The sequence below is a fragment of the Bartonella sp. CL436QHHD genome, assembly GCF_042195105.1.
Classification (GTDB): domain Bacteria; phylum Pseudomonadota; class Alphaproteobacteria; order Rhizobiales; family Rhizobiaceae; genus Bartonella.
The window spans coordinates 57,672-115,342 of sequence record NZ_JBHINR010000044.1; the positions used below are offsets into that span (position 1 = coordinate 57,672).

At 37.8% G+C, this 57,671-nt stretch carries 50 protein-coding genes and 4 pseudogenes (1 of these 54 only partly in view); 18 read left to right on the forward strand and 36 right to left on the reverse strand.

The window, feature by feature from the left end:
• From ACFIKN_RS06365 to ACFIKN_RS06385, 5 genes are all read right to left on the reverse strand, one after another.
• Nucleotides 1-256 carry the beginning of a citrate/2-methylcitrate synthase gene (locus ACFIKN_RS06365; RefSeq protein WP_375658095.1) on the reverse strand. 818 nt of this gene lie to the left of the window's left edge, so 256 of the gene's 1,074 nt are visible here — the first part of the coding sequence; it begins with the start codon at nt 254-256; the stop codon falls past the left edge of the window.
• Nucleotides 257-350: 94 nt separating this feature from the next.
• Nucleotides 351-1,568: a hypothetical protein gene (locus ACFIKN_RS06370; RefSeq protein ID WP_375658096.1), complete on the reverse strand. Its 1,218-nt coding sequence runs from the start codon at nt 1,566-1,568 to the stop codon at nt 351-353.
• A 6-nt stretch (nt 1,569-1,574) separates the two neighbouring features.
• Nucleotides 1,575-1,997, reverse strand: coding sequence for a class I SAM-dependent methyltransferase (locus ACFIKN_RS06375; protein WP_375658123.1), 423 nt, complete (start codon nt 1,995-1,997; stop codon nt 1,575-1,577).
• Nucleotides 1,998-2,274: 277 nt separating this feature from the next.
• Nucleotides 2,275-2,457 carry a hypothetical protein gene (locus ACFIKN_RS06380; RefSeq protein ID WP_273790410.1) on the reverse strand — a complete coding sequence of 61 codons (183 nt, stop codon included), beginning with the start codon at nt 2,455-2,457 and terminating at the stop codon, nt 2,275-2,277.
• A 111-nt stretch (nt 2,458-2,568) separates the two neighbouring features.
• Nucleotides 2,569-2,928 (reverse strand): hypothetical protein, encoded by a 360-nt coding sequence (locus tag ACFIKN_RS06385; RefSeq protein ID WP_375658097.1) that lies wholly within the window; start codon nt 2,926-2,928, stop codon nt 2,569-2,571.
• A gap of 161 nt (nt 2,929-3,089) precedes the next feature.
• Here ACFIKN_RS06385 and ACFIKN_RS06390 point away from each other — a divergent pair, with 161 nt between their 5' ends.
• From ACFIKN_RS06390 to ACFIKN_RS06405, 4 genes and pseudogenes are all read left to right on the forward strand, one after another.
• On the forward strand, nt 3,090-3,527 hold the full coding sequence (locus tag ACFIKN_RS06390) for a DUF488 family protein (RefSeq protein ID WP_375658098.1): 438 nt from the start codon (nt 3,090-3,092) through the stop codon (nt 3,525-3,527).
• 50 nt (nt 3,528-3,577) lie between these two features.
• Complete coding sequence (locus ACFIKN_RS06395) at nt 3,578-3,724, forward strand: hypothetical protein (protein WP_375658099.1); 147 nt, start codon at nt 3,578-3,580, stop codon at nt 3,722-3,724.
• The gene (locus ACFIKN_RS06400; protein WP_375637538.1) at nt 3,684-3,983 is read left to right on the forward strand and encodes a hypothetical protein; all 300 of its coding nucleotides are present in this window, start codon (nt 3,684-3,686) and stop codon (nt 3,981-3,983) included. Before ACFIKN_RS06395 ends, ACFIKN_RS06400 begins: the two co-directional genes overlap by 41 nt.
• Nucleotides 3,935-4,726 (forward strand): annotated as a pseudogene (locus tag ACFIKN_RS06405) (tyrosine-type recombinase/integrase); the annotation flags it as partial. The gene ACFIKN_RS06400 and the pseudogene ACFIKN_RS06405, both read left to right, overlap by 49 nt.
• A gap of 53 nt (nt 4,727-4,779) precedes the next feature.
• On the opposite strand, the gene ACFIKN_RS06410 reads toward ACFIKN_RS06405, so the two are convergent.
• From ACFIKN_RS06410 to ACFIKN_RS06435, 6 genes and pseudogenes are all read right to left on the reverse strand, one after another.
• Nucleotides 4,780-5,079, reverse strand: a complete 300-nt coding sequence (locus ACFIKN_RS06410) for a HigA family addiction module antitoxin (RefSeq protein WP_273790446.1) — start codon at nt 5,077-5,079, stop codon at nt 4,780-4,782.
• An 18-nt stretch (nt 5,080-5,097) separates the two neighbouring features.
• Nucleotides 5,098-5,378: pseudogene (locus tag ACFIKN_RS06415) on the reverse strand (type II toxin-antitoxin system RelE/ParE family toxin).
• A 205-nt stretch (nt 5,379-5,583) separates the two neighbouring features.
• Nucleotides 5,584-6,252 carry a ribonuclease HII gene (locus ACFIKN_RS06420; RefSeq protein ID WP_375658100.1) on the reverse strand — a complete coding sequence of 223 codons (669 nt, stop codon included), beginning with the start codon at nt 6,250-6,252 and terminating at the stop codon, nt 5,584-5,586.
• A gap of 165 nt (nt 6,253-6,417) precedes the next feature.
• A complete protein-coding gene (locus ACFIKN_RS06425; RefSeq protein ID WP_273790406.1) occupies nt 6,418-7,326 on the reverse strand; it encodes a 4-(cytidine 5'-diphospho)-2-C-methyl-D-erythritol kinase in 909 nt (302 codons plus the stop codon).
• 237 nt (nt 7,327-7,563) lie between these two features.
• Nucleotides 7,564-8,412 carry a S49 family peptidase gene (locus ACFIKN_RS06430; RefSeq protein ID WP_375658101.1) on the reverse strand — a complete coding sequence of 283 codons (849 nt, stop codon included), beginning with the start codon at nt 8,410-8,412 and terminating at the stop codon, nt 7,564-7,566.
• Nucleotides 8,413-8,603: 191 nt separating this feature from the next.
• On the reverse strand, nt 8,604-9,392 hold the full coding sequence (locus ACFIKN_RS06435) for a tRNA1(Val) (adenine(37)-N6)-methyltransferase (RefSeq protein WP_375658102.1): 789 nt from the start codon (nt 9,390-9,392) through the stop codon (nt 8,604-8,606).
• 179 nt (nt 9,393-9,571) lie between these two features.
• Between ACFIKN_RS06435 and ACFIKN_RS06440 the strand changes: the two genes are divergently transcribed.
• From ACFIKN_RS06440 to glyS, 4 genes are all read left to right on the forward strand, one after another.
• A complete protein-coding gene (locus tag ACFIKN_RS06440) occupies nt 9,572-10,648 on the forward strand; it encodes a polyprenyl synthetase family protein (RefSeq protein WP_375658103.1) in 1,077 nt (358 codons plus the stop codon).
• Between the two features lie 95 nt (nt 10,649-10,743).
• On the forward strand, nt 10,744-12,438 hold the full coding sequence (locus ACFIKN_RS06445) for a tetratricopeptide repeat protein (protein ID WP_273790402.1): 1,695 nt from the start codon (nt 10,744-10,746) through the stop codon (nt 12,436-12,438).
• A 92-nt stretch (nt 12,439-12,530) separates the two neighbouring features.
• Nucleotides 12,531-13,472, forward strand: coding sequence for a glycine--tRNA ligase subunit alpha (locus tag ACFIKN_RS06450; protein ID WP_375631019.1), 942 nt, complete (start codon nt 12,531-12,533; stop codon nt 13,470-13,472).
• Entirely contained in the window at nt 13,472-15,694 is a 2,223-nt protein-coding gene (gene glyS / locus ACFIKN_RS06455) for a glycine--tRNA ligase subunit beta (RefSeq protein ID WP_375637512.1), read from the forward strand. The genes ACFIKN_RS06450 and glyS overlap by 1 nt, the downstream gene beginning before the upstream one ends.
• A gap of 123 nt (nt 15,695-15,817) precedes the next feature.
• Here the strand turns inward: glyS and ACFIKN_RS06460 are convergent, their stop codons facing one another.
• From ACFIKN_RS06460 to ACFIKN_RS06495, 8 genes are all read right to left on the reverse strand, one after another.
• Nucleotides 15,818-16,312: a F0F1 ATP synthase subunit B gene (locus ACFIKN_RS06460; RefSeq protein ID WP_273790399.1), complete on the reverse strand. Its 495-nt coding sequence runs from the start codon at nt 16,310-16,312 to the stop codon at nt 15,818-15,820.
• 11 nt (nt 16,313-16,323) lie between these two features.
• On the reverse strand, nt 16,324-16,890 hold the full coding sequence (locus tag ACFIKN_RS06465) for a F0F1 ATP synthase subunit B (protein ID WP_273790398.1): 567 nt from the start codon (nt 16,888-16,890) through the stop codon (nt 16,324-16,326).
• 142 nt (nt 16,891-17,032) lie between these two features.
• Complete coding sequence (locus ACFIKN_RS06470; protein ID WP_005773968.1) at nt 17,033-17,263, reverse strand: F0F1 ATP synthase subunit C; 231 nt, start codon at nt 17,261-17,263, stop codon at nt 17,033-17,035.
• 55 nt (nt 17,264-17,318) lie between these two features.
• Nucleotides 17,319-18,077: a F0F1 ATP synthase subunit A gene (locus ACFIKN_RS06475; protein WP_273790444.1), complete on the reverse strand. Its 759-nt coding sequence runs from the start codon at nt 18,075-18,077 to the stop codon at nt 17,319-17,321.
• 7 nt (nt 18,078-18,084) lie between these two features.
• Complete coding sequence (locus tag ACFIKN_RS06480) at nt 18,085-18,516, reverse strand: AtpZ/AtpI family protein (protein WP_375631017.1); 432 nt, start codon at nt 18,514-18,516, stop codon at nt 18,085-18,087.
• A gap of 1,042 nt (nt 18,517-19,558) precedes the next feature.
• Nucleotides 19,559-20,983: a ribosome biogenesis GTPase Der gene (der, locus tag ACFIKN_RS06485; protein WP_273790396.1), complete on the reverse strand. Its 1,425-nt coding sequence runs from the start codon at nt 20,981-20,983 to the stop codon at nt 19,559-19,561.
• Between the two features lie 4 nt (nt 20,984-20,987).
• Nucleotides 20,988-21,659: a tetratricopeptide repeat protein gene (locus tag ACFIKN_RS06490; RefSeq protein WP_375631016.1), complete on the reverse strand. Its 672-nt coding sequence runs from the start codon at nt 21,657-21,659 to the stop codon at nt 20,988-20,990.
• A 591-nt stretch (nt 21,660-22,250) separates the two neighbouring features.
• Nucleotides 22,251-24,023, reverse strand: a complete 1,773-nt coding sequence (locus ACFIKN_RS06495) for an SLC13 family permease (RefSeq protein ID WP_375631015.1) — start codon at nt 24,021-24,023, stop codon at nt 22,251-22,253.
• A gap of 354 nt (nt 24,024-24,377) precedes the next feature.
• Between ACFIKN_RS06495 and ACFIKN_RS06500 the strand changes: the two genes are divergently transcribed.
• Together ACFIKN_RS06500 and nhaA are read left to right on the forward strand one after the other, a co-directional pair.
• Nucleotides 24,378-26,084, forward strand: coding sequence for a hypothetical protein (locus ACFIKN_RS06500; RefSeq protein ID WP_375654431.1), 1,707 nt, complete (start codon nt 24,378-24,380; stop codon nt 26,082-26,084).
• Between the two features lie 146 nt (nt 26,085-26,230).
• Nucleotides 26,231-27,589: a Na+/H+ antiporter NhaA gene (gene nhaA / locus ACFIKN_RS06505; protein ID WP_273790392.1), complete on the forward strand. Its 1,359-nt coding sequence runs from the start codon at nt 26,231-26,233 to the stop codon at nt 27,587-27,589.
• 1,848 nt (nt 27,590-29,437) lie between these two features.
• Here the strand turns inward: nhaA and ACFIKN_RS06510 are convergent.
• Complete coding sequence (locus ACFIKN_RS06510; protein WP_375631013.1) at nt 29,438-30,694, reverse strand: aspartate kinase; 1,257 nt, start codon at nt 30,692-30,694, stop codon at nt 29,438-29,440.
• A gap of 189 nt (nt 30,695-30,883) precedes the next feature.
• On the opposite strand from ACFIKN_RS06510, the gene ubiG reads away from it, so the two are divergent.
• Nucleotides 30,884-31,627: a bifunctional 2-polyprenyl-6-hydroxyphenol methylase/3-demethylubiquinol 3-O-methyltransferase UbiG gene (ubiG, locus tag ACFIKN_RS06515; protein ID WP_273790390.1), complete on the forward strand. Its 744-nt coding sequence runs from the start codon at nt 30,884-30,886 to the stop codon at nt 31,625-31,627.
• Nucleotides 31,628-31,647: 20 nt separating this feature from the next.
• Here the strand turns inward: ubiG and grxC are convergent, their stop codons facing one another.
• Together grxC and ACFIKN_RS06525 are read right to left on the reverse strand one after the other, a co-directional pair.
• Nucleotides 31,648-31,902: a glutaredoxin 3 gene (gene grxC / locus ACFIKN_RS06520; RefSeq protein WP_375631011.1), complete on the reverse strand. Its 255-nt coding sequence runs from the start codon at nt 31,900-31,902 to the stop codon at nt 31,648-31,650.
• A 47-nt stretch (nt 31,903-31,949) separates the two neighbouring features.
• Nucleotides 31,950-32,735, reverse strand: a complete 786-nt coding sequence (locus ACFIKN_RS06525) for a ComF family protein (RefSeq protein ID WP_273790388.1) — start codon at nt 32,733-32,735, stop codon at nt 31,950-31,952.
• A gap of 196 nt (nt 32,736-32,931) precedes the next feature.
• Between ACFIKN_RS06525 and ACFIKN_RS06530 the strand changes: the two genes are divergently transcribed.
• Nucleotides 32,932-33,810, forward strand: coding sequence for a methyltransferase (locus ACFIKN_RS06530; protein ID WP_375631010.1), 879 nt, complete (start codon nt 32,932-32,934; stop codon nt 33,808-33,810).
• A 7-nt stretch (nt 33,811-33,817) separates the two neighbouring features.
• Here ACFIKN_RS06530 and ACFIKN_RS06535 read toward each other — a convergent pair whose 3' ends face one another.
• Nucleotides 33,818-35,173, reverse strand: a complete 1,356-nt coding sequence (locus tag ACFIKN_RS06535) for an L-cystine transporter (RefSeq protein ID WP_375637515.1) — start codon at nt 35,171-35,173, stop codon at nt 33,818-33,820.
• A gap of 801 nt (nt 35,174-35,974) precedes the next feature.
• Between ACFIKN_RS06535 and ACFIKN_RS06540 the strand changes: the two are divergent.
• A pseudogene (locus ACFIKN_RS06540) lies at nt 35,975-36,554 on the forward strand (type ISP restriction/modification enzyme); the annotation flags it as partial.
• 985 nt (nt 36,555-37,539) lie between these two features.
• Here ACFIKN_RS06540 and ACFIKN_RS06545 read toward each other — a convergent pair.
• Both ACFIKN_RS06545 and ACFIKN_RS06550 read right to left on the reverse strand, forming a co-directional pair.
• A complete protein-coding gene (locus ACFIKN_RS06545) occupies nt 37,540-38,913 on the reverse strand; it encodes a glutamate--cysteine ligase (protein WP_273790385.1) in 1,374 nt (457 codons plus the stop codon).
• Between the two features lie 68 nt (nt 38,914-38,981).
• Nucleotides 38,982-39,725: a 16S rRNA (uracil(1498)-N(3))-methyltransferase gene (locus tag ACFIKN_RS06550; RefSeq protein ID WP_273790384.1), complete on the reverse strand. Its 744-nt coding sequence runs from the start codon at nt 39,723-39,725 to the stop codon at nt 38,982-38,984.
• Nucleotides 39,726-39,960: 235 nt separating this feature from the next.
• Between ACFIKN_RS06550 and ACFIKN_RS06555 the strand changes: the two genes are divergently transcribed.
• Nucleotides 39,961-40,104: a hypothetical protein gene (locus ACFIKN_RS06555; protein WP_273790383.1), complete on the forward strand. Its 144-nt coding sequence runs from the start codon at nt 39,961-39,963 to the stop codon at nt 40,102-40,104.
• A gap of 316 nt (nt 40,105-40,420) precedes the next feature.
• Here the strand turns inward: ACFIKN_RS06555 and ACFIKN_RS06560 are convergent, their stop codons facing one another.
• Nucleotides 40,421-42,301 (reverse strand): AsmA family protein, encoded by a 1,881-nt coding sequence (locus ACFIKN_RS06560; protein WP_375658104.1) that lies wholly within the window; start codon nt 42,299-42,301, stop codon nt 40,421-40,423.
• 316 nt (nt 42,302-42,617) lie between these two features.
• Between ACFIKN_RS06560 and folD the strand changes: the two are divergent.
• Nucleotides 42,618-43,600: pseudogene (gene folD, locus ACFIKN_RS06565) on the forward strand (bifunctional methylenetetrahydrofolate dehydrogenase/methenyltetrahydrofolate cyclohydrolase FolD).
• A 65-nt stretch (nt 43,601-43,665) separates the two neighbouring features.
• On the opposite strand, the gene edd reads toward folD, so the two are convergent.
• From edd to ACFIKN_RS06600, 7 genes are all read right to left on the reverse strand, one after another.
• On the reverse strand, nt 43,666-45,489 hold the full coding sequence (edd, locus tag ACFIKN_RS06570; protein ID WP_375658105.1) for a phosphogluconate dehydratase: 1,824 nt from the start codon (nt 45,487-45,489) through the stop codon (nt 43,666-43,668).
• Between the two features lie 56 nt (nt 45,490-45,545).
• Entirely contained in the window at nt 45,546-46,298 is a 753-nt protein-coding gene (gene pgl / locus ACFIKN_RS06575) for a 6-phosphogluconolactonase (protein ID WP_273790379.1), read from the reverse strand.
• A 10-nt stretch (nt 46,299-46,308) separates the two neighbouring features.
• A complete protein-coding gene (gene zwf / locus ACFIKN_RS06580; RefSeq protein WP_375658106.1) occupies nt 46,309-47,781 on the reverse strand; it encodes a glucose-6-phosphate dehydrogenase in 1,473 nt (490 codons plus the stop codon).
• 120 nt (nt 47,782-47,901) lie between these two features.
• Nucleotides 47,902-49,185 carry an NAD(P)/FAD-dependent oxidoreductase gene (locus ACFIKN_RS06585; RefSeq protein ID WP_375637536.1) on the reverse strand — a complete coding sequence of 428 codons (1,284 nt, stop codon included), beginning with the start codon at nt 49,183-49,185 and terminating at the stop codon, nt 47,902-47,904.
• A gap of 11 nt (nt 49,186-49,196) precedes the next feature.
• Nucleotides 49,197-50,624 (reverse strand): glutamine synthetase family protein, encoded by a 1,428-nt coding sequence (locus ACFIKN_RS06590; protein ID WP_273790377.1) that lies wholly within the window; start codon nt 50,622-50,624, stop codon nt 49,197-49,199.
• Nucleotides 50,625-51,079: 455 nt separating this feature from the next.
• The gene (locus ACFIKN_RS06595) at nt 51,080-51,295 is read right to left on the reverse strand and encodes a class I SAM-dependent methyltransferase (protein ID WP_375658107.1); all 216 of its coding nucleotides are present in this window, start codon (nt 51,293-51,295) and stop codon (nt 51,080-51,082) included.
• Nucleotides 51,296-51,513: 218 nt separating this feature from the next.
• Nucleotides 51,514-52,197 carry a hypothetical protein gene (locus ACFIKN_RS06600; RefSeq protein ID WP_375658108.1) on the reverse strand — a complete coding sequence of 228 codons (684 nt, stop codon included), beginning with the start codon at nt 52,195-52,197 and terminating at the stop codon, nt 51,514-51,516.
• A 338-nt stretch (nt 52,198-52,535) separates the two neighbouring features.
• Between ACFIKN_RS06600 and ACFIKN_RS06605 the strand changes: the two genes are divergently transcribed.
• From ACFIKN_RS06605 to ACFIKN_RS06615, 3 genes are all read left to right on the forward strand, one after another.
• Nucleotides 52,536-53,957, forward strand: coding sequence for a coproporphyrinogen-III oxidase family protein (locus tag ACFIKN_RS06605; protein WP_375658109.1), 1,422 nt, complete (start codon nt 52,536-52,538; stop codon nt 53,955-53,957).
• A 10-nt stretch (nt 53,958-53,967) separates the two neighbouring features.
• Entirely contained in the window at nt 53,968-55,188 is a 1,221-nt protein-coding gene (locus tag ACFIKN_RS06610; protein WP_375658110.1) for an MFS transporter, read from the forward strand.
• Nucleotides 55,189-55,284: 96 nt separating this feature from the next.
• Nucleotides 55,285-55,407, forward strand: coding sequence for a hypothetical protein (locus ACFIKN_RS06615; protein ID WP_375631524.1), 123 nt, complete (start codon nt 55,285-55,287; stop codon nt 55,405-55,407).
• Between the two features lie 755 nt (nt 55,408-56,162).
• Here ACFIKN_RS06615 and ACFIKN_RS06620 read toward each other — a convergent pair.
• The 3 genes from ACFIKN_RS06620 to ACFIKN_RS06630 all read right to left on the reverse strand — a co-directional run bounded on the left by ACFIKN_RS06620 (nt 56,163) and on the right by ACFIKN_RS06630 (nt 57,151).
• The gene (locus tag ACFIKN_RS06620) at nt 56,163-56,312 is read right to left on the reverse strand and encodes a hypothetical protein (RefSeq protein WP_375640948.1); all 150 of its coding nucleotides are present in this window, start codon (nt 56,310-56,312) and stop codon (nt 56,163-56,165) included.
• A gap of 65 nt (nt 56,313-56,377) precedes the next feature.
• Entirely contained in the window at nt 56,378-56,554 is a 177-nt protein-coding gene (locus ACFIKN_RS06625; RefSeq protein ID WP_375658111.1) for a hypothetical protein, read from the reverse strand.
• Nucleotides 56,555-56,977: 423 nt separating this feature from the next.
• Complete coding sequence (locus ACFIKN_RS06630) at nt 56,978-57,151, reverse strand: hypothetical protein (protein ID WP_375658112.1); 174 nt, start codon at nt 57,149-57,151, stop codon at nt 56,978-56,980.
• Nucleotides 57,152-57,671 lie beyond the last annotated feature (520 nt).

Sequence of the window (57,671 nt, forward strand, 5' to 3'; positions counted from 1 at the left end):
TTAAACTCAAAGATGGCAATACATTGATCAGTTGATGCATCGCCTGCAGTTTGGCTGTAGGGTTCGTCTTTTGCAGTTCGGCGTTAGCATTCTGAATCAGCCGATCCATCTGTTCTTCATTAAGAAGGTTGCCGGTCAGTACAAACCATGCGTTCTGCAAATAGCGGTTTTCATCGGCAATATCAATCAAATTACATCCACGAATAAACAATGCGTTATTATCTAAACCATAATTATCAATAACATCATCTGACATGATTTACTCCTGCTGCTCCGGTGACACGCTATAAAACCTGATGTTGACATTTATCGTATGCGAATTCCCTGATACAATTTCATTACACAAATTATCAAGTTGCATTACAGGACTCCCTTGCGTCATAAACTAGCAGGCATTTCCCTCTGGGTGAGAAAAGCAAAGTGCTATATTCGACGAGGGTGAGATTAATACGCCCGCGCTTTTTCATATAGGCTTCATAAATATCCGGCAAATGATAGATTTCCTCAGTTAGTTCGGACAAATCAAGGTTGTGAAATACTTCGCAGCAGATTTTAATATCCATAATCTCTTGTCTATCCGCGGATAAAGACAATACAATTTGAACAATCACATCGGGCAACCTTCGATTAATAATTTTGAATATTTTTTCATGGCTAATCAAATTTCCCATGAAATTAAAATCAACAGCATTGCGTTTAATACCTTCAAAATAGAGATCACCATTTTCAACGGATAATGTGCCCATATCGCCCACGGAGTATCTGATAAGTTTGCGCGAGGCATCGGGATCCAGCGATGTCACTAGCAGTCCTCTCTTATCTTCATATTCAAAGAAGAAATCATCGCTGAAGAGCAGGTACCGATTAAGCCGCCCTTCGGCGGACATACCAATGAAACCGCACTCCGACAAACCATATAAACCAATTATCCGCAGATCGGCGCCCAGCATCTCGCGCAGATAGTTTTCATGCACGCTCAGCATCGATTCACCAGTAAAGACCACTTTTTTAATTGCCAGTGGAACCCCAAGGCTGAGCATGGCTTCAACGAACTGAACGATGGTGCTGGGCACACCAAACAGTACCGAGAGCCGTATTTCAGCCAGAAACTCGAAATGACTCTTCAGCAGCAGAGCAATATCGCCAACCGGCACAACATGTGCACGGCAATTTTTTAAAATTTCACACGCCAAGTAGTGTAAAGATGAAAACAGATTAATCGTAAACAGGTTGCCAACAACATCCCCTGGGGAAAAAACCTGCCGCGCGCGCAGGTTACGAATTAAATTGCGCTCTGATGAGCTGATCCCTTCCTTACAGAATTTTAAACGAACGTTGGCCATTTTCATCGCCCCAGTGATGCCACTTGTAGCACTAATCAGCATCGGTAAGTGTTCACCCGCAGAGTCCACTTGAGTCAAAGAACCACTATCACCAGTGGTCGAATAAACGCGTGTACTTATCCTAACCAAATCGCGGAAAGCAATGTAATCGAGTGCATGGCAGCCAGTTATTGCCGTTATACGTGGTTGCATTTTTGCATACATTTCAGCACAGAAATAATCCATGATAACTCAGACCTTTTTAATGAAAATTTCACAGCCCAGAGCTGCTAGACCTTCTCCACGTCTCACTGTCCAGCTCATCTCACTAAGATCGCAGCCATATAAAAAATCGGTGATACCGGCTAATGTAAATTTTTCTTCTGTGGACATAGCTGCCACACCGCATTCACGACGTGATTGGCTAAAAACACCCAGTGCTGTTTCTTCTGCATCAGCTAGGGGTTCATGGATGATAATACGACCGCCGCGATCTAAAACACGGCACAACTCCTGTAATCCTTTTTTAGGTTCAGCCCAGTGATGAATTACGGAACGGGCATAAATCATTGAAAAGGAGTTACCGGGAAACGGTAAATTGCTGACGCTGGCTTCAATGATGTTGAATGCATGCTGGTATTTTAACTCGGTACATTTTTTAACACAGAGTTGAATTGGTCAATCAAAACAAGTTTACCTTCCAGAAGCTTCTGAAAAATCGCTATCCCTATTTCCACTTCCCAGTCTTTAGCTTGTGGGAAGTATGTAAAATAAAGGGGACCATAATCATTGTCAGCAAACTGGACAGCATAACACGCAGCATCATCGGATGTGTTAAAAATGCCATTTTAGAACATACGCCTGTTGCCATCAGAACCAACTTGTAAATGCTGGCTGCTCATCTTCAGCTTTTAAAAAGTGATACAGAGTAATATATTCTCCATCACTGTCTTTATATAGGTTCTCCATTTTCATCAGTTAAATAGAGGACATTGCCATTTTCATCATGCTCAACCTCACCTACTGGATGCTCTTTGACATTTGTCATTTCGCGCACTTTGTCCCAGTATCCAAGACCTTCATCCGATAAATCATTGATCATGTCTAAGCGATTATGAACGATGCCCTCAAGCAATATGGCATCTATCGGTGCGACAGCCCTGGTGGACTGCTGCGGTGTTGTGGTTGAGAGAGAGAGCCAATGATTTGTCCAGCATCTTGCCCCATCGCCCTCTGTCCAGTTGTATCAGTGAGGATGATGGTGCACCGCTGATAGCGGATTTGTATATCCTTCCGCTCCATCACGGGCTTTGCCGTGACTTAAAGCATTTTTGGCAATGTTTTTTATCGTGTCATTCCCAGAAATGCTAAACCCTTGGCTGCTAGCTTGAGCATGTGCACTGTTGGTTATATCACTGGTGCTTATGCTTCCTGTGATCAAGTTGTTTTTGTCTGCCGGTGCGCTGATGACAATGATACCTCCCGTTAGGGTCGTTTTGTCTTTAACAATGATATTAAAGCCGCCATCACCGGTTTTGATGCCTGATTGCTCCACAACACTATGATAATCGCTAGAGGATTTATCCTTTTGGAAAGAGGCGCTCATGGAGCCCCCACCCATTTACTAAGGAAATTAAATGTGTGTAACATCAAAAATATCATCATACAGCCTGCTAAAGATGAGAGCTTTATTTTTTTACCATTGGCTATGAAAGAAAATCCTCTGAGGACTATCTCAATCAACTGATCAAAAATAATATTAAACTTTTGTGTGATGTTCGTAAAAATTCAATAAGTAGAAACCTCGGATTTTCGAAAAGACAATTAGAGAAAGCTGTAAGCAACATTGATATTGAATATATGCATATGCCTGAACTTGGAATTGCTTCTGAAAAACGAAGAAATTTGAAAACACAAAAAGATTATGACCGCCTTTTTGAAGATTATCAAAATACAACTCTCAAGAATAATTCTTGTGCAATAAACAAATTATATCAAATTTTTTTAAAAAAGCGCGTTGCAATCACCTGTTTTGAAGCCAATGTATACATGTGTCATAGAGGACAACTCGCATTAGCTCTCACTCAATTGTCTGATTGGAAATATGAAATTAAGCACATTTTAAAAAATAAACTTACAAACTTTTTACATATGGGGCATTTACAACCTCTAGCCCTCTCCCCATTCCTAACAACTTTTAAATAATGCATGATTCACGCTACAGGTGGATTGTACGCAAATCAAGGAAATAAACCATGGAAAATAAATATGAACTGACTGATGAAATAACTGAGGTTGATGGAAAAACTCTTCACCGAATTCGTGCTTTAAGGGATTTTGATGCTGTTAAAGCAGGTGATCTTGGCGGGCTTTATACAAAAAAAAGACAACCTAAGTCATGATGGTAATTGCTGGGTAGGTGATGATGCAAAAGTCTATGGTTATGCCAAGGTTTTTGGTGATGCTTATATCGATAACATTTCTGATATTTATGAAAACGCATGTGTTTTTGCCAATGCACAAGTTTCCGGTGCTACATTTATTAGTGGAAAAGCTAAAATTTATAGAAATGCTAAAATTTATGACAGTCCTTTGATTTCCATCAGAGCAAATATACACTGGCTATTAAATAAGTGCAAAATGGCATCTCCAAGAAAATAACCAGACTTACAAAAGGCTCTTTCAATTGGTTATTGCATCAGTATTTACAAAGCATGCAATGGCATAATCAATCAGAATCTACTCAAAAAGTTAAATATCGAATTCTGAATAATGTTTCTAAACATATTGCTGATCGTGCATATAAAAGTATAGAAAGACACCATATCCTTGACGCCGTAGACAGAAGGCGACATACTCTCGCAGCAGCAAAACATTTTTTGACCTCTTTAAACGGTCTCTTTAATTGGGCGGTTGATAATGCCCTTTTAAATAAAAATCCTGCCTTTAATATAAAAGCACCAAAATCTCTTAACAACGAGGAATTACTGCCTTGGCTAGAATAGGACATAGACAAATATTATCACCGTTGGTCACATGGTACACATGAACGCGTCTGGATTAACCTTCTTCTTTATACGGGCTTGTTTTACCAGAACTAGAGGCAACCCTTAAAATTGGTCCCATAGGTGATGAAACATTCTTTTGTGGTAAAGGTGGAAATAAGCTTATCCAAGAAAGTTTTGGCAACCTCTTTCGTGAAGCATGTAATGCGGCGGGTATTAAAAAATCAGCGCACGGATTGCAAAAATTAGCAGCAAAACATACTGCCAATGCTGGTGCTACGGTTTCACAAATGAAAGCGCTTTTTGGTTGGACCAAAGATAAAATGGCATCCCTTATACAAAGAGTGCAGACCGTAAAAACTTTCCCTTGAAGCAATCAAAAAGCTCCAAAAAAGTTAGCCTCACAAAGCACCGCTTAACAAACTAAATTGCTATCAAAATTATTAACGAAATCAAAGCGGCGTTTGAGATGTATCAGAAACCAGAGGAGAAATAGGTGGTTGTGCCTGTTGCATTGTTTGCCATAAATTATAGTTTGTTTGCATATCCAACCAAAATTTTGCTTTACTAAAACCAGCTAATTCTAATTTAACAGCAAGCTCGGTACTTATAGAAGCATGTCCGTTAATCACTCTTGATAAAGAAGCTCTTGTCATATGGACATGATCAGCTAATTTTTGTATTGTTATCCCCATTTCTTCTAAGAAAGCTACTTTCAGAACTTTACCCGGATGTGCGGGGTTGTGCATCATTTTTTTTCATTCCTTTCATCAATGGTAATCTTGATAATCAACAAGCTCCACATCTGTTCCTATAAAGCGAAAAGTAGCACGCCAATTTCCATTCACCCATATAGAACAGTACTCTATAAGTTCACCTTTAAGATGGTGCATTTTAAAGGCAGGCTCTCTCAACATTTCAAGCGTAGTAGTACTTGTTAAAGCCGTTAAGATAACGCGAATTTTTTTACATGATCTGGTCAAATAGCTTTTGTGGAGCCTGTTGTACAAAATAATTTTAAGCCCTTATGTTTAAAACTCACAATTGCCATTACCGCCCCTTGTCGTATATCATCGCTATACGGTTAATAACAAATAAGAGTTAAGCCCATGTTAGAAATATCTGATTCTATATCTGGAAAAAATAGATAGGAATAAGTGATAAAAAAGCTTCAAAAAGGTTAGGGATAGACACTCAAAAAACATAATAGAATCAATGATTATAAAACCCCTTACTCTTGTAATAAGTCACTGATTTTAATTACCTTTTTTACACTCTTTTAGTGGTGCAAAACTATAACGATGTAACCCTATAACTGGTCCATATTTATCAAGAGCTGTACGATGCGCTAGCGTTGCATAACCTACATGCTTCTCTAAACCATACCCTTTATAAACTTGTCCTGCACATTCCATCATCCGATCACGCGTTACTTTCGCAATAATAGATGCGGCTGCAATTGAAACTGAACGCTGATCGCCCTTAATCAACGCCATTGCAGGACAAGACAACTCAGAAGGAATATCACGCCCATCAACCAGGACATAGTGGGCTGGAATGGCTAATCCTATAATACAGCGACGCATTGCTTCTAAAGTTGCTTTTCTAATATTAGATTGATCAATTGTACGAGCACAAAGACTGGCGACTGAAACCGCTAATGCACTTTGCAAAATTTCATGATAAAGTCTATTTCGTTGGAAAAAAGAAAGTTTTTTTGAATCATTTAACCCATTAGGAATACGATCTCTATCCAAGATAACGGCTGCTGTTACCACAGGTCCAGCGAGAGGCCCCCGTCCTACTTCATCAACACCTGCTATATGAAAAAAACCCTGTTTTTGCAAATCCAATTCGCACGAAAAATTTGGTTGAAGCGGCAAATTAAACATCTTTGATAAATCACACATATAACAAACATACATCTATTTCTGTAGCCTGATCATTTTTTGCAAGCATTACAGTTTTAAATGGCTCTTCAAATATTCTGCGAACTCTTACACAAAAGATAAAAAACACATTTCTTTGGTTCCCCTCTTTCATTATGTATAATAAAATCATGATGAAATAAAAGCTTTTATATTTATTTATCAAATATTTCCTAAAGTCATGATAGGTTTTACAAACCAATTTGGGTGCATTGATTTGATAAAAAGAGCTGCTTGTTGCGCCGTTTGTTTATTTTTAAAAATGCCAAAGCAAGTTGCTCCCGTTCCAGACATACGGGAAAAAAGAGCCCCACATTCATCTAATATAGATAATACTTCAGCTAACTGAGGTGCTATTTTTAATGCAGGAGAAAAAAGATCATTACGCGTTTCTTGTAAAGCTTTAACCAATGAATCAACACTTTTTAAAGCGTCTGTATTAATTTTTAAAGAAGGATTATGACGCTTCTCTAACGCTTTAAAAACAGTTGGTGTTGAAATCTCTTGTCCATGATTAACCAATACTATTGCAAGAGAACAGGCTCCTTTTATTTGTATCATCTCTTGACCAATTCCTTTGACCAAAAGCGGCTGCTGATATTCTAATGCACAAAGGCACATGGGAACATCAGCACCAAGAACTAAGCTCTTTTTTGCTAATTCTTCGTAAGGGCAATCAAGATTCCACTGTTGACGCAACATGCTGATAACCCCAGCTGCATCACCTGAGCCGCCACCAATGCCTGAAGCAACAGGTAATGTTTTTACAAGCCGAAAAAAAGCAGGTTGAGCACATTCCGGAAAAGTCTTATGCATAAAGTCCCGTGCGCGAATAACCAAATTGTCTAAATGAGAAACAAGTCCTTTTGCAAACGGCCCCGTCAAAACAAACTGATTATTTTCACAAGGTGCATAGTGTAGACAATCACCGCTAAGACTAAAATAAACCAAACTTTCTATTAAATGATACCCATCAGCACGTTGCCCCACAACATGTAGAGCTAAATTCAATTTAATAGGTGTAAATAAATAGGAATGTCTTTGGAACGAAGCTTGTACATTTGGCATCATATGACGTAATATTAACCTGTATAGGGTTCTTTTACAAATTCCCCCCTTTTATCCACACTTTTAGCACTAGCCCTATAAACAGCTTGGAATATTCTTAATCGTTTTCTAAAAAACAATAAATATAAAGAGTTCTCATACAAAACAAACGACATGTTCTCATTCGTATCATTTCAAGCCTTTTTTCTTCTAGCATCTGTTTTTAGATAAAAATCTCTCTGGCTTGAATGATCCTTTCCATCACAAACCATAACGCTGCCAAAGTGCTCGCTCTTCTGCTGCCATCAATGCACTATCAATGACTGTATAAACCGTATGTGCCGTCACTCCTGAAGGCGTTTTAGGTCCTAAAAAACTTTTTGGAGGCGTAATAAGTCGAAGTTTTGTATCATTACCAAAGCGCTCTTTAATAACAGAACGTACATCATTCAATCCATCAACAAGACCAAGCTCAACGCTTTGTTTTCCACTCCAAAACATTCCTGTAAAGAGATTCGAATCATCTGATAATTTTTCAGCACGCCGTTCTTTAACCAAATCGATAAAAGTTTGATGCACTTCAAGTTGGAGAGATTTCAAATGCTCAATATCCGCCTTTTTTTCTGGCTGAAATGGATCTAATGTAACTTTGTTCTTTCCTGCTGTGTAGACACGCCGTTCGATACCAATTTTTTTCAAAAGTTCCGGAAAACCAAAGGAAGCTGAAACCACTCCAATGGAACCAACAATTGAAGAAGGATCTGCAAAAATTTCATCCCCCGCACAAGCAATCATATAACCACCGGATGCTGCAATATCTTCAATAAACACAAGAACCTTTTTATTTTTTTCTTCTGCCAAATCACGAATACGCTTGAAGATAAAACGCGACTGTACAGGTGAACCACCAGGAGAATTAATAATAAGTGCAACAGCCGGTGACTTTTTGTGTCCGAAAGCCTTCTCTAAAAGATTTGCACACCTACTGAGGGAAAGAGTACGAGATATAGACGCTGATGAATCCATAATTGCTCCTTGAAGGCGCACCACAGGAATTTCAAGTTTATCGGAAGAAAAACGGCGTGGAATAAAACTTTTAATAAAATCCATCAAAACAAAATCTCCTTATAAATTAAGAACAATTAAATAGGAAAGGACAACAAAAAGGAAGAACGCGATAATATCCAAAAGCGCCAATCAATCCCCACATTACAAGCAGAAATATAACTTCACCCAAAGTCAAACCTCCCTAATAACAAAGTTTGGACTCTAAATAATAAACTAAAAAACACAAGATACTATTAGAAAAGTTCCCACAAGCTTATATATCCATTATTAATTGCATCAACCCGTGATGAAAAAGTATGGTCATTACCTTCATGTATAATCAATGCCGGCAAAACAGATAAAGCTGCTCTGCTTCCTCGTTTTGCGTAAAATAAAAGACGAATTGCTGCTGTTTTCGCACGTGCATGCACAGGAATTATACAAATACCACCAAAACGTCCTTCTAAAGCACGCAAGATATCTTTCAGCGATTGTGGACGCGCAATGAGCCCTAAGTATCCACCTGGCTTAACAATGGCTGCTGCACTCCGCAACCAGTTATCAAACATCGCTTCAGACATAACATGTGCTTCAGATTTTTGTTTATCAGGTGTCTTACGATCGGTGGGATTATTAAAAGGTGGATTCATAATCGCAAAATCAAAGCTATTATCTATCAAACCTGCTCTTATACGGGCATTCCCTTTGAAGGTAACATCTGCTTCTAGCAAACAAATTCGGCTAGCAAATTGTTTATTTTGTTTTAGCATAAGCGTTTTTTGAGCGTAAGATACCATAAAAGCTGAACGTTCAACTAAGGTAACATGAACTTTCAGACAACGCGAAGCAACAGCCAACCCTGCAGCTCCAGCACCTGCCCCTAAATCAACAACCTTGCCCTTTAAATCACTTGGAACCAAACTAGCTAATAACATCGCATCCATTCCAGAACGATGACCATATTTATGGGGTTGAACCAAATAAAATTTTCCGCGGTGAAAACTGTCAATTGTTTCACCAATTTGATTCGCTGCTTTATTCATTTAAAAGCCTAATGTTCATCTTTATAAACTGCATTTTTGCCATTCAGCTGCTATTTTAAATTTTTTATTATTTCATAACAATAAGATTACACTCGCTAAAGAACATTTCTTGCCAATAACATTCCAAGCTAACACTTTTAAACGACATCAAAAGCTTGAGTCAAAACCAAACCCCCTTTATGCTAATGAATAAAGTAATTTTTATATATGTCCATTGCAATACTCTAGGAGTAAACACATTGAGTGCAGCTATCAAACTAAAACAAATAAGAAATAATCAAATTTCTCTTCAATCTCTTGTCAATCTTACTCAAAAAGATATGGATTGCGTAAATCAATTTATTCTCTCTATGGCAAAATCAGAGGTTGAGATGATCCCTGAAATTTCTAACCATCTTATTTCATCAGGTGGAAAGCGATTACGCCCAATGATTACGCTCGCTTCTGCTCATATGTTCGGTTATCAAAGTAACGGGCATATAAAACTCGCGACAGCTGTTGAATTTATGCACACAGCAACATTACTACACGATGATGTGATTGACGAAAGTAATTTACGACGTGGAAAATCTACAGCACGGATGATTTGGGGGAATCAAGCAAGTGTACTTGTTGGTGATTTCCTATTGGGCCAGGCCTTTAAAATGATGGTCGATGTCGGTTCCATAGAAGCGCTCTCTGTCCTAGCCAACGCTGCTGCAATTATTGCTGAAGGAGAAGTTATGCAACTTTCTGCCGCAAAAAATATAAAAACCAGCCCTTCAGAATATCTCAAAATCATCAATGCAAAAACAGCAGCACTTTTTTCAGCAGCCGCTGAAGTAGGACCCATTATTGCTGGCTATGGAAATAACGAGCGTTCTTCATTACGTGAATATGGAACATCCTTAGGTTTAGCTTTCCAATTAATTGATGATGCACTTGACTATAGCGGTAGTGCTCAAAACTTAGGAAAAAATATAGGGGATGATTTTAGAGAAGGAAAAATCACAATGCCTGTTATTCTCGCATATGAGCGTGGGAATATGGTAGAAAAAGATTTCTGGAAAAAAGCGCTTGAAGATGGCAATAATAATGATGAATCCTTTGCACACGCGCAACACTTAATGGAAAAGTATGATAGTATCACAGATACAATAGAACAAGCACGCATCTATGGAAAATATGCAATTGATGCTCTTGTTCCCATGAATGAAAATCTTGCTTACAATGCTCTCGTTGAGACTGTTGAATTTTGTATTTCACGCGTAAACTGAATTCTTTGCAAGAATCGCAGTATTTCTCAACAAAGTAATGAGATATGATCTATAAACAACACCATCAATTGATTATCTTGAAAAGGATTAGCTCCATGTGCTCTGCAACGGTATCTCGACTTTTTGCCCTTTTTATCGTGGGTATCATGCTGATGCCATCCCCCACCTACAGTAAAATAAGTGCAGCAACTCATACAAGCTCATTTACAGGTGCTTATTTAGCTGGAAGGGTTGCAAATCATGAAAATAAAACAGAACTTGCTATCAATTATTTTAAACAAGCACTGGTTTATCAACCTGATAACATTGAAACACAAAAAGAGCTCCTTGAAGCTATGCTCTCGGTCGGAAACTTTAAAGAAGCTGTCCAACAAGCCCAAAAACTCAAAGAGAACGATGTTATAACTCCCTTTGTTTCCTTAACTTTGTCAGTAGAAAGTCTCATCAAAAAAGACTATAAGAATGCCAAGACTCTTCTCCAATTAAAAGAACTTCCTACGTCCAATAATCCAATACCTGAACTCATCGGCGCTTGGATTACATTTGGATCTGGACAAAAATCTCAAGCAATCGCTGATCTTAAGAAACTCAAAGGTCCTGTCTGGTATGACCTTTTTATATCTTATCATCTAGCACTTATGAGCGACCTTGCAGAACGGCCAAAGGATGCAAAAAAATATTTCATTAAAGCACTGAGTAACAAACAGGGAACTCTTATCGCTCCTAATACTTATGAGCGTATTATCATAGCCTATGCCTCATTCCAATTGCGCCATAGTATGCGCAACCAAGCTCTTCAAACAATCCAGCATGGCGAACAAATGTTGTCAGGTCGCGAAGTCCTTAAAAACTTTCGAGAAAAAATTGAAAAAAATGCTTTCTTAGAGAGAGTTATTAAAACACCTCAACAAGGAGCAGCCGAGGTATTATATAATTTTGGAACAGCCCTCAACTACAAAAACTCAGGGCGAATTGCACGTATTTTTAAGCAATTATCTTTCGCATTATACCCTCAAAATGACGCAACACTGTTTCAGCTCGCACACATTTCTGCTAAATTGAACGATCCACATCAAGCAATTAAACTTTATCGCGCTTTATCCCCTAAATCTCCTTATTATAAAGATGGACAACTTCATCTTGCATTCCTTCTTGCCAATAACAACAATTACAAAGAAGCAATAAAATTACTCACATTGTTAAATAAAAAATTTCCCAATGATCGTAATATTTTGATAACGCTCGTTGCTTTTTATATGCAGGACAATAAATTTCTTGAGGCCATTAAAACTCTAGACTACGCTATTACAAAGATAAAAAACTTTCAGCAGGACGATTGGAAACTCTTTTATCAACGTGGTATTGCTTTTGAACGTTTAAAGCAATGGCCAAAAGCAGAAATTGACTTGCGAAAATCACTTGAATTTTTCCCAAACCAACCGCAAGTTCTTAATTATTTAGCCTATTCCCTTGTGGAACGTGGTGAGAAGCTTGAAGAATCGCTCCGTATGCTGCAAAAAGCTTCTGCTTTGCAAGCTCACAACAGTCATATTCTCGATTCTTTAGGATGGGCTTATTATAAACTAAAAGAATATAATAAAGCAGTGCAAATATTAGAAAATGCTGTCAGATTACAACCTGAGGACCCAACACTGAATGATCATTTAGGGGATGCCTATTGGAAAGTTGGACGTAAACGTGAAGCAATCTTTCAATGGAACCACGCAATTGACGGAAAACCAGAAAATTCTGAACAAATTCAAGAAAAGTTGAAATTTGGTTTGCAATAAATGATGCTTAACCATAAACCACATGAAATAATAAATAGAGAAACTAAAATTACTTTGGTTTTTTGTTTAGTCCAATATAAAGAGTATAAAGCGTGAAACTGCCTGAACATCTTAACCCCAAACGTTCTTTTCAGGGACTAATCTTAACTTTGCAAAATTATTGGGCACACTATGGATGTGCAATTTTGCAACCTTACGATATGGAAGTCGGAGCTGGGACTTTTCATCCAGCAACAACATTACGCTCTCTAGGTCCACGCCCTTGGAAAGTTGCTTATGTCCAACCCTCTCGACGTCCAACAGATGGCCGATATGGTAAGAATCCAAATCGTTTACAACACTATTATCAATTCCAAGTGCTTCTCAAACCCTCTCCGCTCAATCTACAAGAACTTTATATAAAGTCGCTACAAGCTATCGGGCTTGATACAAAACTGCATGATATTCGCTTTGTTGAAGATGATTGGGAAAGTCCCACTCTTGGTGCTTGGGGGCTCGGATGGGAATGCTGGTGCGATGGAATGGAAGTCTCTCAGTTTACTTATTTTCAACAAGTGTGCGGCATTGAATGCGCTCCAGTTTCAGGGGAACTCACATACGGTCTTGAGCGTCTAGCGATGTATATCCAAGGGGTTGATAACGTCTATGACCTTAACTTTAATGGTTTGGAGGGAGACAACAAAATAAGTTATAGAGATATTTTTTTACAGGCAGAACAGGAATACTCATATTATAATTTTGAATTTGCTGATACAAAACTGCTCCATCAGCACTTTATCGATGCAGAACGCGAATGCAGCGCACTTCTTGATGCTGGAAAACCAAATAAAGAAAATGTATTCCATCGCTGTGTTTTTCCTGCCTATGATCAATGTATTAAAGCGAGCCATATCTTTAACCTTTTGCAAGCACGTGGCGTTATTTCTGTAACCGAACGACAAAATTACATTCTTCGCGTTCGTAATCTCGCGCGCCGTTGTGGGGAAGCCTTCTTACTCACAGAAGCTGGACAAATATACACTGGAGAAGCCTAATGTCTGATCTTCTTCTTGAACTTTTCAGTGAAGAAATCCCCGCACGTATGCAACGAAAAGCTGCTGCTGATCTTAAAAAATCTGTTACAGATCAACTTGTGAATGCTGGATTGATCTATGAAGCTGCTCGTGAATATTGGACACCTCGTCGGCTAACATTGGACATACGCGGACTTTCCACACGCTCAAAAGATATCCATGAAGAACGCAAAGGTCCCAGTATAAAATCACCACAGCATGTAATTGATGGTTTTCTACGTGCAACAGGATTAAACGATATTTCTGAAGCGCATATTGGACATGATGATAAAAAAGGTCATTTTTATATTGCTAAAATTGTTAAAAAAGGTCGAGCAGCAGAAGAAATTATTGCCGATATTTTACCGGATATTATCCGCAACTTTCCGTGGCCGAAATCTATGCGTTGGGGAAAAGATTCAGCACAAAGTGGTACTTTGAAGTGGATTCGACCTTTACAAAACATTCTTTGTATTTTCGGACCAGAAATTGGTGAAACACATGTTATTCCATTTACAATTGGTTCTCTTAAAAGCAATAATTTAACTTATGGTCATCGTTTCTTAAGTGATGGAAAGCCATTTCAAGTGCGCCGCTTTGATGATTATGTTACTCAACTTGAAACTCATAAAGTCATTCTGGATGCCGAGAGACGAAAGAATATTATTTTAGCTGATGCCCAAAATCTCTGCTTTGCAAACGGTTTAGAACTGGTTCAAGATAATCCTCTCCTAGAAGAAGTTGCTGGTCTTGTTGAATGGCCTGTTATCCTGATGGGTGATTTTGAAAAATCATTCCTTGATATTCCTCCAGAAATTATTCGCTTGACCATTCGAGCCAATCAAAAATGTTTTGTCACCCGTAAACAAGGAGAAAACGTAAAACTTTCTCATCATTTTATTCTCGTTTCTAATATTCTTGCAAATGATGAAGGCAAAGAAATTTCGAAAGGAAATAGTAAGGTTGTCCGTGCCCGTCTTTCCGATGCACTTCATTTTTGGCAAACTGATCAGCGTGATTTGCCTGATCTTCAACAATTGGAATCTTCTATAAAAAAATTTGAACTTGATATAAAAAAACCTCTCGATCAAAGAATGGCGCGACTTGATCATTTGAATGTAACTTTTCATGCTAAATTGGGTACGCAAGGTGCAAGGGTAGAACGCATTGCTACACTCGCACAAGAAATTGCCCCTTTGATACAAACAGATCCTCTTTTAGCAAAACGTGCAGCCATCCTTGCAAAAGCTGATTTGCAAACAGAAATTGTCGGAGAATTTCCTGAACTACAAGGTGTTATGGGGAAAAAATACGCCCTTCTTCAAGGGGAAAATCCTCGCGTAGCTGTAGCAATCGAAGACCATTATAAACCTCAAGGTCCAACAGATCGTCTTCCACAAGAACCACTTGCTATAACCGTTATGCTCGCCGACAAAATTGACATGCTCGTTGGCTTTTGGCTCATTAATGAAAAACCAACCGGCTCAAAAGATCCCTATGCGTTAAGACGAGCAGCATTGGGAATTATTAGGCTTGTACTTTCGCGAGATTGGAAAATCAATCTTATGCCACTGTTTCAGTTAGCAACGAATCTTTTCTTACAACAAAAAAACAAACATGAAATCTCTCAAAGAGAAAATTCACAATTGCAGAATCTGCTTCCAGAAAAAACAGAATATATTTTATCAGATCTGTTATTCTTTTTTCATGACCGTTTGAAAATCTATCTAAAAGAGGAAGGCGCTCGTTACGATGCCCTTGAAGCCGTTTTAAATAAAGATTCTGATGATTTTTTATTGGTTGCACGTCGTGTCGAATCGCTTATCGCTTTTATCAATACCCATGATGGAATGAACTTTGTAGCCTCTGTAAAACGTACTGCCAATATTCTTGAAAATGAATTTCAAAAAAGCACAACAATAGCGAATGAAATTAATCCTGAGCTCTTTATCGAGAAAGAAGAAAAGCAGCTCTATCATGCAATCTGTGAAGTAGAAAGAAAGGTTCTTGCTCCCATCAATGCAACAAATTTATCATTTGCACTCAGTGTGCTAGCGCCACTTGGAAAATTGATTGATATATTTTTTGAAAAAGTATTGGTGAATGATAAAAAACCTGATGTTCGTGCTAACCGTCTTGCTCTTCTCAAACGCACTCACATTGTTACACAATCAGTTGCAGACTTCTCAAAACTTGTCATTTAAAATCAAAGAGCCTATTAACTGGTAAAAACAATAAAGATAAATTTTTCTTTTTTATGACTTTTATTAATTAATACTGAGAAAATTATGCAACCAAAGAGAGTGTTCTTTATCTCTCAAATATCATTAATTAAGATATGTTTTCATTTTGATAAACGATTCTTTCTCAAGAGACTCTTTAATAAGTTCATCTGCCTTGTTAGAATCTATTTCCCTTGCAATAAGGGTACGTGCTGTAGAAATTGCCAAATCAATAGCCGATGAAGAAACCATGCGTATTGCATCCGCTTCTGCTTGAGCGATTTTTTGTTCTGCCAATTTATTACGGTTTTTTACATATTCTTCTGCTTTTGCACGGGCCTCAGCAATAATAGATTCAACTTCATGCTTTGCTGCTGCAACAATTTCTTGCGCATCTTTTTCTGCTTCTGCATGTTTGCGTTGATATTCAGCTAATATTTCCTGTGCCTCTTCACGAAGACGCAGAGCCTCATCCAGTTCATCTTTGATACGCTTCGCACGCGCATCAAGATGGTGTATAACCCTTTGTGGAATTTGGAAATAGACTAAAAGAGCCAAAAAAAGAACTAACCCAACAAATGCCCAAAAAGTATCAGTCATCTTTGTCTTCCTCAATAATCCGCAGTTTTAACAACTGAACGAACAGCCTCTTTGCTAATATCAACGTCAATCAATTTTTTCACAATTTCAAGAGCTACTTCTTCAGCGATAGAACCAACATTTTGCATCGCTTTATCCCGAATTTTTGCTATCTGTTTTTCAGCATCTGCGAGTTTTTTCTCTAAACTCTCTTCAATTTCTTTCCGTTCAAGCTCTGCCTTTTCTTTTAATTCTTCACTAGCTACCTGCGCTATAGCCTGCGCATTCAAACGCGCTTCTGCTAATTTCCGCTCATAAGTTTCAACGACAATGTCTGCTTCCTGCTTCATGCGCATTGCCTGATCTAAATCAGATGCGATTCGATCTCGCCGTGTTTCAATAACACCACCAATACGTGGTACAATTACACGAGAGATAAAAAGATAAAAAAGACCGAAAGAAATTGCCAACCAGAAAAAATGCGAACCAAAATGCACAAAATCAAAAGGCGGAAACACACGATTTGCATGCTCTGCCACCTTTTTAATATGTTCTATCGACGTTTCAGTGTTCTGTGCATAAGCGCTTGAAACAAACATCTTCTTTCATCCTTTAAATAGCTTATTAAAGCCCTCTATAACCGATGATAACTGACTGACATCTCTCTGGCATCTCTCTGGTTAAGAGCTAAAAGGGTAAATCTTTCCTCATGCAAGAACAGATATACCCTTTTGATGATGATCAAACCCCAAAAAGAAGTAATAAAGCAATGAGCAATGAAAAAATTCCCAAAGCTTCTGTTACAGCAAAACCAAAGACGAGACGTCCAAACTGACTATCTGCTGCTGATGGATTTCGTAATGCACCAGAAAGATAGCTACCAAAAATATTACCAAGTCCTAAAGCTGTTCCAGCCATACCAAAGCAAGCAAGACCAGCGCCAATATATTTTGCTGCAAGCACCATTTCCATGTTATTCTCCTTTAAAGCGAAATTGCATTATTCGACGGAATAACCGCCAGTTTTATTAATGTCCTGGATGAATTGCATCATTAAGATACATACAAGTTAAAACCGTAAAGACGTAAGCCTGAAGGAATGCGACCAAAAACTCAAGTGCAGTAATTGCTACAGTCATAATAAGCGGTAAAACCGAACCACCCACACCTACGAGTCCTACCCCAATCATTGAAACAACAAACCCAGAAAACACTTTAAGCGTAATATGACCAGCAAGCATATTCGCAAAAAGACGAAGAGAAAGACTAATTGGACGGGAGAGAAAAGAAATAACCTCAATCATTGTCACCAGAGGCAAAACCACAACAGGAACTCCACTGGGAACGAACAGTTTCAAAAAACTGACCCCATGCTTATAAAAGCCATAACCAATCACCGTCAAAATCACCACCATTGCTAACGAAAACGTGATCATGATTTGAGATGTAACCGTATAAAAATAAGGAAAGAGACCAATAAAGTTAGCAACTAAAATAAAAGTAAACAGAGAAAAAACTAAAGGAAAAAACTGCATCCCCTGCACACCAGATGATTCCCGCAGAGTCGATGCTACAAATTCATATGCCATTTCCGAAAGAGACTGCATCCGCGTTGGAACCAATCCACGACTCGATGACGAAATGAAGAGAAAAATAGAAGTTACAACAACCGTAAGGACTGTAAACAATGATACATTTGTAAACGATAAATCCATATTTCCTATGGAAATCTTAATCAGCCTTGAAACCTCAAACTGATGAATAGGATCTGGAGCGTGCGTTGTCACTTCAACCTCATTTATCGGACCTCTCATTGGCCCCTTTATCTTGTTTTTGGCGCAATGCGCCTTTTTTTCCTAATTGACTGGAGGAAACATACCCCACAGACCGAAGAATACTCAATACACCAGCAGCAAACCCAAAGAAGAGAAAAAATACTAATCCCCAAGGCCATGAACCTGCTAACTTATCAAACCCCAACCCCAAAACAATACCAACTATAACACTTGCCAGAAACTCACTGGAAAGCTTAATTGCGCCTGCCATCCTTCCTTGTGATTTTTCCCGCTTATTCTTATGCTCCCGCTTCTTTAATGCTTGCTTGCGCACTAAAGCTACGCTTAAATTCCTACTACGACATTCCAAATCCTCTGAATGAAGACACTCTCCTTGCTTTTCCTCTTCAGCCTCCTTACGGCTCATAACGGGTTTCTCGCCCATCGCCATCATTGGCTCCTTAATTAAAAAGCAACGTAAGAATACATTTCATAAAACCGTGTGCATCATATTGTTCCCGAATTTATTCGTCAAGATACTAAAAGAAATCTATCACAAGTTATCGTATAAATTTTATTGCAGAAATAACGTATTTTTCAATTTACATGCTTTCTTAAAAAGATATTCTGAGCACCTAAACCGATTTCACGACAGCACCCGTGAATGTATAACAAAAGTTCCCGTGAATAATATAAAACTCATAGAACAACCATTTTTACGCTTAACGAAAGGTGTCAACTGATACCATCTTATTTTCCGGCTCCCAATGTTATATCAATCCTAGTTTTGAAAGAGAACATAGAAAGCTAAAAAACAGTATGAGAGCGTTGGTTTACACCTTTTATTCAAATAAACTTGCACTTTTTATTTTATGAAAATGATAATAATCAATGGTTTCTATATGATCCTATTCGCAAAGTATTTTACATATGCCATTACAGGCCCCATCACGAAATGAGCTTGAGGGTATTAAGAGAAGTTCCTTTAAATACAAGATATTAATAAATCTAAAATTTCAAATAGATTAAGCCAATAGAACACAATAAAATTTAAATACGATTACCATACCACTTTATACAATTTTAATCCACTTTTATGAACTTCGCTCTTTACAATTGAATATCGGTAGATTTAGCAAGTATTTTTGCTTTTTATTCAGACAAAACTATCGTAAGCAAAAGCGCTTATTCATAATCTTTATTTTTATGAAACGATAATCTAATACTGCTTTTCACACAAGCATCATAATTATATTCCCCTACCCTCATATTGCATCTATTCTTGCACTTAAATAACCCATTAAGAGGATTATGTACTCTTTCTTAAATACTCCCTATCACACTCTTCTCATGACATGCAAATAAATGATCATCAATAAAATTAAAACTTTAGCAAATAAAATTTTAATTTTATGAAAAGAAAGATCATTGAAAAAACTTACTTTTAAGATTCTTAAGTATAGATTTCATTCACTCAAAAAATTAAAGAGTTATCATTTCTTCTTGGAACGTGTCGCAAAAGGATTATCAGAGGCTCGTAATGATATGCGAACGGGTATACCAGACATATCAAATGTTTCACGTAACCCATTGACAAGATAACGCAAATACGACTGTGGCATACTTTTGGGACGCGAGCAAGAAATCATAAATCCAGGAGGACGTGTCTTAACCTGTGTGATGTATTTAACCTTAAGTCGACGTCCAGAAACCGCAGGAGGTGGATGATGTGCCACAACAGTTCCAAGCCATTGGTTCAATTTAGCCGTCGAAATGCGACGATTCCATACACGGTGCATCATCATGACATTTTCCATCAGTTTATCAATCCCTTGACCATATTGTCCTGATAAAGGAACGGCTCTCAAACCACGAACTTGAGGAAGAAATCGAGCACATTTTTCATGCAAATCAATCAATGTAGTCTGACTGTTTTCAATAAGGTCCCACTTATTGAAAGCAATAACTGGAACACGCCCTTCACGAATCACAAGATCAGCAATTTGTAAATCCTGCTTTTCAAAAGGTATCGTTGCATCAAAAACAATGACCACCACTTCTGCAAAACGAATAGCACGCAAAGTATCTGCAACAGATAGTTTTTCTAATTTTTCTTGAATTCTCGATTTTCGACGTAAACCCGCAGTATCAAAAAGTTTAATATGACGACCACGCCATTCCCAATCTACAGAAATAGAATCACGCGTGAGTCCTGCTTCTGGTCCTGTTAACAATCGCTCTTGTTTCAACATACTATTAATAAGAGTGGATTTTCCTGTATTGGGACGCCCCGCAATCGCAATCCTAATGGGCTTACTTTCATCGTAAATAAGCTCCTCTTCTTCCAAATCCTTTACATCATCACCAACAGATGCAGGCTGTATCATCCTATTTTCTTCTTTGTTGTTGCCAAAAGCATGCTCTGACCCAACAGCATCTATAATTGCATCACGCAGATCACTAAGTCCCAAACCATGTTCAGCCGATATTGGGCACGGCTCTCCCAAACCTAATGACCACGCCTCATACTCTCCTCCTGTTGCCGCTCTTGACTCAGACTTATTGGCAACAAGCACAATTGGCTTTCCTGATTTGCGAACCAATGAAGAAAAATTTAAATCACTTGGTGTTATTCCGCTCTTTGCATCAAATACAAATAAAATAAGATCCGCTTCATCAATTGCAACTTTTGTATGAGAACGCATACGCCCCTCGAGTGTATGATCACCTGCTTCTTCCAGCCCAGCCGTATCAATCACATCAAAACGTAGATCTTGAAGTTTTGCCGCATGAATACGCCGATCACGTGTTACACCAGGCTTATCATCAACCAAAGCCAATTTTTGCCCAACCAAACGATTAAATAGTGTCGACTTCCCAACATTGGGACGACCAATGATAGCAATGGTAAGGCTCATCGATTTATTCCTTATTTGCCTTGCCCTCAGCTTGTATAAGCTCAAGCATCATTCGAGCCCGATCTGTTATTTTTGAACCCAAAGCACCTTCTTCAGAATTTTTTTTAAAATAATAAACCGCCTCATCCATTTTATCCGCCTTATAGGCAGCTAAGCCTAAAGCTTCTCTTGCAGACATACGCATAGGATCGGTATCACTTGCCATATCTTTGATGCGCTTTTCAACATCAGCTAATGTCCCTGTATCAACCAGAATATAAGCCGCCCGAATTTTTGCAACTTTCTGCAAAATCTGCGGTGCTTTCTCATCCGCTGCAACAGAATCAAAGATCTCCACTGACTTAATAATATCACCTTTCTCCATGAGTAAAGAAGCCTCACGTAAACGAGCAAGAAAAGGATACCCCCCAAAATGAGAGGTTTTAACAGTTTCTAATTGCTTTATCGCTTTATCAAAATCACGTGTATTCGCAAGATCAAGACTCTTTACAAATGCATCACCAATATAACCAGCTTTCTTTATTTGCGTATGATGATAAACTTGATAAGCAACTATCATGAATATAAAAAGAATAACTGCTCCAATAATTGAAAAACCATACCGTCTCCAAAAAGCAAGCGCCTTTTCCTGACGAAATTCTGCATTCACTTCAGCAATAAAACTATCATACGACATATATCATACCTTGAAAAAAGTTACTTTATCTGTGCTTTTACGCATAAATGGATAAAGATGGTAGTCCTAATTAACTAAAAATCTTTAAATTGCTCGTTTATTTATTTTAAATCAACATGTAGCCAATTCAATCGGATTTTTGCAACAGTCTTAATCGAAAATGATATAAGCACCCTGTTTGTACATATTACAGCTTTTACATATGTTGAGTCTTATGAAAAATTCACTGCCTTAATATTTATCATGATTGCCTATCATCTCAAGCAGATTTTCTCCCCATTATATAGAGAGATAATCTTTTAAAGTCTTCAACCGCAATCGTTGGTTGTATTGGATTATAGAATTATAATAGAAAAACCACTTCTTGAAAAAAGGTAAATTTCCATGAAAGTCCCTTAAAACCCAATAAATAAATTTTTATCTGTATCAAAAATACCGAAGCGCCATGATTAAAGTGTGGTATAATTCCAAATCTTCAGTTAAAGCTCTTTATATTCAGTTAAAGCTCTTTATATAAAGTGTATCCCTTCAACTTATCTTCATACGATTAACAACCTTTTGTAATTGATCCTTAAAGTTTCTAAAAATATCCTATTGTAAGGGCCAAACCCACATAAGCATTGGAACAGCAATAATAACGATCAACACCGCCAATGGAGCACCCAAACGTGGATAATCACTAAAACGATATCCTCCTGGCGCCATCACGAGCATATTACTTTGATGTCCAATAGGTGTAAGAAACTCACATCCCGCACCAATTGCAACAGCCATCAAAAAAGCTTCAGGCTTATAATGAAGGGAATGAGCAAAACTTGACGCAATTGGTGCTACCATCATCACTGTTGCTGCATTATTCAAAAATGGCGTAACCAACATAGCTGTCACCAACATAAGCGCTAAAGCACCAGATGGCGGGAAAAATATTGCCAATTGGCTCAGCCATTGACCAATGAGATCCGTACATCCTGTTTTCTCTAACGCTTCACTCACTGGAATAAGAGCCGCTAATAGTACGAGTATTGGACCATCTAATGCCTGATACAGATCACGCGCGGGCAAAACACGAAAGATCACCATTGCTGCAGCAGCAGAAAAGAAAGAAAAAGCAACTGGAACAATATGAAAAGCTGTAAAAATAATTGCTATAAATAAAACAGCTAAAGAGATGAAACCATGTCGTAAATTTCCAAACACAATATTTCGTTTTGCTAGGGGCAAGCATTTCAATTCTCTTAATAAATTGGGAATAATTGCATCCTGTCCTTGCAAAACAATCACATCTCCAAGATGGAAAATAATATCATCAAGTCTTCCCCGCACCCTTTCATGTTGACGACTTAACGCAAGCAAATTTACATTATAGCGATCAAATAGGGAAAACTCTTTCGCACTAATACCAATAAGAGGTGAATTATGGGTAATGACTGCTTCAATAATATCAATGTCACTGTCCTTATCACCTGCAGCAATAGTTCGCCCCTTAGAAAACTCTAAACGAGCAGAGTTCATCACGCTATCTAACCCTGTATGTGACCCTTCCAGCAAAATAATATCATTTTCAGACAAAACAAAATCTGGTAATGGTGAAATAGATACTTTGTTTCTGATAATTTGAATTACCATAACATCACCACTTGATGGCTTAACCAAATCAACAATATTTTTCCCCACAATCGGTGAATTTATTGGAATATGCGCTTCTGCAACATAATTACGGATATCAATGGCATCATCAAATGATACACCTGAACGCACACGCACAGGCAAAAGCCAATAAAAACAGACCAAATATACAACACCAGCCGTCGCAATAACCGCACCAACTGGTGTAAAATCAAACATAGTAAAAGGTGTTCCTGCTAAACGTTCTTGCATCGCTGAAATAACAACATTAGGAGATGTTCCTATCTGTGTCATAAGCCCTCCCAACAAAGAACCAAAGGCCATGGGCATCAAAAAGACAGAAGGAGAAACCTGAGAACGACGTGCAAACTGAAAAGCTATCGGAAGCATAATCGCCAAAGCACCAATGTTTTTAACAAACATTGATAATACGACAACAGAAAGAACCAAAAAAGCTAATTGAAGACGCACCGATTTCACATCTGGCCATATCCGTTGAATAATAAATTCCATTATACCAGAGCGAGATACAGCAGTACTGACAACAAACACACTCCCCACGATAATAACGATATCATTACTAAAACCGCTAAACGCTTCCTTCGGGCTAACAAGACCAAGGGCACAAGCTATTAATAATGTACAAATAGCAACAAGATCATAACGAAATCGATCCCAAATAAAAACAACCATCATGAGACCAATGATCGAAAAGGCCATTATTTGATTTTCTGTCATAACACTCACTTCTCCCCATTAAATTATAATGAACAAAAACATATCTTTTATGTTTTAAATATTCCTATAAACAGCAGCAAGATAAAAGCAGACATCGGAATATTTTAGGATAATTTTAAAGTGATAAAAAATTATGATGCGCATAAACTCACCTCTCCTTATTATGCGTGCTTTTCTATAAAGTGCTGAACCCAAAGAAAATTGATAAAAGTTGATAAAGCTATATTGCAAAAAAGATGAGAATAACTCTAATATAGAGCGTAGATAATTGTTGAAACTGGTACACGCTATATTTAAACCTTTGTCGTTGCTTAAAAGAATTTATCTTCACTCTCAATTCACAGAGTGATAAAAATGAAAGAAGAAAGAATGGTCAATCTTAATAGTGGGTATCAAAGTAACCTCAGATATTGGCTCACTTGCATTATTGGATTTGTTGCTATCTTGGCAATTATAATTGTTGGTGGATTTTATATCGCAAAACCCTATCTTGACAGTTTTGTAAGACAAGAAATAGCCCGTCGTGCCATAAAAGCCGAAACATCTGAAGTAAGCATTCTAGGTAAAGTCAACTTGAAGAATGTGACATTACCCGTTCCAGCTGGTACATCACTTAAAATTGGTGCCATTTCTGCCCGTCCTCCTCTTTCCTTTATTCCCGGAACTTTTACATTTTATAATGTTGATTTAAAGCATAATAATATTCATGTGCAAATTCCCCAAATTTCTCTTCGGAGTGTATCCCTAAAAGAAAAAGATAGAACGATAACATCACGTCTTTTACAATCAATGATGCGTATTGAGCTTTCCTCAATTATTGCTCCCAATATACAACTTTCTATAGAAAATAAAAATAACCAAACAGAAACGGTTGAAATCAAGAATTTCCAGCTTTCTGATTTTAGAAATAACCATATCCGTTCAGTTAGTATCAAAAATATGGATCTTAAAACGGTCGTAGCAAATGGTGCCAAACAGATGCAATTTATGGCTAAAAGTGATACAATAAAAGCCCATGATATCGACATCAACTATGCCTATTCTATCATTTTTGGAAAAAACAATGCTCTCAATCAAGGTAAAACCGTTACTGGCCCCATTTCTCTGAATAATATAAGTGTCGATATTTTTGAAGAAGCAGAAAAAAATAGCTCTTTCTTCCTTGGGCAGTTTAAAACATCTGGTTTAAAGATGAAACCGCTTGAACAAACTCCTGAAAAATTAATCAAAGCTTATCTTAATGCAAGAAAAGAGAATAATAAAATCGCTGAAAAAGTTGCACAAAATGGTCTTCTTCTAAACATACTGCTCGCCATTACCTCAGCGGATGCCAAAGTTGATAATATCACCGTTGATATACCGCAGTTGAAAGCAACGCTCGAATCATTCCAATTCAAACCAAGTTTGTGGAAACAACCTATCCCTAAAAAGCTTTTTCTTTCTCTCAACAACCTTTCCATTCTACCTAAAAAAATGAATGAAAAAGACTTAGAGTTTTTCAAAAATCTGAACTTTGAGCGCTTTAATGTTTCAGGAAAAATTGATATTTCTTACGATGAAAAAAAACGTATGCTCTTTCTTGATACAATGTCTTTCAATATGAAAAACGTTGGATCTGGGAACATCTCGGCTAAGGTTATTGATGTTGATGAAAAGCTTTTTTCTGGTCAGAAAAATATAATGATTGCTGCGTCTCAAGATCTTGGCATTAATGAAATTGATATACAATATACTGATGCAGGTTTCATTGATAAGCTTTTTTCTTATCTTGCGCAAAATCTTAATGACAGCCAACATGATCTTAAAAAGGAACTTTATGACGATTTCTATCTAATGATGACGCAGACCCCAAAAATTCTGCTAAAAAATCATGACGAAGCAGAAAAAATTTCAAAATCCTTAGGAGAATTTGCTAAAAATCCACAAACATTGATCGTTAAAATTAAAGCAAAAGATAATAAAGGTCTCGCAATAGTTGATCTCGAATCTGCTCTACAAAATGATCTATCCAAGGCTTTAAGCAAAGTACATCTCACTATTAAAAATGAAGCATCGCCTTAAACATTTTATGCTTTAAACATGATGATTTTGTCTATAAATTAAGAACTTTATTCCTCTTTTTTCTTTTATATGATACAGAAGGTATCATACAGAGTTATTTATACAGAGAATATAGAATCTAAAATTGTCGATGCTTGGAGTTGTTCATGTCTGGTTTATCTTCAAATCGCCTGCCTAATCGCGCTTCTCGTGTCACCAATCAAGCGCTTTCTGCTATCGAGCGTTTTCTCCATATTGAAGCTCTTAGTGGTGTTGTTCTTTTATTAGCTGCTGCTTCTGCACTTATTTTTGCCAATTCTAAATATGCTGCTTTCTATGAATCTTTTTGGCATACACCTCTTGGCTTTAATTTGGGTCATTTCACTCTTTCATGGGATTTACATTTCTGGGTTAATGATGCCCTTATGACTATTTTCTTTCTCGTCGCAGGAATGGAAATTCGACGAGAAATTCATGAAGGTGCTCTTGCCGATTTTAAACAAGCAATCTTACCAATTGTTGCTGCAATAGGGGGCGTTTGTGTTCCTGCAATTATTTACTTTATCTTCAATTTTAACGAGGGACATATGCGCGGTTGGGCTGTGCCAACAGCAACAGATATTGCCTTTGCTCTAGGTATTCTTGCTCTTCTAGGAAAAAAAATTCCTTCTAATCTTCATATTATTCTTCTATCATTAGCGATTATTGACGATATTATCGCTGTTCTTATTATTGCTTTTTTCTACTCAACAAACATTGATCCTAGCGGTTTAATGATTGCAGGAGCGGGTATTGCTTTGGTACTATTTTTTCAGTGGATCGGGCTTGCATCAGCATGGCTTTACATTTTACCTGGTGCAATCATTTGGTGGGGTTTAATGGCAACAGGCGTTCACCCATCGCTTGCTGGCGTAATCTTAGGGATGATGACTCCCGTTCTTCCTACCCGTACTCTTGTAGCGCCACTCACCATGCTCAGTAACGCTATGCAAATTCTTCAAGAAAAAAATACAAAAACAGATCTGCATCATATTTCAACAGCATTAAAAAAGATGCGCAAAGGACAACGGGCCATGATTGCCCCAGTAACTCGTGTTCAAAAAGCATTGCATCCATGGGTTGCATACGTTATCATGCCGGTTTTTGCCTTCGCAAATGCAGGAGTAAGTTTTGCAAACTTTGATCTTTCTTCTGACAAATCATTCTTGATTGTTCTGGGTGTTGTCATTGGTCTTTTCATCGGTAAGCCTCTTGGTATTATCACTGCCAGTTATATAGCTGTAAAATCAGGACTATGCCGCCTACCCCCTCATATGACCTGGACAGGTGTTTTACTCATTGGTTTTTTAGCAGGAATTGGCTTTACAATGTCTATCTTTGTTTCAATGCTCGCTTTTAAAGATATTATTCTGCTTGATGCGGCAAAAATTGGAGTCCTTTGTGGCTCTGGTTTATCTGCCCTTATCGGTCTGGGATATGGATTTATTTATATTAAGCGCAATAAAGGAATTTCTCATAGTTCCTAACAAACTAACTGAAAATACATTTTTATGCAGAAATTCTAAAAAGTAATTTTGCCCATTTGTTCGATTCGGACGATATTTAATGTAAAATCCGTTGTCTCGCCTCATCTTTACACTTATGAAGGAGAAAACTAACGTCATCATACTATTTACTAGCCTCTAATGTTGCAACAACCTTTGACACTCGAGAAGAATCATAAGAGATATTTTTATTCCTTTCTTCAATAATCTTTTACTCATGTACCAGCTCCACTCATGATATACACAGAAATGGTTTTAATTGTTTCAATAAAGGCTTCGTGGTTTCAGAAAAGCTGTTTTTTATTGGGACTATGATTCACTATAAAGAAGAATTTAATTATTATAAATCAATATCTTATGTTTAATAATAAGAAAAAGATAAGAATAAGCAAAGTTCAATAATCAGTTAAGTAATTCCATGGCTTATTTTTCCCAATAAACCACCCTCCTCGTTATTGATTTTATTGCCGGTATTCTAAACAACTTTAATTTTTATCTTCTTAAAAGCACATTATTTTTGGATAAAAATATTCCCGTTTTTTATCATCGACACATCACTTGTCTCACTCCATGAAAGAATTAAACTTGAAGCATGCTTCCGTAGGAAGCACTCTAGTTTACGTAATTAACTCGCGGGAAAAAAGAAAACCCTAGTCATTTAGACTATTCTAAAACATATGATTGGTGGAAAAATAGAGCATGTATATCGTTGTTCTCCCCTTTTCGCGCTCTTATTTGATATTTATTTTCTTTTTGTTTAAAGAGCTCGCTCTATATTTCTTGATACCATAAAATACTCTTCACAGATAATTTAAACAGCACTATTTCCGAGACTTTCGAATTTATACAACGCCACATAAAATACAAAAAGAGTAAAATAATATGGCTATATTTCTCACAAGAAGAGTTTTGCTTACAAAGACCACCATTTGCAAAATATGTAAACACGATAAAGAAACTAGCACGATATACTGAAAAAACGGAAGAATGTATTTCATGCGTGGTTGGCAGTATGACACAGAAAATACTTATAATAGAGTAGTTAAGGGAAGAAAGTTAACCTAAAGAACATATGGAGGTATCAAAAACTTTGAAAATCTTAATTATAATTCAAAAAAGAGAAATAGACATGAAAAAAAATTTAATTAATAAAAGCAACACACTTGTAACATTATCATTAATTTTGATCTATAGTTACATAATTTTATGAAAAGTACTTCTGAAGAAGCTATAAACGCATAAGATATAGTAATTTTATAACGTATAGCGTAAACATAAATATTGTCTATAGAGATAGATTTTTTTATTGCCTCATAATATGGAAAAAATTAACTTTTCAAGATACACATAAAGTCATAAACAATCATTTGAAGATAAACTAAACATCTATAGAAAATACATCATCAATTTTACTTTTGGTAATTCCATCACTAATCTAATGAGCTCTAATTTCTCTAAGATTTATAATATTAAATCTGTATTGACGGGGCTGTCCCTCATGCAACATGCATCTTTTGAATAAACACTGTGCACTGCTCCTTATTCCATTAAGGCTTATCGTAAAGACTTCTCCATCCCTCTCTATAGGCTCTAAAACGTTTATAGACGGCATATTTTTTATCCCTTCTTAAACAATTTTTTACCCAAACATCTTTCTCTTGTAATGTATAAGTGACCATTTTTAAATTCATCATGAACAAGTTTAAAATGAGAGAGTTTTGCTGTATTAAATATTCTATTTAAGTTAAAAATATCAATTGTTCTTAACAAAAATTATTAACATATATTAAAGCTTTATGTTATTGAAACTTTGTTGAAACTAAAAAATACTTATCCCTTATCAAGAGCATAAACAGCATGTAATGTTCTAACCGCAAGTTCAGTGTAAGCACTATCAATCAAAATAGAAATTTTAATTTCTGAAGTCGTAATTGCTTGAATGTTAATACCCTTTTCAGCCAAAGCCTTAAATGCTGTAGCGGCAACACCTGCATGGCTACGCATTCCAATACCAATCACAGATACCTTGGCGAGATCGCCTTCAAATTGGAGAACATCAAATCCAATTTCTTTGCGATTCTTCTCAAGAAGTGTAACGGCTTTTTCTACATCTGATGATGGTACAGTAAAAGTCATATCAGTTTTTGAGCCATCTTCAGAAATATTTTGCACAATCATATCAACATTAATGCGTTCTTCAGCCAAGGGACCAAAAATTGCTGCCGAAATCCCTGGACGATCGGCAAGCCGACGAAGGGAAATTTGTGCTTCATCTTTGGCAAAAGCAATACCAGTAACATTTTGTTGTTCCACAATTTCATCCTCATCGCAAATAAGTGTTCCAGAAGAACTCATTGAATCCTCCATGCCTAACGCATCAGGATCCTCAAAACTTGAACGCACAAAGGTACGAACCTTATGAACCATTGCTAATTCAACAGAACGAACCTGTAAAACCTTTGCACCAAGAGAAGCCATTTCTAGCATTTCTTCAAAAGCTACTTTTGGTAAACGACGCGCTTTCGGTTCTATACGTGGATCCGTTGTATAAACACCATCCACATCCGTATAAATATCACAGCGATCAGCTTGTACAGCAGCGGCTATAGCAACAGCACTTGTATCTGATCCCCCACGCCCTAAGGTAGAAATCCGGTTATCCGGAGCTAACCCCTGAAAACCAGCAATAACGGCAACCTGACCTTCCTGAAAACACTCGATTAAAAAAGATCCATCAATATTAGTAATACGTGCACGGCCATGCGCATTGTCTGTATGAATAGGAATTTGCCAACCAAGCCATGAACGTGCATTCACCCCCATTTCTTGAAGTGTCAAAGCCAACAATCCTGAAGTAACCTGTTCACCAGAAGCAACCACAACATCATATTCACGAGCATCTCTATGCATGGAGGAAGCATCACTCGTCCACTGAACAAGTTCATTTGTTTTACCAGCCATCGCAGATACGACAACGGCAACCTCATTGCCTGCATCAACCTCTCTTTTGACATGCCGTGCAACATTATGAATACATTCAATGTTTGCTACAGATGTTCCACCAAATTTCATGACAATGCGCGCCATTAATAACACTCTTACCTTTACATCTCTTATCTCAAACAGTAATGAGAATTAGATGCTGTATCAACTAACCATTTTCTCGACATAGCGAATATCTATCATTTGTGCAAGTTTCATTATGATTATATTAATTTCTCTTGACTTTGTATAAAATCTACTTGACCTGATCATTAAAAATAAAAGGAAGGCAACATGATCGATGAAACACAAACAACTATTGATCAAAGTGAAATTGATCACTTTTCACGTATTGCTACAGAATGGTGGAATCCACAAGGAAAATTTCGACCTCTTCACCAATTTAACCCAACACGCCTTGCTTACATCAGAGAAAAAATCTGTTTAGAGTTTAATCGTGACCCTTCTTCACTTACGCCCTTTCACAATTTGAAAATTCTTGATATTGGCTGTGGAGGAGGCTTGTTATCTGAACCAATGGCACGTCTTGGTGCTATGGTTGTAGGCGTTGATGCTGCACAAACAAATATTGAAGTCGCAAAAACCCATGCTGCTCAAAATGACCTTTCCATTGATTACCGCACGACGACAGCAGAAGTACTTGCCAATGAAGGAGAAAAATTTGATATTATCCTTAATATGGAAGTTGTTGAACATGTCGCTGACGTTAATCTCTTCATAGCAGCTACAGCAAAAATGTTGAAACCACAAGGGTTGATGTTTGTCTCAACACTCAACCGCACATGGAAAGCATGGGGGCTTGCTATTGTAGGCGCTGAATATATTCTACGTTGGCTTCCTAAAGGAACCCACGATTATAAAAAATTCCTAAAACCTCTAGAACTTAAAAATTTCTTATCAAAAAACGCTCTGACTGTCATTGATGAGATAGGTATTACTTATAACCCTTTAAACGACAGCTGGAATCGCTCAAAAGACATGGGTGTTAACTATCTCCTTCTCGCAAAAAGGTCGTAAGGATATGTAATTTACAAATATTATATGCCTTGTAATAAAGAATTCAGCTTTCCCTCAGCCTCTAAAGCATAAAGATCATCACAACCGCCAACGTGATAATCACCTATGAAAATTTGTGGAAATGTATTACGTCCATTTGCACGCTGTACCATTTCTTGGCGAAGGGATGTGGAAGCATCAATATCTGTATACTTTACGCCTTTTTTATTAAGCAAATCACGTGCTTTTGTACAATAAGGACAGTTAGGGCGTGTATAAATTATTATCTCTTTCATAGTATTATCCTCCAATATTTTTTAATAATATTCATTTTAAATTCCTCTTAAGAAGAGGGAAAAATAGAATCTTCTTTGAGAACACGCGAAAATGTTAGCACATCAACCTGTCGTGCACCTGCATCTTTTAATGCAGCAGCTGCTGCTGTAACTGTTGCACCCGTTGTAAATACATCATCAATCAGCAAAACAGAACATCCTTTGAGATATTTTTTAACTTTATGCGAAACCTTAAAAGCATTTTTTACGTTAAGTTTTCTCTCTCTTGAAGAAAGACTAACCTGCGGACGGGTATGCCGACAACGAACAAGCCAACTCGGTTTTAAAAGCTTTTTTTGTGATGCTGCAATATAACGTGCAAGCTCAGCAGATTGATTATAACGCCTCTCCCAAAAACGACGAAAATGCAATGGAATGGGAATAATAACATCACAATCATCAATAACCTCGCGTCCAGCAAACATCATCCAATTGGCCATAAATGATGCCAATTCTATATGATCACCATATTTTAAGCGCGTTACTAAAGTTCGTGCAAGCCCTTTATGAACAATGACTGAGCGAACACGTGAAAAAGGATGAGTATTACGGAGTGCTTCACCACTAAGAAAACCATCCCCCATATCACAAACAAAAGGAGTCCCCATAACAGGACAATAAGGTTTCGTGATAAATTGAAGGTCTTTCCAACATTCGGAGCAAATCGTACCATAAGTAGAAACATTTTGCTTACATCCAGGACAAATTGGTGGATAAAGCATCGTTTTCAAGCGTTCAACGAACTTACTTAGTATATCCCCGCTATTTAACGCCGCTTCTCGAAAATACAACATTATAAATTTAGGCTTTTACAAGTTTCCCTCAAAACAAAAGTTCCTTTGTATTTCCTCAATTTATAATTTTAATTCCTTTAAAAACTCTTACCTTCTATAGATTTATTTTCTTTCATATTATAAACTTGACAGAGCTTGCACAAATAATGAACCTTTTCAAAATATATTCTTTCATAGATCGAAAGTGTTCCACAATATGTCGCATCCTTTAATTTTTGATCATAACCGCATTGAACAATTCCGAAAACGTGCCTTTCAAAAAGCAAAAAAAGGATGTGACTTTTTACTCTCTCACATGGCAGAAGATCTCTATAAACGCCTTAGCACTGTTGATCGCCTCTTTACATTAGCTCTTGATTTACACAGCCATACAGACCTTGCTGCGCAAGCTTTAATGAAATCTGGAAAAGTTTGTTCCATAGAACGCATTGAAACCGATACGCTTTATCAAAGCCATGATAAAAAATTCTATTTACGTCATCGAGAATTTCTTGATTTACCTCAAAGTTACTGTGACCTTATTGTTTCACTTCTTTCATTACAATTGACCAATGATACCCCTGGTGTTCTAAGCCAGATAAAAAATACCCTTAAACCAGATGGCTTATTTCTTGCTGTTATGGCAGGAGCTGGTACATTAAGAGAATTGCGGGAAAGCCTGCTGCAAGCTGAAAGTGAAATTTATGGTGGAGCAAGCCCTAGGATCTACCCTTTTGCCGACATTCGTGATGCAGGCGCTCTTTTACAGCGTGTTGGCTTTGCCCTGCCTGTAGCAGACGTTGAAGATATCACAATACGTTATAATACAATGTTTGACCTTATGCACGATCTTAAAGCTATGGGAATGCAAAATGCACTCATCAATCGTTCACGACGCCCTGTATCCAAACGTTTTTTTCTCCGCGCAGCTGAAATCTATGCACAACAATTTAGTGATCCTGATGGACGTATTCGTGCACATTTTTCTTTTATCTGGCTCTCTGGTTGGGCTCCTCATCCCAACCAACAAAAACCCCTACAACCTGGTTCAGCGCAAATATCTCTTACAGATGTTTTACAGCCCAAAAAAATATAACCTAAAATTATTTTTTTAAAATACTTTTATCTGTTGTCCGTAATATTTGACTAGTGACCGTTCCAGCTATCATTGAATCGCTCACGTTTAGAGCAGTCCGTCCCATATCAATTAGCGGTTCAATAGAGATAAGTACAGCAACCAAAGTAACAGGAAGCCCCATAATTGGTAACACAATCAATGCAGCGAAAATAGCACCTCCCCCCACACCAGCAACACCAATAGAACTCAATGTTACAACACCAATAAGCGTAGCAATCCAAGTAGGATCAAGAGGATTAATACCCATAGAGGGTGCAATCATGGTCGCAAGCATCGCTGGATAAAGACCAGCACAACCATTTTGTCCAATTGTTGCCCCAAAAGAAGCTGCAAAACTCGCAATGGATTGTGGTACACCTATCCACTGTGTTTGCGCTTCAATATTCAAAGGAATACTTGCAGCACTTGAACGACTGCTAAAAGCAAATGTTAAAACTGGTAAAACCTTTTTGAAAAAACGAAAGGGATTAATCCCAGAAATACCAAGCAATACACCATGAATTCCAAAAATTAAAATAATACCGACATAAGAAGCAATGATAAAAACCAGTAAATTTAAAATATCTGCAATACGCGATATTGCTCCTACTTTCGTCATAAGTGCAAAAATACCATAAGGCGTCAAAGCAATCACAATACGGACTAACCGCATAATCCAAGCTTGTGCCACTTGAATAAATAAAAGCGCTTTTTCTCCTTTTTCTGGCTCATCTTTCTTTAAAAGAAGAACCGATGCACCTAAAAATGACGCAAAAATAACAACACTGATAATTGACGTACGTTTAGCTCCACTCAACTCAGCAAATGGATTTTTAGGAATCATAGACAAAATCATCTTTGGTATATTCATATCTCCAAGTTTAGAAATATGACCTTCAAGAAGAGCAGAAACATTTTGCCCTTCATGCACCAAACCCTCGGTTGTTAATCCAAAAAAATTAACCACAAGCACACCAACCAATGCTGAAAGAGCCGTTGTAAAAAGCAATATTGAAATTGTTATTATACTCATCTTTCCAACAGCATAAACAGAATGTAAATGAGCAACTGCTGAAACGATAGAAATAAAAACCAGTGGCATAACAATCATTTGCAACAATAAAATATAGCCTTCACCGACAATGTTAAACCATTCAACGGATTTCAATAAAGTGCTTTCACCCTCTCCATAAATAAACTGCAAAACACTTCCAAAAATCAAGCCAAGGATAAGCCATAGCATAACACGTAGTGAAAGACTCCATTGCATTTTCTTACTTTGAGAAACCAATAATAAAAAAATAACAAATAGAAATAAATTGACGAAAAAATTAAATGTCATTGTCTATGCTCACTATTATTATGGTTGACATAAATAATCTGCATAATTCAAAATCAATGCATGATATTTAAAATTAACCTATAAAGCTTACAAGGCTTTTACAAAATCATTATTTTTTTAATTTATAGATTAAAAGAGAATTTTTTATCTACTAATAACTGTTTAAAGAAAATAAATAAAATTATTTTCTTATTCTTTAAATTTATGCTCTTATAAAATAGTTAAATAAGAAAAATATAAACAACATTCATTGCATCTTAATACTGAATAATTCCAGCGTATCTTATCCTATAAATGTCCTTACCACTCTCTTTTGCTATTTGAACTGAAGCGAGCTTTCCAAGAAAAGATGAATTAACAATCGAACATTCATGATTTTTCTAGAAAATACACCAACAAGCTACTTCTGCTCATTTTATGGACTGCACTCTCAATAGCTTTGATCAGCACTTCAAGTATAATTATTTTATTGAAAATACCTTTTATACATTCTTTCTTTGCTCTCAATGAAAGCTTTTTTATTTTTCAAAATTCTTTTATAGTCATAAAAAGGTTTTTAAAGACAACATGTTGATTTATAGTCATAATTTACTGTTTGCATATTAAATGAGAGTCCCGAATCACATAAGATTCTCTCATTTCAAACCTGTTTATCTTGAATCAATCAAAATCATTTGCTTGCACGTCACAAGCAGGGCAGATATGTGGATAAAAATGTATGAGAAAGGAGTAGAAATACCTCTTATGAAACGTCTTAATGCAAGAGTTGTCGAAACATTGAAGGGCGGAGCTTGAGTAGCAAATATAAATAATATGATTGCTTTTTATAATAGCGCAGTAAAACTTTTAACGATACCTATTCATATGCTGATCGAACAACACGTGCACGTGCTGTAGATAATTTTGTCATTTTAGATACAAAAAAGATAAGTTGGAGTTATAATGTTAAGCAAAAACTAATAAGAGGAAGGTTTTTGAATTTGAAGAGGCATGCCTCACGCAAAGTTCGTATCGCCCTTTTACACGACAATGGCTTTATTATAGTTGTATCTTCAATGATGGAGTTTATCAGATACCACATATATTCCCTATGGTGCCAGTAGTAGAAAATAGAGTAATACAAATTATAGGCATAGGAGCACGAAGCGTTTTTTCTGTGTTGATAGCTAAGAATTTGCCTAATCTAGATGCAATAGATACAGGTCAATGCTTTCCACGGTATCTTTATAAAAACGTTGAATCTCTGTAACTGATCGTGATGAGAAACAGTCCCTTTTATTTACAAATTCTACAGAAGAAAACACAACAGCTGGTTTACAGAGGCGTGATGCCATTACGGATGCACTTTAAAGCTGCTTATCCTAGTGAGAGCATAACAAAGGCGGTTACAAATTTCTAGATAATGAAAACAATGGAAAAGACTGAGGGTATATGATTAAAATGAGAGGCTTTAAGCCTACAAATATTATAAATTTTATGAATAGTACAGTTATAAAGCATTAAAAGAAGCTTTAAAGTAAATTTACAATATATGGGAGATAATTAATCGTCTATAATAAATTGCGCTCATACTGATAAAAATTATTCTGCTATAGAAATGTTGTTCTTTTTTGAATTTTTATGCGTATTCAAACACTCATTCGTTACAAGCTCAATCTCTTTATCTCTTTCATCTTTATCAAGAATAATAGTATTTTAATATAATAACCCCTTTGCATACAAATAGTTATTTCTTATCTATGAATAGCTTATAATTTCATATAACCCTATGAAGATAATATTTTTATTTATTAATATTTAATGATGTAATTAACACATTCATTCTATATATTATCATCTTTATTTCTATCTATTTATATAATATATTTCTTTTTTCTATAAAAATAAGCTTGAGTTATACATACATAGATCTATCGGTATTTTTTCTACTGTCTTTTTAGCGCACTGAAAGATTGATATCATAATTTTTGTATAATAAAATGCTCTTTCATATAAGCATCGTATATTGAATTATAATAATTGACTATTAACCGCAAATTATATTTTTTTATCCCTTTTAAAAGTGAAAAATATTATTTTCAGACCTATTCATAAGTAGATGAGCCAAGTGAATAAAAAATGTTTGATAATAAGCTTTATCTCTTATGAACTATCTTTAGTACAAAGGGACAACATTACGATTACGGAAATATCGTGATATTATTGGGTATAAAAATCACACTGCCCAAGAGATTTTTGTATTGTATCCTTTCCGTTATGAGAAATGTTAAAAGCAAGGTAGGATATGCTCTCTAGAGCAAATGAGTGAATGAACCACCACGGTTATATGCATTTTTAAAAAAGTAGGAAGTATCTTTGCTTCAAATTTAATAGGCACATTCTAAAAATAAAGGTTCTACCGACTCATTCCAAATAGAATAGTAATGGGACAAAAATTTTTCAGCATCTGTTTGTCCCATTGCAACAACCTCTTCTAGAGGATTAAGAAAATTTGTTTCATCAAAACCATTCGTATCATACTGTTTGCGATTTTTTAAGCCTTTGCGAGCAATAGCGAGAGATTGACGTGCTAACTCTAAAAGAATAGTTTGACGAAAAGGAGTTCTTAACCCTTCTTTAGGAACGCGTTGGCGCAACTCTAAAACTTCTTCAAAACACCAATCTTTTGTCAAAGCCTCTGCCTCATTAAGTGCTTCCCTATCATAAAGAAGCCCAACCCAAAAAGCCGACAACGCACAAATGCGCTTCCAAGAACCGCAATCAGCTCCCCTCATTTCTAAAAATCTTTTTAAGCGGACTTCAGGAAATAACGTTGATAAGTGATTAATCCAATCTCCCATGTTTGGAATTGAATTTGCAACTTGTCCTTTTAATGCTCCATTCATAAACTGACGAAACGTTATGTGTGTACAATCATAGTAACGACCATCACGCACAACAAAATACATTGGAACATCAAGGGCCCATTCAACATAATCAACAAAACCAAAACGCTCAGAAAATATAAAGGGAAGAACGCCTGTCCTCTGATTATCCGTATTACGCCAAATTTCAGAACGCCACGACAAAAAGCCATTTGGGCGCCCTTCTGTAAAAGGTGAACTTGCAAATAATGCTGTTGCAATGGACTGTAGCTTCATGGACACTTGCATTTTTCGCCGCATATCACTTTCAGATGAAAAATCAAGATTAACCTGAACTGTTGATGTGCGATACATCATATTAAGACCATTATACCCCACTTTAGGCATATAATCAGTCATAATCTGATAACGTGATTTAGGCATTCGCGGCGTTTCAGCTAAAGTCCACTTTGGACTAGCTCCAAGACCTAGAAAACCTATACCCAATGGTTCTGCAATTTTTTTGAGAAGAGTTAAATGCTCCATCAACTCGTAATATGTATGGCCTACTGATTTTAATGGTGCACCAGATAATTCAAATTGTCCCCCAGGTTCCAAAGAAATGGCTCCCTGATCAACGGATCCTACGAGCCCAATAATATTCTCTTCATCTAAAATAGGTTTCCATCCTAAGGCGCTTTGCATCCTCTCTAAAAGCGCTCGGATTCCCCTCTCTCCTTCATAAGGAACAGGGTGAAAACCATCTCTATAAAACGGAAATTTTTCATGTTCTGTACCAATGCGCCAATCATCTTCTGCTTTATACCCCCCTTGGAAATAGCTAACCAAAGAATCTAAGTTATAAATTTCACTTTCATCAGTTATATCAAGCGCCATAACTCATCGTATCCTATAATTGGTATCATCATCTTAAATGAATTGTTTAGAATGATTTTACAGATTTCTCAATCCATTGCCCAATCCCCCACGGTAGCATTAAGAAGAGCCAAAGCAGCAACAGCGGCAGTGTCAGCGCGTAAAATACGCGGACCTAATGATATTGGAACCACAAAAGGATGTTTTTTTAAAAAGCTCCGCTCTTCTTCACTAAAGCCACCTTCCGGTCCAATAAGAATACCAGGTGTTGTAACGTCACGCTTTTTAAAAGAAGCTAATGGATTATGCGATTTATGCTCTTCATCACAAAAGAATAAAGGCTGTGTCTTATCCCACCGTGCTAAAAGTTCTGCTAATGATAGAGCAGAGACGCATTCAGGAAGAGATAAAATTCCACACTGTTCAGAAGCTTCAATAACATTGGCTTCCATACGCGCCATATTGATACGCGTAACCTGCGTATGATGCGTCATAACAGGCTGCAAAATCGACACCCCCATTTCAACAGCTTTCTGCACCATATAATCCAACCGCGCGTTTTTGAGTGGAGAAAAGCAATAAATAAGATTGGAATGCGTCGTTTGTAATCTTTCTTGATGGATAAGCTGAACCACAACAAATTTTTTCTTAACAGCAATAAGTTTAGCAAGCCACTCACCATCCTGTCCATTAAAAAGTAAAATTTCTGCTCCTTCTTTCATACGCAAAACATGCACAAGATAAGAAGCTTGTGCCCCCTCTATCTTTATTTCTTCATTCAAAGCCAATGTCTGTCTGATAAATAATCTTTTAAGTTTATAATTTATGCGCATAAAAATTTTGCCAAAGCTCACTATCGTCATCGAGAAAATGAAGAAAAATATATAGCAAAAAGAAAAAATTATATCTATAGAACTATAATATATTAAAGAATTATAGAGTTTTTTTAGCTTTATGAGATAATAATAGGAACTTATAGATCCTTAAGTGATTCTGCTTTCATAAAAGTTTAAATAATGCACCATTCATCTTTGCATTCAGTCATTGATGTATCCGTGGAGGAAAAATATGTCTGCTAAAAAAGCTACAATTATTACGATTACAACCCTCTTAGCCTTTATTTTGATTACAGTGGGAATTGGTTCTGTTGGAGCAGACGGGAAGCATACAATTACCAAAGATGGCTATGGTATTTCTTCTGCGATTCAATAAGCACTGGCCAACATCCTCCTTAAAATTTTAATGTTTTTTAGCAACTTTTCTAAGATTTGCATCAATATTATGAATCTCTTGTATTTGAGAGATTCCATAAGAAGGATTTTTATTCTTCTCTTCAGTCATTTATCTATATCAACCACACTTATTATGACGGAGAGGACGGTTTTTACTGCTTCACGACGAACGGACTTAAAATGAGAGAATCTTTCGATAATGGGAGTTCTGATTTAAATTTAAAAGACAATTTTAAGTTGCAAAAAAACGAATTACCATTATAGGATAAAATATCATACAGATGAAAAACAGATACTCAATCTGCGTCAATGTCTTTTGTAACCCAAAAATTACCATGATTTTGTCCTTTAGAGCTTAGAGAAAATGTAAAAGGCCATGCAAGGCTATCAGCAAGACATTGGACGTCTTTACATAAAGTTTCTGATCTATAGTTTTTGTCTAGTTGTGCCTGTAATATCAGTTCATTTTGCTTCCCTTGCGCCATAGCAGCTGCAATGGTTCCTTGAATGGATAAGCTCAAGTCTGCTGTACGCATTAATGACTCTGTCACCTTCATCATACCTTCTGAAAAGCTTGTCTGAATATCCCAGTGATCAAATGTTGTTGAAAAAGTCTCATTATTCATTAAAAGAAATTGTTGTTTATTTGAAAGTCTTGTTTGTAATTCATTCAGATCATACCCTAATAGCCGACCAGAAGACATCTTCAGTGTTAATTCACCCTGCATTTTCGTGAAAATTTCTGGCCAAGAATCAGCAAGTGTTCGTACCGTTGCAGTAAAATTCGTTTTGCTTTGTATAAATGGAATAAATCCCAAGGTTTCTAAAGTCTCCTGCATATCAATAGAAGCGCCTGAAATATTTCCTCCAATACGCACTCTCTGTCCAGCTGACGTAACTTCAATATTACTTTGCACGGATCCACCAAAAATATTAGCATGTCCAAGATCAAAAATACCATGCCCATCTCTTATTTGTATTGCAGCAGCTAAATTTGTGAGTGAAATATTTCCTATTTTAGCTTGTGGCGCAGAAAGTCGTATATCCACGCCAATACGATCAAAAGTTCTCATGTCAAAGCAGGCATTTTTCTTTTTGCCTGAAAAAAATATTGAACTCAAGAGGCTAAGGTCTAGGTTATCAAAAGCTAAAGAGCCCATGACATTTGGTACATAATCTTGAAAATCGAGTTTTAAAGCTCCTCGCGCATTGGCTTTTCCCATCGTAAATGTAACATTGTTCATTTGGATATGCATTGGCTGCGCTAAAAAATGAGATTCCCATACAATGGGTATTTTTAATTTATGTCCCCAAAACTGATTTCCACCAACCCAAGACAATGTCTGATTCCATCCAGGAGAACGCATCGATACTTTTCCGTCAAAAATATAATATTCAGATAACCGAGCCTTTCCTGTAAAAGTTATTCCCCCACGTACAGAATTGAGACTTGCCCTAATATGACTTTTGCCTCCTGCAAGAAGCAACAATGCTTGAGAAGCATCAATTGATAACTTTGTAAATTCTCCACGCCAACGCGCATCTGCGCGTAACCGTACTTCCTGAGTTGATTTCGGACAATCTAAAGTTGCATTTAATCCTGTTATTTTTTCTGCTGCTCCTGAAAAACTATCGTGATACACAAGAACACCATTTTTAATGACAATCCGCCCAAAAGGTTGTTTTAAAAGTTGCTCTATCTCTGGATGTTCAGGATTATGTTTTAATATTTCACGCGTATTACGTATTGCCAACCCTAATGCACCTTGTGAGCGAGAAAACCGATCAAAAAAATCTGCTATTGTTTTAACAGGCTTTTCCATAACAAATTGAGGACGCATAATCCGCGTCTCTGAAAAAGAAATATGTCCCCAAAGAAGATCGACGACAGAAAGATCAACTTCTATTGATTCAGCTTCCATTAATGGCGCAACATCATCCATTTTTGATGTTAAAGTAACGCCAGAAAGAAATGCTTTAGGATAAGGAAAAAGATGTAATCGCGGTGGATCACGCAATTGCACATTGTAACCCGTCCATGCACTCAAATCCTGCGCTAAACGAATACGAATCGCATCTGTAGAGATAAGATAAGGTAAAACGAGAATCCCCACTCCCAATAAAAAGATAATTGTAATAAAAATTCCGCTCAAAAGTTTTATTATTCTGATGCGCACAATATCCCTCTATACTTATCCCCCTATAACAGATTAAAAACAAACTTAAATGATCATAAAAAGTTTTTATAACCCTATAATTCACTATATCCACTTTGTATCTTCATTATTTTTGTTCTTTATCCAAAATTTATTCAAACAGCAATGTTGCTGCTTCTTTATAAAGCAATTATTTAAAAGTCTTCAAAACTATAAATCCACAACATTATAAAACCATTCTTACTGTTCTCATATGAATATTGCTATAAAACTCTATCGTATTATTAGAAAATGCTTTACAAAAAAAAACAAACAGCCTTACCGAAAGGATCTCTGAATGAATAATATTATCGACGGAAAAAAACTTGCTGAAGAGATTATTGTGAAAGTTAAGGCCGAAACAGCAAAGCTCCGCCATCACTATAATATACAACCTAGTATCGCTGTTATTATCGTTGGAGATNTGTGAAAGTTAAGGCCGAAACAGCAAAGCTCCGCCATCACTATAATATACAACCTAGTATCGCTGTTATTATCGTTGGAGATGATCCTGCAAGTCAAGTATATGTCGCCTCAAAAAATAAAAAAGCCGAAGAATGTGGGTTTCTTTCAATCAAACATGCCGTTTCCAAAGAAACACAAGAAAAAGAACTCCTTCAACTTATTGCAACATTAAATTCTGATCCTAAAATTCATGGTATTTTGGTACAGCTGCCTCTCCCTGCTCATATGAATACAAATCGCATAACACAAGCCGTTGCTTTCCAAAAAGATGTTGATGGTTTTCATTATATTAATGTAGGAAAACTCGCGGCAAATGCACTTGAAGATGCAATTATTCCCTGCACTCCAGCTGGTGCCATGATGATGATTGAACAACATTGTGGGCAAGATTTATCTGGACTTGATGCTGTCGTTGTTGGACGCTCTAATATTGTTGGAAAACCTATGGCTGCCCTTTTAACAGCAGCCAATGCCACTGTGACAATTGCCCATAGTCGTACCCGTGACCTTGATGATGTGTGTCGAAGCGCTGATATTCTAGTAGCAGCTGTAGGCCGCCCACAAATGATTAAAAAAGACTGGATAAAAGATGGTGCAATTGTTATTGATGTCGGTATTAACCGCGTTGCTGCACCAGAAAAAGGTATAGGGAAAACACGTCTTGTTGGTGATGTCGATTTTGAAAACGTAAAAGAAAAAGCTGCTGCGATCACCCCTGTTCCAGGAGGCGTTGGACCAATGACAATTGCCATGCTTATGGTGAATACACTCAAAGCTGCTGCGCGATCACACAATCTGCCTATACCAAAATTCTAAGAATTGTAACAATTCCTTGTATATGGTTTCATTGTATATGATTCAGCTTATTATTTTTGCATTTTTCATGTCATAAAAACAGATGCCCCTTGATCTGCACGATTAACGGATTGACGAAAAACATGAAAAAGTTCGCGTCCAACACCATGTTCGTTTTTTGAAAGATCTGGAGGTATGATTTTTCGCGCGTTAAATTTTGCTAAATCCTCCAAAAGAGTTAATTTACCCTCATGAGCATCAAGAAAAACAATATCACCATCCTGCAGACGTGCAATGGGGCCATTATCCACTGCTTCTGGTGTCACATGGAGGGCAGCAGGAATTTTTCCTGACGCTCCTGACATACGCCCATCGGTTATCAATGCTACCTTTTGACCGCGATCTTGTAAAACGCCTAAAATGGTCGTTAATTTATGAAGCTCTGGCATACCATTGGCTTTTGGTCCTTGATAGCGAATAACAGCGATAAAGTCTTTATTATGCAACACTCCAGATTTAAAAGATTTTTGTAGTTCCTCTTGATCATTAAAAACAAAGACTGGTGCTTTAATCTGCCAATACTCTGGTTTAACAGAGGAAACTTTTATAATAGCTGTTCCCAAATCTCCTGATAAAACACGAAGACCACCATCAGACTGAAATGGCTTTCTCCACCCTGCTAACACCTTATGATCACCACTTTCCTTAAGAGCCGCTTCACGCACCACATGACCATCAGCAGAAAGCTTTGCTTCAATTGCATAAGCATTGAGATCTTTACCAAAAACCGTAGAAACATCTTCATGGACCAAGCCTGCCTCGATAAGCTCGCGAATAATAAATCCCATTCCCCCCGCAGCATAAAAATGGTTAATATCTGCTAAACCGTTAGGATAAATGCGCGCTAAAAGAGGCACAACGGATGAAATTTCTGCAATATCATGCCATGTCAATTTAATACCGCAAACAGCAGCCATAGCAATCAAATGAATCGCATGATTGGTAGAACCTCCTGTTGCATTTAATCCTACAATGGCATTCACAAAAGAACGCTCATCAATGATCATACCAAGTGGACTATAATGATCACCAAGATCTGTCATTTCAAGTACACGTTTCGTAGCTTCTTTTGTTAAAGCATCACGCAACGGTGTATTAGCATTAATAAAAGAAGCTCCAGGCATATGAAGCCCCATCATCTCCAGTATCACCTGATTAGAGTTAGCTGTTCCATAAAATGTACATGTTCCTGGCCCATGATAAGAACGTGCTTCTGATGCTAGAAGTGTTTGGCGATCTATTTTATTTTCCGCGTAAAGTTGACGTATCTTCGCTTTTTCATCATTACCTTGACCACTCGTCATGGGACCAGCTGCTATAAAAATTCCTGGTAAATGACCAAATGTTAGTGCACCAATCAATAAACCTGGCACAATTTTATCACACACCCCAAGATACAATGCTGCATCAAAGACATCGTGTGATAAGCTTATAGCTGTCGCCATTGCAATTACTTCACGCGAAAAAAGGGAAAGCTCCATCCCCGCATTTCCCTGCGTAACACCATCGCACATCGCGGGAACACCACCTGCAACCTGTGCAACACCACCAACCATACGGGCCGACTCTTTAATTAAGTGAGGAAATTTTTCAAAAGGTTGATGCGCTGAAAGTATATCGTTATATGCCGTGATAATGCCAATATTCCCAACAATATTTCCCTTCAAACGCTCTTTATCTATTGCACCACAAGCAGCAAAGCCATGCGCCTGATTGGCACATCCTAAAAAACTTCGTTTGGGGCGATGAACTTGTGCTTTTGCAATACGATCTAAGTAAATTTCTCGTGTTGATTGAGACCGTTCATAAATCCTTCGTGTAACTGTGGCAATTGTCTTGGAAAGTGCCATATTTCTCTCCCCCTTTCATTGTTGCTGCCCCTCATTCATTGAGAGAGATTACGTTTTTATTCACCTTGTGTCGCATATTTTGATTCACTTATTTCATTTTCTGCAGGCGACCAATAAACCTGAACGAGATGAGGGGAATTACGCAAAATTGCCCGAATAGGCATTTCTATTTCAGACCCGTCTTGACAAGCCTCTTCAAAACAATCGCGTTTCTGAAAACCTTCAAAATGGAGAATAATACAACGAGATTGCATAATAACTGGCAAAGTTAGTGAGAGTCTTGGCTCAACAGCACTCTTAGCATGAAGGGGTAAAACAAGTGCTTGTGTTCGTAAATCAAGCGCTTGCTTTAAACGATCAGCATCAGGAAAAAAAGAAGCCGTATGTCCATCCTGCCCCATTCCTAAAACAACAACATCAAAGGGTTTAGGCAAAGTATTAACACGACTCGCCGCTGAAAAAGCAGCAAGTTCAGCAGTAATTGCTTTATGATAAAGCCCTACAAAACGTGCTTTTTCGGCAAAATTTTGTAACAAATGACACCGTACCATATGTTCATTTGAACGTTCATCGTGTGTAGGGACAAAACGTTCATCGACCAAAGTGATAATAATATTTTGCCAATCAATATCCGCTTTTGACAAATAATGAAAAAACAATGCTGGTGTTTTACCACCAGAAACCGCTAAAACTGCTCTCTTGCGCTCAAGAACAGATACACTAAGCTCTGCGGCTACTCGATCTGCCAATGCCAAGGCTAAAGTCTGAGGGGTTTCAAAATCTAAACGGTCAATATTCATTCTATACATACTTATTGCTCTAAACTAAATTGTTCCATATACGCCCATCACGTTCCATGAGGCTCATCGAAGCAGACGGCCCCCACGAACCAGCATTATAACTGTGAACAGGCTGTTTTATTGCTTCCCACCCCTCAATGATTGGATCAATCCAACGCCAAGCAGTCTCAACTTCATCACGACGCATAAACAGTGTTTGATCTCCACGAATAACATCCATTAATAAACGTTCATAAGCATCAGGATTACGTTCAGAAAATGCGGAAGCAAAACTCATGTCTAATGGAATGTGACGAAACCGCATACCGCCATAACTTGGATCCTTAATCATCAACCATTGTTTTACACCTTCATCAGGTTGGAGACGAATTACAAGCCGATTAGAAAAAATTTCATCTAAATCCACATTAAAAATATTATGAGGAATAGGTTTAAAAACCACAACAATTTCAGACATTCTCGTGAACATGCGCTTACCTGTTCGTAAATAAAAAGGCGTATTAGCCCAACGCCAGTTATCAATCTTAACCTTAAGGGCTACAAATGTTTCGCTCTTACTCACTCTTCCCAAATCATCAAAATAAGACTCTACAGATATACCATTTGATAGACCAGAAAGATACTGCCCACGTACAGTATGCTGCCCTACATTATGGACATCAAGCGGTGTTAAAGAATGTAAAACTTTAAGTTTTTCATCACGTACAGCATTAGCACTGTTGGTAAATGGTATTTCCATCGCAACCAAACAAAGTAATTGTAGCATATGGTTTTGAACCATATCGCGTAAAGCACCAGTGCTTTCATAATATTCTGTACGCCCTTCTAACCCTAAAGATTCAGCAACGGTTATTTGAACATGATCAATATAATTGGAGTTCCATAGCGGTTCATAAAGTGTATTAACAAACCGCAATGCCATTAAATTTTGAACAGTTTCCTTCCCAAGATAATGATCAATACGAAAGATCTGCTCTTCATTAAAGGCGCTTGCAAATACATCATTAAGTGAAACCGCTGTTTTTACATCGCAACCAATTGGTTTTTCAATGATAATCCGTGTTTGTGGTGTCACCAAATCATTTTTTTCCAACTTCATCGCAATATCAGCAAAAAGTGACGAACCAACAGCCAAATAAAAAGCTCGAATATCCGCTGAATCTTGTGACAGAAGGAGGGCTAAATCCTCCCACCCTCGATTTGAGGAAACATCAACAGAAACGTAAGTTAAACGTGCAAGAAAACGATTGAGTTCTGTTGAATTTAGATCTTTTGAATGGATATGTTTTTCTAAAGAATTGCGGACAAAATTTTGATATTCTTCACAACTTAAGGAAGTGCGCGAAACCCCAATAATACGTGTTGGCTCACTGAATTGCCCAGCACACTGACAATGATACAAAGCCGGCAAAAGCTTGCGCAACGCCAGATCACCATTGCCACCAAAAACAATACAATCAAAGGAAGAAACTGGAATAATTTTACGCACCATGAACTTGTTTATTTTTCTATTCGATTATGAAATCCCATATCACTTATAAAAGCTTTCATCATTAAAGCAGACAGATACTAAATAAGCCATTAATTTTCTTCATTTCAAGCAATGTTTCCATTAAAGGCGATCCAATAAAGAAAACCAACGCATTGCTAAAAATATAAGCGGATAACGCAAAACTCTTCCCCCCGGAAAAGATGAAATCTTTAAGTCTTGGAAATAGGAAAAACGTTCATATTTTCCAGTTAACCATTCTGCGTATAATTTTCCCACGAAAGGAGCCAGCATAACGCCATGCCCTGAATAACCACCACAATAAGTCATCCTTGAAAAAATTTGGCGAACATAAGGCATGCGTTCAACTGTGATGGCAACCGTTGCTCCCCACCGATGGCTTAAATTGATAGAATGTAATTGAGGATAAATTTCAACAATTTGCCGTTTTATACGTTCATCTAAATTTAGAGGATGCTTATTATCATAACTTTCTACACCACCAAATAAGAGACGATTATCAATGCTTTTGCGAAAATAGCGAACCATAAAACGGGAATCATCAACCGATTCCCCCCCTATAAGAATTGAACTATGCTTTGGTAATGGGTCCGTTGCTCCAATATAAGAGCGAATAGAAACAATATTTTTTTCAATAAAACGCTCCAGACCAAGTTTATACCCATTTGTTGCAAGTAAAACATGCTCTGCTGTTACACTGCCTTTTTCTGTTATTACTTTCCAATGTGCTCCCTTGCGCCTTACGGTCGTTACTTGTGACTTCTCATAAAGCTTAGCACCAGCATCTTGTGCTCTTTTTGCCAACCCAATAATCAATTTTAAGGGATTTATATGACCGGTATCCGCATCATAAATACCACCACAATAAAAAGTTGATCCAAGTCGCTCAAATGTTTCAGCCTTATCCATAAAAGTAAGCGCGTGATAGCCATAACGCTGCATCGCCTCAATATGCCGTTGATAAGAGAGAAGCTCACGCCTTTTATGAGTTACAGAAAGCTGTCCTCCTATCAAATCACACGGACAATTAGGCATTGCGCATAAAGCTAAAATATCTCTTTTAGCTTCTTCTGCCAAATCAAACAGAGCCTTACTTCGCTCAAAACCATACTTTTTTTCTAATGTTTCTACCCATTGCCGTTGCCCTGTTCCCAGCTGTCCACCATTGCGCCCTGAAGCACCATCACCAAAACGTGATGCTTCAAATAAAACAACATCTACTCCAGCTTTGGCTAAATGATAAGCAGCCGAAAGACCCGTAAATCCGCCTCCAATAATGACCACATCACACTGTCTGTTTTCACAAAAAGAAGGATACGATGGACGTTCTCTTAAAGCATCTTCATACCAAGAAATTCCTGGAGAAATTGAATTATAATCAATCATCGTCATAAAATTTAAACATTCAGCAGGAGATATTCACGCTCCCACGGACTGATTACTTCCATAAAAGTTTCAAACTCTTGGCGTTTGATTGCAGCATAAGTACTGACAAACACATCCCCTAAAATAGCACGTATCACTGTATCTTGTTCAAACAAATTGACTGCCTCAATGAGTCCACGCGGCAACTCAATATTATCAGCGTTTACATTATTTGTCGCTGGCTCATCCGGCTCAATTTTTTGTTGCAAACCAATAAGACCACACGCTAAAGAAGCAGCAAGGGCTAAATAAGGATTCGCATCTGATGAAGGAAGTCTATTCTCAACACGCCGCGCTTGAGGAGCAGAACGGGGAACTCGAAAAGCTGTAGTACGATTATCATATCCCCATCGCAAATTAACAGGAGCCGAATTATCAGGAACAAGACGTCGATAAGAATTCACATAAGGTGCAAGCATCACAAGTACCCCTGGCATATGTTTTTGCAATCCACCAATAAAATGGCGAAAACAGATACTTTCTTCACCATTTTCCTGTGTAAAAATATTCATACCGGTTTTCTTATCAACAACCGATTGGTGAATATGCATAGCAGAACCCGGCTGCCCTTGAATGGGTTTTGCCATAAAAGTTGCATACATATTATGTTTTAGTGCTGCTTCACGAATTGTTCGTTTAAACATAAAAACTTGATCCGCTAATTCAATAGGATCACCATGACGTAAATTGATTTCAAACTGTCCTGCTCCTTCTTCATGAATGAGGGTATCAATTTCCAATCCTTGTGCCTCTGAAAATTGATAAATATCATCAATCAAATCATCAAATTCATTCACACCAGCAATGGAATACCCCTGTCCACCACCAATTGAACGTCCAGAACGACCAACCGGTGGAACTAACGGATAATCAGGATCGGGATTTTTTTGTACCAAATAAAACTCAATTTCTGGTGAAACAACAGGGCTTAAACCCATTTTTGTGTAAAAGTGAACCACCGTTCGTAAAACATTGCGTGGTGTGTAATCTACAACCTGACCATTTTGATACACAAGATCACAAATCACCTGTGCCGTAGGAGCATCTTCCCATGGAACAATGCTTAACGTAGAAAGATCAGGCTCAAGGCGTAAATCACCATCTGCTTTAGGATATTCAAAACCATGACCATCTTCCGGATAATCCCCTGAAATTGTTGCCATAAAAACTGCTGAAGGCAATGCCAATGATGTTTCCGATGTAAATTTTTTAGAAAGCATCATCTTGCCCCGTGGTACCCCTGCTTGATCAGGCGTAATACATTCAATATCCTCTACCTTACGGAAAGCAAGCCATTGTGAAACTTGTTCCCAATTGTGCACACCACGTAAACTTTTGAGAAAACGAGAAACAGGTTTAAAATTCTTACTTTTCGTTTGTTTACCATTTTTTACATCCATAACATACCAACTTTAAAAACAATCAAGTCCTATTCTTATTGTATCAGCCCATGCATAAACGACACGAAAAAAATTTATCAACTGATATTTTGAATAATACTATAAGATCCATCAAGGTAAAAGAACTTTACGCTCAACAAGCTATCCTATCACCATAGTGAAAAAAATGATATTGCACGCGATACATCGGTGCTAACCTTCTCCTTATATAAAACAGCGAGAAATACCATATTGTACGTAACCTAATTCCGATTCAAATAATCATATATAAGCAAACATTGGTGAGAATAATAAAGGCGAGATATTTAATTTCCTTTTGGTTGTCGCAATGCTTAATTAAAAGAAAGGAAACTTTTCTTTTAATATGAAGCAAGTTTTGTAACTCTATTGTTATCCACATAGAAGTAAACACCCTAGGATGGTGAGTAGCCTTTACAGCTAGTGCTTACAAACACTCACCCCGCCATAATATGCGTAAATGTATTTTCAGGATAAGTCATACGCTCAGCATTTCCGATATGAAACTTAACCATCGCCTGCATAACAGAGCTATCAACCTTGTTCTGAGCGGATGGTACAAACTCTGCACTTATATCAATTTCCACCGCTTGACATTGCACTTCGCACACAATATTTAGAGCTGAGAATCCAGTAGAGCATACCAAATCCAATAGATAGGAATTTTTGCTAATTGCGCCATGCGTGATCCAACATTTGATAGTCTCCAGCCCACTAGGAGGTGTGTTATTTATATCTAAAAAGCCAAAAAATCAGGATATGAGAACACAATAATATCAATTTCCTTTGAACTAAAGTCCTTCATCGTCGATCTTCCACCATCGTAAAATCTTTTTTGTATCAGTTGCTTTCACATACTTTGACTTATGACCTAATGATACTGTGCAGATTGAGTACACATCCCCAGAGCCCAGATTGTAATTAAGTTCGTACCACTCTGCTCTTTTATAGAAAATAAATAACCATAATCTTCAGATATAATATGCCTAGATTCAATAATTACCGTAAGCTTATGTAAATCACAACCCAATTGTGATAATGCCTCATAAATTTTACGAGAGTATTCGTCATTGATCGTCACGGCATCGCAGAACGCTGTGGAAGTCGGATATCCCCCGCCTAGACTGATAAAACTTTTTTGATCCTTCAATGCGTAAATATCCTTTCCAGCCTTAGTTAAGGTGGATACTATTAACTCAGTCGAATTCAAATTAGAGCCCACATGCAAAGGCGCCCCATTAAGCCTAATCCTATTGGATTCTAGCAAAGATAATGCGGCACGTAACTCCGCCGCAGTCATACCAAAACGCAATCTATCCCCGTTTGCCAGTACATGGCACAATCTCAATGAAATTTTAGGCAATATGTCAAAATGGCGGGCAAGAGCGATGATGTCATGTAATTCGATAATATTATCACACTGGACATTTATATGTTTTCTAATAGATAATTCTATCTCTTCTCGAAGTTTTACAGGGATATCAAAAAATATATATCTACCTTTAAAATCATCTTTTTGCACTAATGATATTTCATAACCAGACGCAAATTCCAAGTCCCAGCAACATAACAATGATGCCCCGCACGTCCATTAAAATACCCTGCTTTTTCTCGCCCTAGGCATTCATAGCCCGACCACGTAAAACAGGATACCAATTACAATATCAGACCATAAGGCTGCAAGAGAAAGTTCTTTTATATTTTTATCTTTACATTGCCTCTTAAACAAGCTCGCCTGTTCATATAAGAAGTTATATGTATAATACATATAACTTCTACAAAAGGAGGATTCATTATGTTCCGTGAAAATCTTTGGTAATACACTCGGGTGATTGGGTCACCAGTCGCCCGTCAATAATATAGTGCGAGTTAAGAAATTGGGGGAGGTAAGTTATGCAACTCGTGGATCATCCTTTTGTGAAGTTCGACCAACTCAAGACGATTTACAACTTCACATATCCGTTATTTCGCACTATTTCAAATGAATTTTACGATTACCTAGACTTTAATAAACTAGCGCACAGTAAGCAAATTCCACAAGCGCGTACCATTTCTCTTTATTTGCATATTCCCTTTTGCGAAACCATCTGTTCCTTCTGTCCCTTTCAGAAAGGAGCCTACAAGCACGTTAAGCAAATCGAATCTTATATGTCAGCGCTTACCACAGAGATCAGAGCCAAAGGAAATTTCATTCGCTCGCTTAGAGGGCCCATCCGCAGCATCTATATAGGGGGCGGCACACCGTCGCTCTTGTCCGCAGATAATATCCGCCACATCGGAAAAGTATTGCATGCTGAATTTGAGCTCTCTTCCTTAGCCGAATTTACACTGGAAAGCAAACCGAAGAGCGTCACACGTGATAAACTTTATGCTGCCCGTGAGATCGGCGTTAACCGGATCAGCTTCGGTATACAGAGTTTCATTGAGCGTTTCCGATCATTGTTTAACCTCACCTCAACACGTGAACAAATCAACAATACCATGGCTTGGTCACAAGAGATAATTGGGACATGTCGGTTTCGACCTACTATATGGCAGCACAGCCAGCAAGCCGAAGAACTATTATACGATTTGAAGCAAGCCAGCGAGCTTCATCCTGAAACCATCAACCTTTATGCAATCAACAATCTGGCTATCACGTCGCAACTGCATAAGTCTTACGCACAAAAAGGGCTAAAACCGTCCAGCCTACAGCATCGACAAATGCTTCGATTATTTAGCGATATCGTTATGCGCAGCTGCGGCTATGCGCCGTGTAATGGGCATTCCTATATCAAAATTGCCAATAACACTCCTCTAACGCTCGCTAAAACGAGTTCAGCTAATTATTTCCGCTATCACAAATATTTGTATGGTTATCATGACGATTATGTGGTTGGCTTCGGGGCGTCAGCACTGTCGATTCTCGGCTCACTCGTCACACGAGCCAATCCCAGTCGAAGCGGATACATTACCGACATACAACTTAAAGGCAAATCCAAAGTATACTACAATTGGGTATCAGCGGAGCAACAAGCCTCCAAAGCTTTGTGTATGCGGCTACCTTATAACGGCTATGCCAAAAAAGAAAGAATTGACTGGACCGCACTCCCCTCTTTCGTATACAATAACCTACAACAGCTCATAGGTGCAGGTCTCATCGTAGAAAGTGATAACGATCTCCAGCTGACTCAGCGTGGTTGGCAATGGTATTCCAACCTTATGTATTTTCTTCTACCTCAGGCAGATAGGAATATCTTGGACGGCTATGTCGCAAACATGCTGAATACAACCGCCGTACTTGATGGAACAGCGGAAACCTGTATGGCATCTTAAGGAGAAAAGAATGTTCACGCTTTTTGCCAACAGGAACATACGCTATTTTTGCCTAACCGTTAGTCTGCTCGCCTTACTCAGCGGTGCTTTGCGCACTGCCATCCCGCTATTAGCAAGACAATCTGGATATGGCGTAGTCGGAGTAAGTTGGGCGCAAGGTCTCTTCTCATTAGCGTGGCCAATTTTCGGCATCCTTGCAGGCGCTTTACTTGATCGCTGCGACAAAATAAAACTTGCCACCTCGGCTCTCCTCATCTTCATGCTACTGCATATTGTCCTGTTCGTACTGCTCATGATACAGATTGCTCCAGCCGAACAAATTTTCTTCTATGCAACCATTGCTGGATTCATCGTCGTTTCTGCCGAAGCTTATATAATGACGATTCCACCACTTATCATGGAGGGAGAGCGATTGATGACCTTCTACTCAATTGTCTTGTTTTTAGATTTCGGGGTCTCCTATTTTCTTGCCCCTGTCATAACAAGCAGCATTTTAGGGCATGGCACACTGCTATTTCTTGGCTTGTTAATCGTGCTTTTTATCACATTGATTTTTACCGCTCGCCGTGCTGTTCCGACATCGCCAACACTTGATAAAGAAAACATCACTTTCCGTTATATTATTGCCGGCTTTCGTTTCATTTTTTCAAATCGGCATCTTACCTCCCTTACATTACTCACATTCTTTCTATCGGTGGTATTTGGAGCATTCCTAACCTCGTTCATCTTCTTCGTTACCGACAGTCGGTATCTGGGCCTACATAGCAGCCAATATGGCGTGATGTTTGCGGCCTACGCGCTTGGAACAATGGCAGGTGCCCTATTTGCGCCGCGTATACGTTATGCACCGGTGCGCCTAGCTGTTCTCACTGACGGTTTAGGAACGGTTGTCTTGCTGCTGATTCCAGCCTTTTCAAAAAGTGCTGTCGTCGTATGGGGCGTCACCTTTATCGCTGGCGTTGGAGCAAGCTTATGGTTTATTGGTGTTACCGCCTTCAGGCAGCGCCTCACACCAAAGCAACTTCTCGGGCGAGCTAATTCTGCTTTTCGGGTGATAGGCTATGCTGGAATGCCGGTCGGAAGCTTTTTGGTCGGCGTCCTTGGTTCTTTTATATCATTGCAGTTTGCTGCCGCCTTTATCGCTGGACTACTATTGGTGGCTATCGCGATAACGCTTCCATTTCTTTGGCAGGCTGATCATATAAACACACCCAATCCTGCCACGAGGTAACAGCTGCTTTTAAAAAAAGACACGGTCAAAAAAGGCACACATACCCTATTACGCAATCGATTGATCTGTTCTTTGGACGAGGAAATTATAACCATAATGGCTGATAGAGCCAGCGGCACTATAGAAGCAGCCAAACAAGCGCTAAAGACAAAACAGCCCCTTTACGTTGCATTGGGCGATGATCTCAACGCCTATATGAAGGATGCAGAGAGCTTATAGCGCACAGAGCGCAATTCTTAACTAAAAACTCCGCCCTAGCAATGCCTACTTATACTCCAGTTAATCCGTCATCCGCTGGACATCAAATGCCTCACCCCTTTACTGCTCCTCAAAATACATTTTGTTGCACTTACGCGCCGTATTCTTCCTTTGTAATTAAAAGACCAGCCCTCCTTTCCTAATTTAGGATCTCTGCCTACACAACAAGCAACAGATGCGACCATATATGCAATCACGCCTTAGGGCCTGCATAGTAGGAAGCTTAGTTCGAGAGATTCATAAAGCCTATATCCCAATAAATTTTCCACCCAATCCACCTTTTAAAAGGGCGGATTTATATAAACCGTTAGAGCAAGCTATGAAATCCTTAGGTGTATTAGAAATAATTGGCTGTTTTTACCTCAGACCAATGTTGATTGACTTTTACTCGTGCATATACGCAAGCGGTGCTACTCTTTTCTCAGATAGAAAGGACATAATCGTTACCATCTGACCTATTATTGTTTGAAAATAAAGAAAAAGTATTAGTGCGACTGATGATATTGAAGAGCTATCTCATTTGTGGCTGTACTTAATTACGGCATTGGGAATGCTAGACACGCAATCACCCATTTCTGTGCGCCTTCTGCATGATATTCATAAGATTTTATTACGCGGTAAACGCGGTACGTCCAAAAGCCTTGGCTAATTTCGCAAAGCACAAAATTAGCTTGGCGGTACGCAACTAAAGACAGCGTCATTCGTGCCCCCCACTCCTACCACAGCCCCCCAACTCTCTCTACCACCATCCCCCGCTTAGAATCGCGCCAACTCATCACCGGTGCCTCGTTAAACACCACACCAGTCTCAAGGGCGGTAAAATGCGCCTTGCCGCATTTAATCTTCAGCATTTCTTTAAGGCGCAAATCAAACTCGCTATTCGTTCCTTTTGTTTTCAGTACAAAATAAAGCTTTTGCGCGCCATCTCACTCTAAAACACCCCCCAATCCGGCGTGTAAGAGCCTATGAGCGCCACGATTTTAAAGCTCCTTGGCAATTTAAAAAATAATTTTACTTCGGAGGCATTATCATTAATTTTGCGCAAATTCTTTCTCAATATTACTCTTATAAACCCCACATAATCATATACACTCTTCTCATTGACCACCGCCGGCCATATGATCGCCTTTTCCGACCTAATTTTACAGATATGGGATCAATCTCATTGTGATGCGCACATCCAGAGATTATTTTATCCTCTGCATTAGAACCAAAAACATGAACAATACGCAGAGGCTTCGGTAAGAAGGCCAACCGCTCAATCTCAACCTACACGAAAATGCATGTGCAAGCGAATGCCCCCCATAATATGCAATATTTCAAGCCCGTCCATAGGGGTACCCCTTTTAAAAATTGTGCCTATGGCTTATAATAATCTCCAAAATATACATTTAGCCCTTGTCTGAAATAACTCAATTTTGGATTGATGAGAACGAAAACGCGCTGCGATAATCACGTTGTTCAGCCCTAATAACCGGCGAAGGGAGCCAATATTCCTGCACCACCAATGACTAAATAACGGTATTTCCTATCATTTTTGATCATATCCTCCACCCTTATTGTACATTTTATCAGCAAGATGTGCGCAGCAAGCCCGTACATTTACGCTGCTAAGTCTCCGTGTGCGGTTTTCATTCTCAAACGCAAAATCATCTTTAGCCGAAGCAACTTGATATTGCAGCGCCTGTCCATAAAGCTTATGCACAATTGGTACCAAATATACACAGGGCAGTGCGCATTTTGGGTTATATTGTCATGAGAGAGATGACTAAAAACTTTATCCCAAAAGCATTATACTCTAAATTATCAAGAGCATTCTTCAATCCCCCCCTGAATAAGACCCGTGATAAACAGGGCTTGCAAGAATAACATCGTTAGCGTCTGCGATTGTTTTGACAAATGCATGCGTTTTAGCATCACAATGGTAATGACTTATAAAAACAACAACTTTTTTAAATGCCTCCTCAACGGCGTATGAATATAAGCACGTTTTTTCTCGTCATTTTTTAAGGTATTAAACTCTTCCAATCTACCGAACTTACTCTTAAATTGTAGCCAAATGATTTTAATAAACCCATATTATTTTAAAAACTCAACAAATAATATTGAGGCTACAATCAAAGACACTTCTTTTCAATATTAAGCAAGTTTTGTAACCTATATTGTTATCTCCATAGAAGTAAAAACAGCCTCTATGGATGGTGAGTAGCTAAGCCTTCACAGCT

Coding starts and splice junctions, on each gene's coding strand:
- ACFIKN_RS06370 (WP_375658096.1), bottom strand. CDS start 1,568: ATGGATTATTTCTGTGCTGAAATGTATGCAAAAATGCAACCACGTATA.
- ACFIKN_RS06385 (WP_375658097.1), bottom strand. CDS start 2,928: ATGAGCGCCTCTTTCCAAAAGGATAAATCCTCTAGCGATTATCATAGT.
- ACFIKN_RS06395 (WP_375658099.1), top strand. CDS start 3,578: ATGGAAAATAAATATGAACTGACTGATGAAATAACTGAGGTTGATGGA.
- ACFIKN_RS06410 (WP_273790446.1), bottom strand. CDS start 5,079: ATGATGCACAACCCCGCACATCCGGGTAAAGTTCTGAAAGTAGCTTTC.
- ACFIKN_RS06420 (WP_375658100.1), bottom strand. CDS start 6,252: ATGTATGTTTGTTATATGTGTGATTTATCAAAGATGTTTAATTTGCCG.
- ACFIKN_RS06425 (WP_273790406.1), bottom strand. CDS start 7,326: ATGATGCCAAATGTACAAGCTTCGTTCCAAAGACATTCCTATTTATTT.
- ACFIKN_RS06430 (WP_375658101.1), bottom strand. CDS start 8,412: ATGGATTTTATTAAAAGTTTTATTCCACGCCGTTTTTCTTCCGATAAA.
- ACFIKN_RS06435 (WP_375658102.1), bottom strand. CDS start 9,392: ATGAATAAAGCAGCGAATCAAATTGGTGAAACAATTGACAGTTTTCAC.
- ACFIKN_RS06440 (WP_375658103.1), top strand. CDS start 9,572: ATGCTAATGAATAAAGTAATTTTTATATATGTCCATTGCAATACTCTA.
- ACFIKN_RS06445 (WP_273790402.1), top strand. CDS start 10,744: ATGTGCTCTGCAACGGTATCTCGACTTTTTGCCCTTTTTATCGTGGGT.
- glyS (WP_375637512.1), top strand. CDS start 13,472: ATGTCTGATCTTCTTCTTGAACTTTTCAGTGAAGAAATCCCCGCACGT.
- ACFIKN_RS06460 (WP_273790399.1), bottom strand. CDS start 16,312: ATGACTGATACTTTTTGGGCATTTGTTGGGTTAGTTCTTTTTTTGGCT.
- ACFIKN_RS06465 (WP_273790398.1), bottom strand. CDS start 16,890: ATGTTTGTTTCAAGCGCTTATGCACAGAACACTGAAACGTCGATAGAA.
- ACFIKN_RS06470 (WP_005773968.1), bottom strand. CDS start 17,263: ATGGAAATGGTGCTTGCAGCAAAATATATTGGCGCTGGTCTTGCTTGC.
- ACFIKN_RS06480 (WP_375631017.1), bottom strand. CDS start 18,516: ATGGCGATGGGCGAGAAACCCGTTATGAGCCGTAAGGAGGCTGAAGAG.
- der (WP_273790396.1), bottom strand. CDS start 20,983: ATGAGCCTTACCATTGCTATCATTGGTCGTCCCAATGTTGGGAAGTCG.
- ACFIKN_RS06490 (WP_375631016.1), bottom strand. CDS start 21,659: ATGTCGTATGATAGTTTTATTGCTGAAGTGAATGCAGAATTTCGTCAG.
- ACFIKN_RS06495 (WP_375631015.1), bottom strand. CDS start 24,023: ATGACAGAAAATCAAATAATGGCCTTTTCGATCATTGGTCTCATGATG.
- ACFIKN_RS06500 (WP_375654431.1), top strand. CDS start 24,378: ATGAAAGAAGAAAGAATGGTCAATCTTAATAGTGGGTATCAAAGTAAC.
- nhaA (WP_273790392.1), top strand. CDS start 26,231: ATGTCTGGTTTATCTTCAAATCGCCTGCCTAATCGCGCTTCTCGTGTC.
- ACFIKN_RS06510 (WP_375631013.1), bottom strand. CDS start 30,694: ATGGCGCGCATTGTCATGAAATTTGGTGGAACATCTGTAGCAAACATT.
- ubiG (WP_273790390.1), top strand. CDS start 30,884: ATGATCGATGAAACACAAACAACTATTGATCAAAGTGAAATTGATCAC.
- grxC (WP_375631011.1), bottom strand. CDS start 31,902: ATGAAAGAGATAATAATTTATACACGCCCTAACTGTCCTTATTGTACA.
- ACFIKN_RS06525 (WP_273790388.1), bottom strand. CDS start 32,735: ATGTTGTATTTTCGAGAAGCGGCGTTAAATAGCGGGGATATACTAAGT.
- ACFIKN_RS06530 (WP_375631010.1), top strand. CDS start 32,932: ATGTCGCATCCTTTAATTTTTGATCATAACCGCATTGAACAATTCCGA.
- ACFIKN_RS06535 (WP_375637515.1), bottom strand. CDS start 35,173: ATGACATTTAATTTTTTCGTCAATTTATTTCTATTTGTTATTTTTTTA.
- ACFIKN_RS06545 (WP_273790385.1), bottom strand. CDS start 38,913: ATGGCGCTTGATATAACTGATGAAAGTGAAATTTATAACTTAGATTCT.
- ACFIKN_RS06550 (WP_273790384.1), bottom strand. CDS start 39,725: ATGCGCATAAATTATAAACTTAAAAGATTATTTATCAGACAGACATTG.
- ACFIKN_RS06555 (WP_273790383.1), top strand. CDS start 39,961: ATGTCTGCTAAAAAAGCTACAATTATTACGATTACAACCCTCTTAGCC.
- edd (WP_375658105.1), bottom strand. CDS start 45,489: ATGGCACTTTCCAAGACAATTGCCACAGTTACACGAAGGATTTATGAA.
- pgl (WP_273790379.1), bottom strand. CDS start 46,298: ATGTATAGAATGAATATTGACCGTTTAGATTTTGAAACCCCTCAGACT.
- zwf (WP_375658106.1), bottom strand. CDS start 47,781: ATGGTGCGTAAAATTATTCCAGTTTCTTCCTTTGATTGTATTGTTTTT.
- ACFIKN_RS06585 (WP_375637536.1), bottom strand. CDS start 49,185: ATGATTGATTATAATTCAATTTCTCCAGGAATTTCTTGGTATGAAGAT.
- ACFIKN_RS06590 (WP_273790377.1), bottom strand. CDS start 50,624: ATGGATGTAAAAAATGGTAAACAAACGAAAAGTAAGAATTTTAAACCT.
- ACFIKN_RS06605 (WP_375658109.1), top strand. CDS start 52,536: ATGCAACTCGTGGATCATCCTTTTGTGAAGTTCGACCAACTCAAGACG.
- ACFIKN_RS06610 (WP_375658110.1), top strand. CDS start 53,968: ATGTTCACGCTTTTTGCCAACAGGAACATACGCTATTTTTGCCTAACC.
- ACFIKN_RS06615 (WP_375631524.1), top strand. CDS start 55,285: ATGGCTGATAGAGCCAGCGGCACTATAGAAGCAGCCAAACAAGCGCTA.